58 protein-coding genes (1 of these 58 only partly in view) are annotated in these 55839 nt (G+C 73.6%); 27 read left to right on the forward strand and 31 right to left on the reverse strand.

What is annotated here, in order from left to right; translation table 11 throughout:
- The first annotated feature begins 184 nt into the window (after nucleotides 1-184).
- Together K304_RS0125750 and K304_RS0125755 are read left to right on the forward strand one after the other, a co-directional pair.
- A complete protein-coding gene (locus K304_RS0125750) occupies nucleotides 185-1045 on the forward strand; it encodes a helix-turn-helix domain-containing protein (protein ID WP_027766056.1) in 861 nt (286 codons plus the stop codon).
- Entirely contained in the window at nucleotides 1042-1227 is a 186-nt protein-coding gene (locus K304_RS0125755) for a DUF397 domain-containing protein (protein WP_027766057.1), read from the forward strand. The genes K304_RS0125750 and K304_RS0125755 overlap by 4 nt, the downstream gene beginning before the upstream one ends.
- 128 nt (nucleotides 1228-1355) lie before the next feature.
- Here the strand turns inward: K304_RS0125755 and K304_RS0125760 are convergent, their stop codons facing one another.
- From K304_RS0125760 to K304_RS0125780, 5 genes are all read right to left on the reverse strand, one after another.
- Nucleotides 1356-2207, reverse strand: coding sequence for a hypothetical protein (locus K304_RS0125760; protein ID WP_027766058.1), 852 nt, complete (start codon nucleotides 2205-2207; stop codon nucleotides 1356-1358).
- Nucleotides 2207-3478 (reverse strand): VWA domain-containing protein, encoded by a 1272-nt coding sequence (locus K304_RS0125765; RefSeq protein WP_027766059.1) that lies wholly within the window; start codon nucleotides 3476-3478, stop codon nucleotides 2207-2209. Before K304_RS0125765 ends, K304_RS0125760 begins: the two co-directional genes overlap by 1 nt.
- A gap of 204 nt (nucleotides 3479-3682) precedes the next feature.
- Entirely contained in the window at nucleotides 3683-4378 is a 696-nt protein-coding gene (locus tag K304_RS0125770; RefSeq protein ID WP_027766060.1) for a DUF1275 family protein, read from the reverse strand.
- Nucleotides 4379-4558: 180 nt separating this feature from the next.
- On the reverse strand, nucleotides 4559-6367 hold the full coding sequence (locus tag K304_RS0125775; RefSeq protein WP_027766061.1) for a gamma-glutamyltransferase family protein: 1809 nt from the start codon (nucleotides 6365-6367) through the stop codon (nucleotides 4559-4561).
- Nucleotides 6368-6380: 13 nt separating this feature from the next.
- The gene (locus K304_RS0125780) at nucleotides 6381-7646 is read right to left on the reverse strand and encodes an Nramp family divalent metal transporter (protein ID WP_027766062.1); all 1266 of its coding nucleotides are present in this window, start codon (nucleotides 7644-7646) and stop codon (nucleotides 6381-6383) included.
- Between the two features lie 89 nt (nucleotides 7647-7735).
- Between K304_RS0125780 and K304_RS31375 the strand changes: the two genes are divergently transcribed.
- Nucleotides 7736-8464, forward strand: a complete 729-nt coding sequence (locus K304_RS31375; RefSeq protein ID WP_051308848.1) for a FadR/GntR family transcriptional regulator — start codon at nucleotides 7736-7738, stop codon at nucleotides 8462-8464.
- A 37-nt stretch (nucleotides 8465-8501) separates the two neighbouring features.
- Here the strand turns inward: K304_RS31375 and K304_RS0125790 are convergent, their stop codons facing one another.
- Nucleotides 8502-9665: an isocitrate/isopropylmalate family dehydrogenase gene (locus K304_RS0125790; RefSeq protein ID WP_078529735.1), complete on the reverse strand. Its 1164-nt coding sequence runs from the start codon at nucleotides 9663-9665 to the stop codon at nucleotides 8502-8504.
- On the reverse strand, nucleotides 9655-11136 hold the full coding sequence (gene tcuA, locus K304_RS0125795) for an FAD-dependent tricarballylate dehydrogenase TcuA (protein WP_027766064.1): 1482 nt from the start codon (nucleotides 11134-11136) through the stop codon (nucleotides 9655-9657). Before tcuA ends, K304_RS0125790 begins: the two co-directional genes overlap by 11 nt.
- Before the next feature lie 95 nt (nucleotides 11137-11231).
- Here tcuA and K304_RS0125800 point away from each other — a divergent pair, with 95 nt between their 5' ends.
- Entirely contained in the window at nucleotides 11232-11933 is a 702-nt protein-coding gene (locus tag K304_RS0125800) for a GntR family transcriptional regulator (protein ID WP_078529737.1), read from the forward strand.
- Nucleotides 11934-11961: 28 nt separating this feature from the next.
- Here K304_RS0125800 and K304_RS31380 read toward each other — a convergent pair whose 3' ends face one another.
- The 5 genes from K304_RS31380 to K304_RS0125825 form a co-directional block, all read right to left on the reverse strand.
- Nucleotides 11962-12489, reverse strand: a complete 528-nt coding sequence (locus tag K304_RS31380) for an AbrB family transcriptional regulator (protein WP_158687426.1) — start codon at nucleotides 12487-12489, stop codon at nucleotides 11962-11964.
- Nucleotides 12486-13019: an AbrB family transcriptional regulator gene (locus K304_RS0125810; RefSeq protein ID WP_027766066.1), complete on the reverse strand. Its 534-nt coding sequence runs from the start codon at nucleotides 13017-13019 to the stop codon at nucleotides 12486-12488. Before K304_RS0125810 ends, K304_RS31380 begins: the two co-directional genes overlap by 4 nt.
- A gap of 12 nt (nucleotides 13020-13031) precedes the next feature.
- Nucleotides 13032-15194, reverse strand: coding sequence for a tripartite tricarboxylate transporter permease (locus K304_RS0125815; protein ID WP_027766067.1), 2163 nt, complete (start codon nucleotides 15192-15194; stop codon nucleotides 13032-13034).
- A gap of 139 nt (nucleotides 15195-15333) precedes the next feature.
- Nucleotides 15334-16458 carry a hypothetical protein gene (locus K304_RS31385; RefSeq protein ID WP_051308850.1) on the reverse strand — a complete coding sequence of 375 codons (1125 nt, stop codon included), beginning with the start codon at nucleotides 16456-16458 and terminating at the stop codon, nucleotides 15334-15336.
- A 14-nt stretch (nucleotides 16459-16472) separates the two neighbouring features.
- The gene (locus tag K304_RS0125825) at nucleotides 16473-17639 is read right to left on the reverse strand and encodes a PrpF domain-containing protein (protein WP_027766068.1); all 1167 of its coding nucleotides are present in this window, start codon (nucleotides 17637-17639) and stop codon (nucleotides 16473-16475) included.
- Between the two features lie 106 nt (nucleotides 17640-17745).
- On the opposite strand from K304_RS0125825, the gene K304_RS31390 reads away from it, so the two are divergent.
- Nucleotides 17746-18696 (forward strand): LysR family transcriptional regulator, encoded by a 951-nt coding sequence (locus K304_RS31390; RefSeq protein WP_199779685.1) that lies wholly within the window; start codon nucleotides 17746-17748, stop codon nucleotides 18694-18696.
- 7 nt (nucleotides 18697-18703) lie between these two features.
- Here K304_RS31390 and K304_RS0125835 read toward each other — a convergent pair whose 3' ends face one another.
- Entirely contained in the window at nucleotides 18704-19135 is a 432-nt protein-coding gene (locus K304_RS0125835; protein ID WP_027766069.1) for a VOC family protein, read from the reverse strand.
- A 31-nt stretch (nucleotides 19136-19166) separates the two neighbouring features.
- The gene (locus K304_RS31895; RefSeq protein ID WP_158687427.1) at nucleotides 19167-19700 is read right to left on the reverse strand and encodes a peptidoglycan-binding domain-containing protein; all 534 of its coding nucleotides are present in this window, start codon (nucleotides 19698-19700) and stop codon (nucleotides 19167-19169) included.
- A 230-nt stretch (nucleotides 19701-19930) separates the two neighbouring features.
- Here K304_RS31895 and K304_RS0125845 point away from each other — a divergent pair, with 230 nt between their 5' ends.
- From K304_RS0125845 to K304_RS0125870, 6 genes are all read left to right on the forward strand, one after another.
- Nucleotides 19931-20662: a MerR family transcriptional regulator gene (locus tag K304_RS0125845; RefSeq protein WP_027766070.1), complete on the forward strand. Its 732-nt coding sequence runs from the start codon at nucleotides 19931-19933 to the stop codon at nucleotides 20660-20662.
- A gap of 589 nt (nucleotides 20663-21251) precedes the next feature.
- Nucleotides 21252-22409 (forward strand): aKG-HExxH-type peptide beta-hydroxylase, encoded by a 1158-nt coding sequence (locus K304_RS0125850; protein ID WP_027766071.1) that lies wholly within the window; start codon nucleotides 21252-21254, stop codon nucleotides 22407-22409.
- On the forward strand, nucleotides 22402-22686 hold the full coding sequence (locus K304_RS0125855) for a hypothetical protein (protein ID WP_027766072.1): 285 nt from the start codon (nucleotides 22402-22404) through the stop codon (nucleotides 22684-22686). Before K304_RS0125850 ends, K304_RS0125855 begins: the two co-directional genes overlap by 8 nt.
- 167 nt (nucleotides 22687-22853) lie before the next feature.
- Nucleotides 22854-22970 (forward strand): LWPPW motif RiPP peptide, encoded by a 117-nt coding sequence (locus K304_RS34270; RefSeq protein WP_486591807.1) that lies wholly within the window; start codon nucleotides 22854-22856, stop codon nucleotides 22968-22970.
- Between the two features lie 6 nt (nucleotides 22971-22976).
- Nucleotides 22977-24722 (forward strand): FAD-dependent monooxygenase, encoded by a 1746-nt coding sequence (locus tag K304_RS31400; protein ID WP_051308852.1) that lies wholly within the window; start codon nucleotides 22977-22979, stop codon nucleotides 24720-24722.
- A gap of 287 nt (nucleotides 24723-25009) precedes the next feature.
- Nucleotides 25010-25846, forward strand: coding sequence for an MIP/aquaporin family protein (locus tag K304_RS0125870; protein ID WP_027766073.1), 837 nt, complete (start codon nucleotides 25010-25012; stop codon nucleotides 25844-25846).
- A gap of 33 nt (nucleotides 25847-25879) precedes the next feature.
- Here the strand turns inward: K304_RS0125870 and K304_RS33535 are convergent, their stop codons facing one another.
- The 5 genes from K304_RS33535 to K304_RS0125895 all read right to left on the reverse strand — a co-directional run bounded on the left by K304_RS33535 (nucleotide 25880) and on the right by K304_RS0125895 (nucleotide 29132).
- Entirely contained in the window at nucleotides 25880-26032 is a 153-nt protein-coding gene (locus tag K304_RS33535) for a hypothetical protein (RefSeq protein WP_158687428.1), read from the reverse strand.
- A 155-nt stretch (nucleotides 26033-26187) separates the two neighbouring features.
- Complete coding sequence (locus K304_RS0125880; protein ID WP_027766074.1) at nucleotides 26188-26379, reverse strand: hypothetical protein; 192 nt, start codon at nucleotides 26377-26379, stop codon at nucleotides 26188-26190.
- A gap of 82 nt (nucleotides 26380-26461) precedes the next feature.
- Nucleotides 26462-27667, reverse strand: a complete 1206-nt coding sequence (locus tag K304_RS0125885; RefSeq protein ID WP_027766075.1) for a saccharopine dehydrogenase NADP-binding domain-containing protein — start codon at nucleotides 27665-27667, stop codon at nucleotides 26462-26464.
- A 65-nt stretch (nucleotides 27668-27732) separates the two neighbouring features.
- Complete coding sequence (locus K304_RS0125890; RefSeq protein ID WP_051308853.1) at nucleotides 27733-28386, reverse strand: DUF4232 domain-containing protein; 654 nt, start codon at nucleotides 28384-28386, stop codon at nucleotides 27733-27735.
- Between the two features lie 71 nt (nucleotides 28387-28457).
- Nucleotides 28458-29132 (reverse strand): HNH endonuclease family protein, encoded by a 675-nt coding sequence (locus K304_RS0125895; protein WP_027766077.1) that lies wholly within the window; start codon nucleotides 29130-29132, stop codon nucleotides 28458-28460.
- Between the two features lie 331 nt (nucleotides 29133-29463).
- On the opposite strand from K304_RS0125895, the gene K304_RS33810 reads away from it, so the two are divergent.
- Both K304_RS33810 and K304_RS31405 read left to right on the forward strand, forming a co-directional pair.
- Complete coding sequence (locus K304_RS33810) at nucleotides 29464-29634, forward strand: hypothetical protein (protein ID WP_199779686.1); 171 nt, start codon at nucleotides 29464-29466, stop codon at nucleotides 29632-29634.
- Nucleotides 29635-29841: 207 nt separating this feature from the next.
- A complete protein-coding gene (locus K304_RS31405; RefSeq protein WP_051308854.1) occupies nucleotides 29842-30372 on the forward strand; it encodes a hypothetical protein in 531 nt (176 codons plus the stop codon).
- A 194-nt stretch (nucleotides 30373-30566) separates the two neighbouring features.
- Here the strand turns inward: K304_RS31405 and K304_RS0125910 are convergent, their stop codons facing one another.
- Nucleotides 30567-31484 carry a universal stress protein gene (locus K304_RS0125910; RefSeq protein WP_051308855.1) on the reverse strand — a complete coding sequence of 306 codons (918 nt, stop codon included), beginning with the start codon at nucleotides 31482-31484 and terminating at the stop codon, nucleotides 30567-30569.
- A gap of 119 nt (nucleotides 31485-31603) precedes the next feature.
- Between K304_RS0125910 and K304_RS0125915 the strand changes: the two genes are divergently transcribed.
- Nucleotides 31604-32368 carry a peptidoglycan recognition protein family protein gene (locus K304_RS0125915; RefSeq protein WP_027766079.1) on the forward strand — a complete coding sequence of 255 codons (765 nt, stop codon included), beginning with the start codon at nucleotides 31604-31606 and terminating at the stop codon, nucleotides 32366-32368.
- Nucleotides 32369-32385: 17 nt separating this feature from the next.
- Here K304_RS0125915 and K304_RS0125920 read toward each other — a convergent pair whose 3' ends face one another.
- Genes K304_RS0125920 through K304_RS0125935 form a run of 4 tightly spaced genes read right to left on the reverse strand, consistent with a single transcriptional unit; the run spans nucleotide 32386 to nucleotide 36324 of the window.
- Nucleotides 32386-33039: a dienelactone hydrolase family protein gene (locus K304_RS0125920; protein ID WP_486591808.1), complete on the reverse strand. Its 654-nt coding sequence runs from the start codon at nucleotides 33037-33039 to the stop codon at nucleotides 32386-32388.
- Nucleotides 33036-33293 carry a hypothetical protein gene (locus K304_RS0125925; RefSeq protein WP_027766081.1) on the reverse strand — a complete coding sequence of 86 codons (258 nt, stop codon included), beginning with the start codon at nucleotides 33291-33293 and terminating at the stop codon, nucleotides 33036-33038. Before K304_RS0125925 ends, K304_RS0125920 begins: the two co-directional genes overlap by 4 nt.
- Entirely contained in the window at nucleotides 33290-34852 is a 1563-nt protein-coding gene (locus K304_RS0125930; protein ID WP_027766082.1) for a GMC oxidoreductase, read from the reverse strand. The genes K304_RS0125925 and K304_RS0125930 overlap by 4 nt, the downstream gene beginning before the upstream one ends.
- A gap of 5 nt (nucleotides 34853-34857) precedes the next feature.
- Nucleotides 34858-36324, reverse strand: a complete 1467-nt coding sequence (locus K304_RS0125935) for an aldehyde dehydrogenase family protein (RefSeq protein ID WP_027766083.1) — start codon at nucleotides 36322-36324, stop codon at nucleotides 34858-34860.
- A 284-nt stretch (nucleotides 36325-36608) separates the two neighbouring features.
- Between K304_RS0125935 and ctaD the strand changes: the two genes are divergently transcribed.
- The 12 genes from ctaD to K304_RS31435 all read left to right on the forward strand — a co-directional run bounded on the left by ctaD (nucleotide 36609) and on the right by K304_RS31435 (nucleotide 45885).
- Nucleotides 36609-38357 carry an aa3-type cytochrome oxidase subunit I gene (gene ctaD / locus K304_RS31410; protein WP_078529739.1) on the forward strand — a complete coding sequence of 583 codons (1749 nt, stop codon included), beginning with the start codon at nucleotides 36609-36611 and terminating at the stop codon, nucleotides 38355-38357.
- Nucleotides 38354-38746: an aa3-type cytochrome oxidase subunit IV gene (gene ctaF / locus K304_RS0125945; RefSeq protein ID WP_027766084.1), complete on the forward strand. Its 393-nt coding sequence runs from the start codon at nucleotides 38354-38356 to the stop codon at nucleotides 38744-38746. The genes ctaD and ctaF overlap by 4 nt, the downstream gene beginning before the upstream one ends.
- Nucleotides 38747-38928: 182 nt before the next feature.
- Nucleotides 38929-39129: a DUF5133 domain-containing protein gene (locus K304_RS0125950; protein ID WP_027766085.1), complete on the forward strand. Its 201-nt coding sequence runs from the start codon at nucleotides 38929-38931 to the stop codon at nucleotides 39127-39129.
- 200 nt (nucleotides 39130-39329) lie between these two features.
- Nucleotides 39330-39725: a hypothetical protein gene (locus K304_RS0125955; protein WP_027766086.1), complete on the forward strand. Its 396-nt coding sequence runs from the start codon at nucleotides 39330-39332 to the stop codon at nucleotides 39723-39725.
- Entirely contained in the window at nucleotides 39718-40434 is a 717-nt protein-coding gene (locus K304_RS31415; protein WP_486591813.1) for an alpha/beta hydrolase, read from the forward strand. The genes K304_RS0125955 and K304_RS31415 overlap by 8 nt, the downstream gene beginning before the upstream one ends.
- A gap of 240 nt (nucleotides 40435-40674) precedes the next feature.
- Nucleotides 40675-41082, forward strand: a complete 408-nt coding sequence (locus K304_RS0125965; RefSeq protein ID WP_027766087.1) for an SH3 domain-containing protein — start codon at nucleotides 40675-40677, stop codon at nucleotides 41080-41082.
- A gap of 205 nt (nucleotides 41083-41287) precedes the next feature.
- Entirely contained in the window at nucleotides 41288-42265 is a 978-nt protein-coding gene (locus K304_RS31420; RefSeq protein ID WP_078529743.1) for an AurF N-oxygenase family protein, read from the forward strand.
- Nucleotides 42266-42333: 68 nt separating this feature from the next.
- Nucleotides 42334-43143 (forward strand): TetR/AcrR family transcriptional regulator, encoded by an 810-nt coding sequence (locus K304_RS31425; RefSeq protein ID WP_078529745.1) that lies wholly within the window; start codon nucleotides 42334-42336, stop codon nucleotides 43141-43143.
- 43 nt (nucleotides 43144-43186) lie between these two features.
- Complete coding sequence (gene soxR, locus K304_RS0125980) at nucleotides 43187-43669, forward strand: redox-sensitive transcriptional activator SoxR (RefSeq protein WP_027766088.1); 483 nt, start codon at nucleotides 43187-43189, stop codon at nucleotides 43667-43669.
- Between the two features lie 4 nt (nucleotides 43670-43673).
- The gene (locus tag K304_RS0125985) at nucleotides 43674-43952 is read left to right on the forward strand and encodes a hypothetical protein (RefSeq protein ID WP_027766089.1); all 279 of its coding nucleotides are present in this window, start codon (nucleotides 43674-43676) and stop codon (nucleotides 43950-43952) included.
- A gap of 145 nt (nucleotides 43953-44097) precedes the next feature.
- Nucleotides 44098-44967, forward strand: coding sequence for a protein kinase domain-containing protein (locus K304_RS31430; protein ID WP_158687429.1), 870 nt, complete (start codon nucleotides 44098-44100; stop codon nucleotides 44965-44967).
- Between the two features lie 174 nt (nucleotides 44968-45141).
- Nucleotides 45142-45885, forward strand: a complete 744-nt coding sequence (locus K304_RS31435) for a hypothetical protein (protein ID WP_051308857.1) — start codon at nucleotides 45142-45144, stop codon at nucleotides 45883-45885.
- On the opposite strand, the gene K304_RS0126000 is transcribed toward K304_RS31435, so the two are convergent.
- From K304_RS0126000 to K304_RS31440, 5 genes are all read right to left on the reverse strand, one after another.
- Nucleotides 45872-47110, reverse strand: coding sequence for a styrene monooxygenase/indole monooxygenase family protein (locus tag K304_RS0126000; protein WP_027766090.1), 1239 nt, complete (start codon nucleotides 47108-47110; stop codon nucleotides 45872-45874). The two genes, K304_RS31435 and K304_RS0126000, sit on opposite strands and share 14 nt — an antisense overlap.
- Before the next feature lie 85 nt (nucleotides 47111-47195).
- The gene (locus tag K304_RS0126005) at nucleotides 47196-47801 is read right to left on the reverse strand and encodes a GTP-binding protein (protein WP_051308886.1); all 606 of its coding nucleotides are present in this window, start codon (nucleotides 47799-47801) and stop codon (nucleotides 47196-47198) included.
- Between the two features lie 28 nt (nucleotides 47802-47829).
- Nucleotides 47830-48219, reverse strand: a complete 390-nt coding sequence (locus K304_RS0126010) for a DUF742 domain-containing protein (RefSeq protein WP_027766092.1) — start codon at nucleotides 48217-48219, stop codon at nucleotides 47830-47832.
- Nucleotides 48216-48716, reverse strand: coding sequence for a roadblock/LC7 domain-containing protein (locus K304_RS0126015; protein ID WP_027766093.1), 501 nt, complete (start codon nucleotides 48714-48716; stop codon nucleotides 48216-48218). The genes K304_RS0126010 and K304_RS0126015 overlap by 4 nt, the downstream gene beginning before the upstream one ends.
- Before the next feature lie 128 nt (nucleotides 48717-48844).
- Nucleotides 48845-51781 (reverse strand): nitrate- and nitrite sensing domain-containing protein, encoded by a 2937-nt coding sequence (locus K304_RS31440; RefSeq protein ID WP_051308858.1) that lies wholly within the window; start codon nucleotides 51779-51781, stop codon nucleotides 48845-48847.
- A gap of 400 nt (nucleotides 51782-52181) precedes the next feature.
- Between K304_RS31440 and K304_RS0126025 the strand changes: the two genes are divergently transcribed.
- On the forward strand, nucleotides 52182-53051 hold the full coding sequence (locus K304_RS0126025) for a protein phosphatase 2C domain-containing protein (protein WP_027766094.1): 870 nt from the start codon (nucleotides 52182-52184) through the stop codon (nucleotides 53049-53051).
- 20 nt (nucleotides 53052-53071) lie between these two features.
- Here K304_RS0126025 and K304_RS0126030 read toward each other — a convergent pair whose 3' ends face one another.
- Complete coding sequence (locus K304_RS0126030; protein ID WP_027766095.1) at nucleotides 53072-53515, reverse strand: MarR family transcriptional regulator; 444 nt, start codon at nucleotides 53513-53515, stop codon at nucleotides 53072-53074.
- A gap of 257 nt (nucleotides 53516-53772) precedes the next feature.
- Nucleotides 53773-55839, reverse strand: the 3' portion of a protein-coding gene (gene lon / locus K304_RS0126035; protein ID WP_027766096.1) for an endopeptidase La. 345 nt of this gene lie beyond the right edge of the window; 2067 of the gene's 2412 nt are visible here — the last part of the coding sequence; its start codon lies off the right edge, out of view — the gene reads right to left on this strand; its stop codon occupies nucleotides 53773-53775.

A 55839-nucleotide genomic window follows, 5' to 3' on the forward strand; every position in this document is an offset into this window, starting at 1 on the left:
CACCCCTCCCCCCAGGGGTGACGAGGCGTCGGACTGAGGGGCCGGGACCGGCGAGTTGGCCAGGGTCGCGGTGCGTACGGTGCGTCAGCGTACGCGCACATTCGGTGGACGGTACGTGTCACGGCACGTGACGATGGGCGCGGTCGAAGCGGTACGGCGGGAAGTGGTGAGGGAGGTGGCCGGCGTGGCCCACGAGAGCACGGACGGCGGCACGGGAACGGGCTGCGCGGAGCCGGAGGTCTCGGACAGTCTGCGCACGTTCGGCGCGGTCGTCCAGGCGTTGCGGGAGCACGCGGGCCTGGGGCGTGAGGAGTTCGGCGCGCTGGTCCGCTTCTCCAAGCACACGGTCGCCTCGGTGGAACAGGGCCGGCGGATGCCGGACCGCGACTTCGTGGAGCGTGCGGAGAGCGCGCTGGGCAACACGGGGGCGTTGCGCAGGGCTGCGCCGCATCTGTCGCGGCAGGCGGGGCTGGCGAGCTGGTTCCGGCAGTGGGCCCGGCTGGAGGCCACGGCGATCAGCCTGTACACGTACGAATGCCGTGTCGTGCCGGGCCTGTTGCAGACGGAGGCCTACGCCCGGACGGTGTCGCTGGACGTGCCGCCGCTGCCCGACCCGGAGGAGCTGGAGCAGCGGATCGCCGCGCGGTTGGCACGGCAGGACCTGCTGGCGGTCACGCGGAAGCCGCCGACGGCGTTCAGCTTCATCGTGGAGCAGGCGGTGCTGGAGCGGTGGACGGGCGGGGAGGACGTGACGCGGGAACAGTACGACCGGCTGCTGGAGTTGATCGACCGGAACTGGAACGTGGAGTTCCAGGTGGTGCCGCTGCGGCAGCCGTCCCATGCGGGCACGGACGGGCCGATGCAGTTGGCCGAGACCCCGGACCACCACTGGTTCGCGTACTCGGAGGGACAGCAGAACGGGCGGCTGATCGCCGGTGCGAAAGAGATCAGCCTGCTCCAGCAGCGGTATGCGAAACTTCGCTCGCAGGCCCTGACCCCCGAGGACTCGCTGAGCCTGCTGAAGCGATTGCGAGGAGCGCCATGAACACGTCCGACCTGGCCTGGTTCAAGAGCAGCTACAGCGGCTCGCAGGGTGACAGTTGCGTCGAGGTGGCGCAGGGCACGGAGGCGATCCACGTCCGGGACTCCAAGGACACCCGAAGCCCGGAACTCGCCCTCTCCCCCGCCGCGTGGAACGCCTTCCTCTCCTACGCAGCCCGGGACTGATGCCCTACGCCCCGCGCCGGAACCGTCCGGCGCGGGGCGTTGCCGTGCTCACCGGCCCTGGGGCCGCCCGACCGCAGCGGTCGTGGGGTGGTGCCGCGAGGCCGCGCCCCGGGGGTACGCGTGTGCGGTCAGGTGGTGGGCGGGGAGGGCCGGCGGCGGCCTGAGCCTCCGGCCAGGCGGTAGCCGGTGATGCCGGCGAGCGTCCCGAGGACGCCGGCGGCCACGGTCCAGGCCCAGCGGTCCGTCCACCATCCGGAGGCCCAGCCGTCCTCCGGCTCCCCGAGGGCCCTGGGCGACGCCGGCTCCGCGTCCGACGCCGACTCCTCGTCCGGCTCCTCGTCCGCCTCGTCCTGCGCGGCGCCGGCGCCGGCGCCGGGCAGCAGCGGGGTGGACAGCGAGCCGTCGACCGCGTGGGCGCCGCCGGTGTCCGACGAGGTGGCCCGGACGGCGACCTGTACCGGGAGGCCGAGGTCCTTCTCCGCCAGGTCGGTGACGGTCAGACGGACGTAATAGCTGCCGGGCAGCGGGTCGTTGGCCCACGGTTCCGCCCAGGAGCGGACCGGGCGCAGGGTGCAGGAGAGCTCGACGGAGGCGGCGTCCTGCGAGGCGACCCGGGTGTTCGCCCCGCGGGTGCAGGCCTGTCGGCGGCGCAGGCCGTCGTAGGCGTCCAGTTGCCAGGTCGACGCCCCGTGCCGGGCGGCGGAATCGGGTGGCGTCACGGTGGCCGTCACGGTGACGCGCTGCCCGGTGTCGGCGGGGAAGACCCAGTAGAGGTAGTCGCCGGTGGACGCGTCGGCGGTGGCGCGCTGGTCCTGCTGGACGAGCGTGGCGGTGCGGAAGGTGGTACCCGCTTCGGTGGGTCCGGCCTCGTCGCTCGCGGCGGGGCTCGGCGACGGGGAGTCGGCCACGGCGGGGCTGACGGGCCCCGCGAGAACGGCGCCCGTCAGCAGAGCACCGGCGAGCATGCGTACGGTCCGCATCAGCGGGTCCTCCTGACAGTGATGCGCCAGCGTGAGATCCAGCCCGCCAGCAGACCGGCGACGAGGCCGGTGAGCGTCAGGGCTGCGAGCAGCCACCACCCGCGGCCGAGGCCGAAGGCGGCCACGTCCGAGGCGGCGTCGGGCGCGTCCACCACGTCGATCCGGAGTTCGACGGGCATGCCGGGGGTGGACCGCACCGACGGGGGCGCCGAGAAGGAGTTGCCGACCTCCAGGCAGACGGTCTCGGGCTCGGGCTCGGCGCCGGTGTCGTCGAGGGGCGCCTTGGGGTAGCGCAGGCCCGTCGAGATCACGTCCGTGCGTCCGTGCCCGGCTTCCGAGCCCCGGACGATCTCGCGGCCGTGCTCGGTCACGGCGCGGAGGAGCACGCCGTAGTCCCGGTCGACGGTACGGTCGGCGGCGACCGTCACCGAGGCGCGCAGTTCCCGGCCGGGCAGGACGTCGACCCGGTACCAGCGGTGTTGGGAGAACCGCTCGCGGTCGGCGTACAGGCCGGGCTGGAGCAGGGGTGCGTCGCTGCAGCGGTCGGCGCCCTCGGTCCGTACGGGGACGGCGACCGGTTCGGCGGCGCGGTCCACGAGTTGTTTGACGCGGCCGGCGAGCTGGTCGGTGTGCTCCACGGCGGTGTAGGTGCCGCCGGTGGCCTCGGCGATGCAGCTGAGCTGGCGGCGGATCTTGGCGTTCGGGACGAGGCCCAGGGTGTCGACGACCAGGTGCACGCCGCGTGCGGCGATCTCGCGCGCCACCTCGCACGGGTCGGGTGGTGCGCAGGTGTCCTCGCCGTCGGAGATGAGGACGATCCGGCGGGTGCCGTCGCCGTTCTCCAGGTCCTCGGCGGCGGCGAGGAGGGCGGGGCCGATGGGTGTCCAGCCCGTGGGGGCGAGCGTCGCGACGGCCGTCTTGGCCTCGGTCCGGTTCAGCGGTCCGACCGGGTAGAGCTGCCGGGTGTCCCGGCAGCCGACCTTCTGGTCGTCGCCGGGGTAGGTGGCGCCGAGGGTGCGTATGCCCAGGTGGACTTCGTCCGGCACGGCGTCCAGGACCTCGTTGAACGCCTGTTTCGCCGCCGCCATCCGGGAGCCGCCGTCGATGTCCCGCGTGCGCATCGAGCCGCTCACGTCGAGCACCAGCTCGACCTGGGGAGGGTCCTGTGCCGCCGTCTCGTCGGCGGCGGCGCCGGCCGGGGCGGCGAGCCCGGCGACGAGTGCCGCCAGCAGGCCGCACACCCCGGCCGCCAGTCTGTGTCGTGTGATCATCGCCAGAGCGTACTGACCACCCGTCACCTCTCCCAAAACGGAGACGAACGGAGCGGACGGCCGGGGTGCGGAAGCCCGCTGCCCTGCTCCCGGCCGGTGGACTCCCCGCGGTAGAGGCACCACCGGCGCGGCCGACCCGCACGTCGTACCGTGCCCCGGCCGCGCGTGGCCGGGACCGCCGGCCGGATCCCCCGCCCGCTCGGGTCAGGCCTGGGCGGGACGCCTCAGACTGAGGTGCCCCCACACCGCGACCACCAGAGTCAGCGCCGCGGAGACGGCGACGCCGAGACCGGCGTGGAGCAGCAGCAACAGGGCCCCGGCCGCCGCCCCGGCGGTGAGGCAGAGCACGGCTCCCGCCCGGCGGAACGCCAACCGGGAACCGCCGCCGCCGAGCCGTGAGTCCGCCGCCAGGCCGGTCAGCGTCGAGGTGACGACGACGGTCGTCACCTCCTGGACGGCCAGTCGGCGTGCGGTCGCGGCCTGGGCTCCCATCGCGGTCGCGAGGAGGAAGGCGCCCAGCGGCGTGCTCACCTGCGGGGGCAGGCTCTCCCCGAGGAAGAGGAGCACCGCGACCGCCCCCAGCAGCGTCACCCCGCCCATGAGGACCGCTGTCGTCTCGGTGGTCCACCGGCCGCGGTCGGAGCGACGCAGTACGCGGCCCGCGAGCGCGGCGCCCAGCAGGAAACCGCCGAGTGCGGTTGCCGGTCCCAGGACAGGCAACCGGTCCGCTCCGGCGAGCCCCAGGCCCAGGATGACGACGTTTCCGGTCATGTTGCCGGCGAACACCCGGTCCAGACCGAGGTAGCCGATGGCGTCGATCATGCCGGTGACGAAGGTCAGCACGAACATCAGGCGGAGCATGCTCCGCTCGGTCTGCTGCGGGCGGGTGGACGTGCTCACCGGTTCTCCTCGTGCGCGTGGGCGAGCAGGCTCGCCTTCTCCTGTGTGGCCGGGCGTCTGCGACATCGTGGCGCGCGGCGGGCGGGCGTGCCGACGTCCTCGCCGCCGTTCGGCCGGAACGGTGCGAGGACGTCGGGAGCCGCGGCCCCCGGCGGCCTCCCGCCGCGCGGGCCGCCGCGCTCAGCGCCCCGCCGCGTATCCCTGCATGCTCCGGGGGTTCGCGGCTCCGTACAGGCGGCCCGTGCCGGGTGCGCGCCCGACCGCGCAGAGGCGCCCGACCTCCCAGTCCCCGGCACGCCGGACGACGTGGCCGCGTGCGGCGAGTTCGGTGAGCACCGCGTCACCGGTCCGCCCTTCGAGAACGACCCCGGCAGGACGGCTCTCGTGCGGGTAGAAGGAACTGGGGGCGTGCGTGGAGTGGAACTGGGGGAAGTCGATCGCCTCCTGCAGGTTCATCCCGCCGTCGAGGACGTTGAGGAGGAAGTTCAGCTGCCACTGGTCCTGCTGATCGCCGCCGGGTGTGCCGAAGGCCAGAACCGGCTCGTCCCCACGGGTCACCACCGTGGGCGAGAGGGTGGTCCGGGGGCGCTTGCCCGGCGCGAGGGTGTTGGGCAGGCCCTCCTCGAGCCAGGCCATCTGCAGCCTGGTGCCCAGGGGGAAGCCGAGCTCCGGGATCACGGGGGAGGAGTGCAACCACCCGCCGCTCGGCATCGCGGACACCATGGTCCCGGCCCGGTCCACGACGTCGACGTGGACGGTGTCCGTCCGCGCCTCTCCGTGGGGAAGCGGGCCGTCGTCGAGCGTGCCGGCGGCGGGGCCGTCGGGGGCCACGGCGTTGGGCTCGCCGACGGCGCTGCGGAACACCTCCGCGATCACCTCCGGCGAGAAGGCCGGGAGCACCGGCTCACGGCCTTCCGGAGACCCGGGCCGCAACTCGCGGCTCGCCCGCGGCCCCACCAGCCGGCGTCGCTCGGCGCAGTAGGCGGGTGAGAGGAGAGTGTCCAGGGGGACGTCCGGTGAGTCTCCGTACCAGGCGTCGCGGTCGGCGAAGGCCAGCTTGGAGACCTCGACGACGCGGTGGATGTGGTCGGCGGTACCCGGTGCGAGGTCCTCGTCACCGGCGAGCATGCCGAGTTGCTGGAGCAGCACCGGGCCCTGCGACCACGGTCCCGGCTTGTGCACCCGGTGACCGCGGTAGTCGACGCTCACGGTGCTCTCGTAGGAAGGGCGCCATCCCGCGAGGTCGTCGGCGCGGAGCAGACCGCGCCGACGCTCTCCGGTCGAGTCGACGACCTCGGTGGCGCAGAAGGCGGTCATCGCCCGTGCGATCCCGCCGGTGGTCCACTCCTCCACGGCACGGTCGATCCCGGCCTCGCGGGTTCCGCCGGTCGCGGCCGCGACGAGACGTTCGAAGGTGTCGGCCAGCGCCGGATTGTGCAGGAACTCGCCCGGTCGGGGGGCTCGCCCGTGCGGCAGGTGAACGGCGGCCGAGGTGGTCCAGTGCGTGGTGAAGAGGCGCTGGACCTTGGCGATGTACTCGCTGATCTTCTGCGTGACCGGGAAGCCGTGCCGCGCGTGCCCGATGGCGTAGTGCAGCACGTCGGCGAGCGGGAACGTCCCCCTGTCGCGGAGCAGCGTCAGCCAGCCGAGGGTGGCCCCGGGGACGGCCGCCGCGAGGGTGCCGGTGCCGGGGATCGCGCTCAGGCCGAGCTCCCGGAAGTGACGCACGGTGGCGGCGGCGGGCGCCGGCCCCTGCGCGCAGAGCACCGTGGGGCGTTGCCCCGGAGCGGCGAAGATCAGCGGCAGGTCGCCTCCGGGACCGTTCTGGTGGGGTTCCACCACCTGGAGCGTGAATCCCGCGGCGACGGCCGCGTCGAAGGCGTTGCCGCCGCGCTCCAGGACGCTCATGCCCGCTGCGGAGGCGAGCCAGTGGGTGGACGAGACCATGCCGAAGGTGCCGCTGAGCTCCGGTCGTGTGGTGAATCGCATGACCTAACTCCTCCTACAGGCTCATGAGTTCGTGCACGCCGAGCGCTCCGTAGACGGCGAGGCCGCCGACGAGGGCCACGTTGGTGAACCACCTGTTGCGGTGCGCGCCCGGCATGTCGCGGGAGTTCATCAGGTGGAGCAGGCCCGCGATGAGGGTGGGCATGAACACCGCGCCGAGGGCGGCGTAGACGAGCACGATGACGACGGGCGCGTCGAAGGCGAGGAGCCCGAGGGACGGAACGGCCATCCAGAGCAGGTAGAGACGGAACGGCCGGGTCTTCTCCGGATCGCCGATCTCGGTGTCCTGCTCCCGGAGGACGTGCACGATGTCGGTGAACACGTTGCACAGTGCGTTGTAGCCGCCGATGAGCGAACTGAAGACGGCGGAGAACATCCCGATGAGCAGCAGCCACATGGCGACGGCCCCGAACTCCTCCGCGAAGGGCTCGGACAGAGCCCGGAGGCCGTCGACCCCCCGGATTCCGTCGAGGCCCGCGGTGAAGGCCGCACCGACGACCATCATCGCCACCATGAAGACGAACGTCATCGCGTAGCCGATGACCAGGTCGAGGCGCATCGCCCGCATGCGGGACGTCCCGCTCCAGCCGTGCTGCGCGGCCCAGCGGCTGTAGGAGAGCAGGCTGATCGAGCCACCGACCCCGCCGATGATGCCGAGCACGTAGAAGGCGCCGGCCGAGCCGCCGAAGGACGGCGTGAATCCGTCCAGCAGCGTCCCGAGGGACGGGCGCGCCGCGAGGGCCGCGCCGACCGTCGAGACGAACATCAGGCCGACGAAGACGCCCATGATCCTCTGGAAGAACCCGTAGCGCCCGACCCAGACCAGCAGGGTGCCGATCAGCTGGAAGCAGACGGCCGCCACCCAGACCGGAAGCCCGGGGACCATGGCGTTGACGATGAGGCCGCCGGCGCTCGCGATGGCGCCGCCGTAGAAGAAGCCGAGGAAGACCGCGAAGACGGCGAAGAAGCCGATGTACCACCGACCGATGCGGAGGAGGCCGCGGAGCGGCGTGACGCCGGTGGCCAGGTACCACCGCCCGATGGACTCGGTGACGATGAACTTGATGAGGGCGCCCAGGAGCACGGCCCAGGCGAGGGTGAGCCCGAAGCTGGCGCCGGCGTTGAGCGAGGTGATGAGGTCGCCCGCGCCGACTCCGGTGGCGGCCATCACCAGCCCGGGGCCGACGATGCGCCGCCAGAGCGACGGTTTCGGGGAACTGCGTACCGCTGTGGACTCCGCACGGGAGTTCGCCTGAGTCATGGTGCTCCGCATCGCCGTTCAGTGATTGGTCCAACCATCAGACCTGTTACGATCTGTGTCAACAGCTGGGGACGGGCGAGGAGCGCCGCGTGAAGTGGAAAGACGTCGGTCAGGGCTGGAGATCGGTCGGGCACAAGCTCGCTGAGGAGATCGAGCTCATGGTCGCCCAGGGCCGGCTCACCGTCGGTGAGAAGCTGCCGCCCGAGCGGGCGCTGGCCGAGACCCTGGGGGTGTCGCGCACGACACTGCGCGACGCCCTGCGCGAACTGGAGATCAAGGGGCTGGTGTCGCGCCGGCCCGGTCGTGGAACCGTCGTCACGGTGCCCACCGACGCCGACCGGAACCTGGCGTTCTCCCGTCGCGCTCAGGCCGCCACCACCGGGTTCCGTGACGTCATGGAACTCCGTCAGACCGTCGAGCCGGGATGCGCCTTCCTCGCGGCCTCGCGGATCACGGCCGGGCAGATCGGCCGCCTCGACGCACTCGCCGAGGCCGCGGCCGCCACGGACAACCCCCGGGCGCTCGGCGAGCTGGACGTGGAGTTCCACAAGCTGATCGCCGCGGCCTCGTCCAATCCGCTGATCGTCGAACTCTTCGAGAGCATCGGTGAACTGAGCGCGGAAACCCGCCGGATCGGCTTCCAGAGCCCGCTCCGCAAGGACGTCTCCTGGGGCGGCCACGCGCGCATCCTCGACGCACTGCGACAGAACGACGGCGCAGCCGCCCGTGAGGCCATGTCGCGGCACCTGTCGGACGTGGTCGAGGCCGTCGTCGACCAGACGGCTGCCTCGCCGACGGCGCGGCAGCCGGGGCACTGAGCAGCCCACCCGGAGACGGCACGCCGGGACTCCGTCGTCACCCGATGCGGTCGACGACGGCGTCGGTGACGGCGTGGGTGCCGCCGTGCGGGGTGCCGGTGGCGGTGAGGCGGACGGCACCGTCGGCGTAGGCGCGCGCGATCGCCGCGTGCAGGGTGCGGGCGGCGTCGGGGTGGCCGACGTGCTCCAGGAGGAGGACGAGGCTGAGGAGCTGGGAGGTGGGATTCGCGAGGCCGCGGCCGGCGAGCGCCGGGGCGCTGCCGTGGATCGGTTCGAAGTAGGCCGCGCCGTCGCCGACGTTGCCGGAGCCGCACATGCCGAGGCCACCGACGGTGGCCGCGCCGAGGTCGCTGAGGATGTCGCCGAGGAAGTTCTCCATCACGAGGACGTCGAACCGTTCCGGGTGGGCGACGAGTTCGTGGGCGGCCGCGTCCGCGTAGAGGTGGCCGGAGCCGATGTCCGGGTAGTCGGCCGCCACTTCCTCGAAGACGGAGTGGAAGAGCGCGAAGCTGCGCAGCACGTTGCTCTTGTCGACGCAGACGACCTCGGGTCTCCGGGCGGCGGAGGCGTCGCGGGCGGCCGCGCGGGTGCGGGCCAGTTCGAAGGCGTGCCGGACGACGCGTGCGGTGCCGGAACGGGTGATCATGAGCTGGTCGGTGGCGGCGTCGGGGGTGGCGACGCCCGCGCCGCGGGAGAGGTAGAGGCCCTCGGTGTTCTCGCGCACGATCACGTAGTCGATGTCGCCCGCTGCGTGGCGGGTCGCGCCCCGGACGCCGGGGAGCAGGCGCATCGGGCGGATGTTGGCGTAGGTGTCGAGGCCGGTGCGCAGCACGCCGCCGAGCAGGCCGGCTTCGGTGCCGTCCGGGTGCCGGACGTCCGGGAGGCCGACGGGGCCCTTGAGGACGCCGTCGGCCGCGGCGAGGCGGTCGAGCACGCCGTGGACGACGGACCGTCCGGTGCGGCGGAAGTGTTCGGCGCCGGCGAGTTCCTCGCGGATGTCGAGGCTGAGGCCCTCCTGCTCGGCGAGGGCGTGCAGGACGGTCAGGGCGCTCCGGGTGAGTTCGGGACCGATGCCGTCGCCGGGGATGACGGCGAGGGTGAGGTGCCGGGGCGCACGTGGCCCCGTCGGCGGCGGGGGCGCGTCGGACGGGACGGGTGAGGCGGACGCCTCGGGCGGCGTCGCGGAGGTGTCAGGCTGCACGGGGGGCTCCCGCCTGCGTGCCGGCGATGCGTCCGAAGACCGAACCGTTGGTGAGGCCGCTGCCGCCGGGGTAGTTGAAGTAGAAGATACCGCCGACGAGTTCGCCGGCCGCGTAGAGGCCGGGGATGGGGTCCATGTCGGTGTCGAGGACCTCGGCGTCGGTGCTGATGCGTACGCCGCCGAAGGTGAACGTGATGCCGCAGGTGACGGCGTACGCCTCGAACGGGCCCTGTTCGATGCGGTTGGCCCAGTTGGTCTTGTCGACGGCGAGGCCGCGGGTGGCGCGTCCGTCCTTGACGTTGGGGTCGAAGGCGGTGCCGGTGTCGACGGCGGCGTTGTAGGCGGCGATCTCGGCGAGGAAGGCGTCGGGGTCGACGCCGTCGAGCTTGCGGGCGAGGGCTTCGAGGGTGGGTGCGGTGACCTTGGTGACCTGCTTGATGCGGTACTCGTCGCGCAGCAGGTGGCTCACCTGCTGGTCGAAGATCTGCCAGGCGAAGTGCCCGGGCTGTTCGAGGACGCGGCGGCCGTACTTGGCGTAGGTGTAGTTGCGGAAGTCCGCGCCCTCGTCGACGAAGCGCCTGCCGTGGGCGTTGACCATGATCCCCCAGGGGTAGCTGTGCTTCTGGAAGGAGTCGCCGACGGCGAGGTCGCCGAACTCGGGGGCGTTCAGTTCCCAGCCGACGGCGTGGCATCCGGACCAGTTGCCCACCGGGCTCGCCCCCGCGTCCAGGGCCATGCGGATGCCGTCGCCGGTGTTGAAGCGGGTGCCGCGCACCTTGGCGAGGTCCCAGGCGGGGCCGAGGTACTGGGCGCGCATCGCCGCGTCGGCCTGGAAGCCGCCGCTGGCCAGCACGACGGCGTCGGCCCGCTCCTCGCGGGTGGTGCCGTGCTGCCGGACGCGGACGCCGTGCACGCCGTCGTCGTCGCGGAGCAGCGACAGGGCGCGGGCGCCGTACTCGACGCGGACGCCTTCCCGTGCGGCGGCCTTGACCAGCGCGTCGACCAGGCCGGGGCCGCCGCCGGAGACCTCGACGGTCAGGCCGCCCCAGAAACGGAACCGGCCGTTCACCTTGAACGCCTGGCGGCCGTAGATGGGCATGAAGCGGACGCCCTGGTCCGCCATCCACAGCAGGGTGGGCAGGCTCTGCTCGACGAGGAGTCCGGCGAGTTCGGGGTCGGTCCGGTACTCCGTCACCCGGGCGAGGTCGTCGAGGAAGTCCGCCGTGGAGTAGGTGCCGAAGTCGGTGACGGCGATCTCGTCCTCGGTGAGGTCCGGCATCAGGCGGCGGAGGTCGTCGACCCCGTCGTAGGCGACCCGCATCGCTCCGGCGGTGAAGGCGGTGTTGCCGCCTTGCAGTTTCTCCGGGGCGCGTTCCAGTACGACGACCTCCGCGCCCTGCTCGCGCGCCGAGAGCGCCGCGCACAGGGCGGCGTTGCCCGCTCCGACGACGATCACCTTTCGTGCGGCCATGATCATGCTCCTTTCTGTATCCACATTGCATTCAATTATGGGCTGATCGTATCCACTGTGTGCACGACGCTTCGGTCGTCCCCTATCGTTGCCGCGTGGCCGAGGCAGACGACCGACAGACCAAGGACCTGAGCCGTTACCTCCTACCGGGCACGCACCGGGGGCGGACGACGGACGCGGTGACCGATGCGCTGCGCGAGGCGATCCTCGACGGCGCCCTGTCCCCCACCACGTGGCTGCGCGAGGACGAGATCGCGGGCGCGTTCAAGGTGAGCCGCACACCGGTGCGGGAGGCGCTGCGGCGGCTCGCGGACGAGGGGCTGGTCGTCAAGACCGCCCACCACGGCACGACCGTGGCCCCGCTGTCGCTGGAGGACGTCCTCGCCCTGTACGTGGTGCGTGAGGACCTCGAAGGGCTCGCAGCACGGCTGGCGGCCGTCCGCTGCCCGCCCGGACTGGTGGCGGAACTCGACGGGATCGACGCGCAGATGAAGGAGGCCGCGGGACGGGGCGACACGGCGGCCCTGTCGAAACTGAACCTCGCCTGGCACCGTGCGCTGCGCGACGCCACGGCGAACAGCTACCTGGGCCGCTTCCTCGGCCAGGTCGAGCACGCCGTGCGCCGGCTGCCCGCCTCCACGCTCGGCTACAAGGACCGGGCGGAGGGGGCCGTGGCGGAGCACGAGGCCGTGGTGCGCGCGATCGAGGCGCGCGACGGCGAGGCCGCCGAGCGGTCGGCCAGGGCGCACATGCGGCGGGCCCGCGAGATCCGGCTCGCCGTGATGCTGGGCGAGTAGCCGGCGGGCGGGGGCGCGGCGGCGCGGTTCAGCGTTCGTGCCCACGGGATTCCCACCACCTTCCGAACGCCTGCGCGCAGCGCACGAGCAGGGGAAGGCACGACAGCACCACGACGAGCCGGACCAGGTGCATCGCGGCCACCACGGCGGTGTCCGTGTGGACGGCGGTCGCCGCCGCCAGCATCTCGCCGACCCCGCCCGGCACCATGCCGAACACCGCCGCGGGGGCCTCGGTCGCACCGGTGTGCCCGAGGAGCAGCCCCCAGCCGACGCCGAAGCCGAGAATCGCGACCACGGCCAGCAGGCCGGGCAGCAGGACCGCACGGAAGTCCCGCAGCACACCCGGCGCGACGGCCAGCCCCACCACCGTGCCGACCAGGACCTGTGCCGCGGTCTGCCACGCGGACGGCAGCGCGAGGTGACCGCCCGACCACAGACGTACGGCGGCCGCACCGCAGATCGAGCCGATCAGCGGCCAGAACGGCAGCCGCAGCGGCTTGGCCAGCGCCGCCCCGGCGGCCCCGCCCAGCAGCAGCCACACCACACCCGCGCTCACGACGCCCTCGCCCACGCCACCAGCAGCGGCAGAAGCAGCAGCACCACCGCCAGCACGCGCGCCATGTGCACGGCCAGCACCAGGCTCATCCGGGCGCCCATGTCCTGAGCGGTGAGCGAGATCTCGCTGAGCCCCCCGGGCGCACAGGCCAGGACGGCGGTCACCGGGTCCACGCCGTGACGGACGATCAGCAGCGCGGCCAGCAGCATCTCCAGCAGGATCAGCAGGGCGACCCCGCCGAGCAGCGGAAGCGCCAGCCCGGCGAGGGTCCGCAGCGTCTCCGCGTCGAGCCGTGCCCCGGCGGCACAGCCCAGGAGGACCATGCCGACCGTGCGCAACGCCCGGACCGGCAGCCGGTGGTCGAAGGCGGCCGGACGCCACCGGTTGACCAACGCGCTGCCGACCACGGAGCCGACGACCGTGCCCGCGGGCACCCGCAGCACGGTGAACACCAGTGCTCCGGCGAGCGCTCCGGCCAGCAGCCGCGCGACGCGGCCGGCGTCCGGAAGCCATCCGTGGTTCTCCGTCACCCCAGCCTCCCGCTACGCCATCAGCAGCGGCGGCGTCAGGTAGCCCACCGGCAGCGAGATGTCGGCGAAGTGCTGGAGGAGGAGCAGCGCGGCCAGCACACCGACCGTGTAGAGGACGATGCCCCGTGCGCGGAGCTGCGCCACCCGCCACAGGAACACGGGCACGAAGACCAGCGCGGCGAGCACGACGCCGAGGACGTACACGAGGACGAGGAAGGCGATGAGCCAGCCGAACGCCTGCCCGACCCAGCGCAGTTCCTCGCGCCACGCCCCGGTGTCCGCGGACTTCCCGGACGAGCGCCGCCGATCGTACGCCTGGACTGCGAGCAGCGTGACGGTGAGCAGCACGCCGAGGGCGCAGACCAGCGTGGGGACGAGCCGGGCCTTCTCGCTGTAGCCCTGCGCCGCGAACAGGGCGCAGAGGAAGAGGGCGAGGAAGCCGGTGGCGACGCCCACGGTCCAGCGGCGCGGGGCGGCCGGGCCGTCGGCCTCCTCGTCGGCGGCGTCGGCCGGGGTGTCGGACGTGGAGGCAGCCGGGGTGTCCGCGTGGGGCCCGCCGGGTGCGGGCGGCGCGGCGGTGTCCGGGGCGCCCGGGGCGCCCGGGGTGTGCGGGGTGTGCGGGGTGGCAGTGGCGTCCGGGGCGTCCGTGGTGGCAGCGGTCACGCCGGCCGTCGCCGTCGCCGGGGAGGCGGGCGTACGCCGGGCGCGCAGCCTGCGGACCAGGGCGAAGCCCAGCGGCGCGACCAGGACCGCGGCCATCACCAGGACGCCGGGGCGCAGGGCCCACTCGGAGAAGGAGTACAGGTTCGCGGTGAGGTAGTAGTACCGCTCCAGGGGCACGCTCAGCACGAACCCGATGAGGAAGGGCGCCCGGGGGAAGCCGGTCACCTTCATCAGCCAGCCGACGGCGCCCAGCAGCAGCATCACCTGGAGGACGGCGACCTGCTGCGACTCCTGGTATCCGGCGGTGAACAGGATGACCACCAGACCCGCGGCGAGCACGGGGAAACGGACGAAGCTCAGCTTCGCGAGCGGCTTGCTGAGCAGGAAGCACAGGGCCGCTCCGGCGACGCTCGCCAGCGCGAACGACCACACGATCGTGTAGATCACGTCGAGGTGGTTGGTGATCATGCGGGGTCCGGGCTCGACGCCGAACACCAGCAGGGCGCCGAGCAGGAGTGCCGCCGGGGCGCCGCCGGGGATGCCGAACAGCAGGGTGGGGATGAGGTCGCCGGCCTCGACGCTGTTGTTGGCGCTCTCGGGGGCGATGATGCCGCGCGGGTCTCCCTTGCCGAACTTCCCCTTGCCCTTGCCCTTGCGGCGTTCGGTCGCCCGCGCCTGGCCGTAAGCCATCCAGGTGCCGGCGGTCGCGCCGACGCCGGGGAGGACTCCGGCCCAGATGCCGATGAGGGCGCCGCGCAGGACGTGCGTCCAGTGGCGGAGCACGTCCCGCACGCCGGCGCCCCAGCCCGAGCCGATGCCGGAACCCGCGGCGACGCTGGTCCGGCGGGCGATCTGGGAGACGACCTCCGCGATACCGAAGATCGCCAGGGCGACGGCGACCAGGTCCAGGCCCTCGTTGAGGAACAGCGACCCGAACGTGAAGCGGTAGTCGGCCGCCGACGGCGCGGCGCCGACCTGGCCCAGCAGCAGGCCGAAGACGCCGGCGACGAGGCCCTTGAGCATGTTGCCGCGGGAGAGCAGCGCGGCCAGGGAGATGCCGAGCACCGTGAGCATGAAGAGCTCCGGCGACCCGAAGTTGAGCACCAGCGGCCGGGCGAGCGGGATGGACAGGGTCAGTCCGACGGCGCCGAGCAGCCCGCCGGCCATGGAGGCGAGGAAGGCGATGCTGAGCGCCCGCGCGGCCTGCCCCTGCCGGGCCATCGCATGGCCGTCGAGCATCAGCACCGTCGCCGAAGCCGACCCCGGGATGCCGATGAGCACGGTGGAGATGGTGTCGGAGGTGTGGACGACGGCCACGGCCCCGGTGATCAGGGCGAGGGCCTGGTGCGGCTCGACGACGAAGATGAAGGGCAGCAGGATGGCGACCGCGCCCGTGCCGCCGAGCCCGGGGACGATCCCCACGACCAGTCCGGCCAGGACCCCGGCGAGCAGGAAGACCAGGGTTGCGGGGTCGAGCAACGCGCCGAGTGCGCTGAAGGCCGCGTCGAGCATCGGTGGTCGGCTCCTTCTGCCGGGGTCGGCGTGCGCCGGGATCAGGGATCAGGGATCGGAGTCAGGGGTGAGAGGGGTGGGTGGAGGAGGGTGGACGCGGGCGCGGATCGGCCCGCGCCCACCCCGGGCGTCCGCCCCGTCACTGCCCTTCGATGCGGACGTCGTACTCGGACTCGAGCATGTCGAGGGTGTACGAGCGGGTGCGGGGCGAGATGTCGAACGCCTTCTTCAGCTCCGCCTCGGCCTCCTCGCCCGAGTACAGCGGATATCCGCCGAGCACCTCCTCGCTCGACTTCTTGAACTCGGAGTCCTCGCTGATCTTCGCCACGGAGTCCCGGTACGCCTGGACGAGGGCGTCGGGCGTCCCCTCGTTGGCCCAGATCCCCTTCTGGTAGACGTAGCCCGGGATCAGGAACGCGCGGTAGGCGTCGTACGCCTCTCCGCTGGGTGCCTTGCCGTGGATGTCGCGGTAGACCTCCTCGACCGTGGGCAGGTCGGGGACGTTCGGGTCGCGGACGATCTCGCCGTCCTTGAGCATGCCGAAGGACATCAGCGGCACGGCCTTGCCCTCGTCGACCAGCGGCTCGACCTGGGTGAGGTAGGCGGAGGTGGTCTGGTAGTCGACGTTGACCTCGCCGCGTTCGAAGGCCAGGCGGGCCGGGCCGCGGCCCTCGAAGCCGAACGTGGCGTCCAGGTCGACGTCCAGCACGTCGAAGGCCTGCAGCATGGTGAGGTCGAGTCCGGTGGCGCTGATGCCGCCGTACTTCAGCTTCTTCTTCGTGTCGGCGAGGTCGGCGGCGGAGTCGATGCCGGTGCTCGGGGAGGCGTAGATGACGCCGCCGGTGCCGTTGAGCATCAGGGGGCGCATTTTCGCGAAGTCGAACTTCACCTGCGAGCGGCCGAGCAGCGCCTGGAAGTAGGTGGTGCCGGAGGTGACCAGGATCTGCTCGCCGTTCGTGCCCCCGGAGGTCACGTACTGGTTCGAGCCGGTGATGCTCTCGCCGCCGGGCACGTTCTCGGGGGTGAACGTGGGATTGCCCTCGACGTGTTTCTCCAGGTAGGGGGCGATGAAGCGGGCCCAGGTGTCGGTGCCGCCGCCCTCCGCGTAGGGGATGACGAGTTCCGTGCGGTCGGGCAGCTCCGCCGCTCCCTCCTCGCCGGCGGAGTCGAGTCCCTGCGGGTTCGCGCAGCCGGCGAGCCCCAGTGCGGCCGTCACCGCCAGGGCCGTCCCGAAGCGGGTGATCATCTTCCTCTTCTGCCTCATGGTGCTTCGCCTCCTCAACCGGCGATCATGGTGGAACGGTTCTTCAGCCATGGACCGGGCACGAGGACGCGGCCCTCCATCAGCCGACGGGCGCTGCGGTACGCGGTCACCGCAGCGGCCTGCCAGGTGTCGCCCTCCCGCCGGACGTCCGCGCGCAGCGGCAGCACGCCCGCGGGGTGCCCGATGCGGCACTCGCCGTCGTCGTCCGCGGTGGCGTCGGCGACCAGCGTCCCGGGAACGGCCGCCGCGACGGCCGTGCAGATGCCTCCGGTCAGGGCGTATGCGCGATGCACCTTTCCCATCGACATCATGGACGCTCGTACGGTGGTTTCGCTGCCCTTCTGCACGGTCCCGGCGGTGGTCAGGTAGTCCCGGGGCTTGCCCACGAGGGTCAGCTTGGGGACCGAGGGCGTCTCCTCGGTGGCCTGCTCCGGCGTGTCGGCGATTCCCGCGAGCACCGCGCCGTGCGCGCGGACCGCCTCGAGCCGCCGGAGGAGGTCCGGGTCGGAGTCGATCTCGTCCGGGCTCTCCGTGCCGTTCAGACCGAACGCCTCCCAGTGCACGAACAGCAGCGGGTTGGCCGCGTCCACCACGCTCACCGGGACGGTGCCGACGCCGGGCACGGTCAGGTCGTCGACCGGGTTGCCGGTGGGCAGCACGGCGCCGGTGACGGCTCCGCCGGGGTCGACGTAGTCCAGCCGGATGCGCGAGCCGGTGCCGGGGACGCCGGGCAGCGAGAAGTCGCCGACCGGGTCGAACCTGCCGTCGCGGGTGGGGACGTGCGCGACGATCAGCTTGCCCGTGTTGACGTTGAGCAGCCGCACCACGGTGACCGGGTCGGTCGGGACGACCAGGCCCTCGTCGACGGCGAACGGACCGACGCCGGAGGACAGGTTGCCGCAGTTGCCGCGCCGGTCGATCAGCGACCGGTCGATCGCGACCTGGCCGAACTCGTACAGCACGTCGACGCCCTGCTCCCGGCCGTCGGAGATCACCGCCACCTTGCTGGTGCTGGAGGTGGCGCCGCCGAGACCGTCGACCTGACGCCGGGCGGCGTCCGGCGACCCGTAGGCGGCGAGGATGAACGCCTCGCGGAGAGCGTGGTCCTCGGGAAGGTCCCGCTCGTGGAAGAACAAGCCACGGCTGGTACCCCCGCGCATCAGCACTGCCGGAACGCGCACCGCAGTCACCTCACATTGCATGCAATCTGTACGCCCGTTGCGTGCTCATGGTTGTCCCGAGCGAGGAGTAAGCACAAGCGCCGATTTGTTCATGCAGAATGAAGCCATGCTTCATGCTCCGCTCGACGTGACCCGGCTGCGGCTGCTCGCCGAGGTGGTCCGGCACGGTTCGATGACCGCGGCGGCCGAGGCGCTCGCCTACACGCCCTCGGCCGTCTCCCAGCAGATCCGCCGCCTGGAGGCCGAGCTGGGACAGCCGCTGCTCGACCGGCACGCCCGCGGCGTGCGGCCGACCGAGGCGGGCCGGGTCGTCGTCGAACAGGTGACGGCCATCGAACGCAGCCTCGACGTGCTCCAGGAGCGGCTGAGCGACCTCGCCGGCCTGCGCGACGGCTCGCTGCGGCTCGGCGCCTTCCCCACCCTGGGGTCGTCACTGCTGCCGCTGGCGGTCACGGCGTACCGCGGCGCCCACCCCGGCGTCCGCCTGTCCGTGCACAGCGCCCGGCTCGCACAGCTGCTGGAGATGCTGGACCGGCGCCGCATCGAGCTGGCGTTCCTGTGGGAGTACGAGTGGTCGCGCATCGAGAGCGACAGCCTCGACCTGCGGGTGGTGACCGAGGACCCGACCGCCCTCGTCGTCTCCGAGACGCACCGCCTCGCCGACCGGACCTCCGTCGACGTGCACGAGCTCGCGGAGGAGAGCTGGATCATCCGGGGCGACAACCACCCCGTCGCCGAGGTGCTCTCGCGGACCGCGGAGGCCGCGGGCTTCGAACCGTCCGTCTCCTTCGAGGCCAACGACTACCAGGAGGCGCAGGCCATGGTCGCGGTCGGTCTCGGCATCGCCCTCGCCCCGCGCCTGGCCCTGGCCAACCTGCGCACCGACGTGCGGGTGCTGCGGCTCGACGGCTACGCGCCGCCCCGGCGCATCCTGCTCGCCCGGCTCGCGTCCCGCGTCCCGACACCGGCCGAGGAGGCCATGACCGACGTGATCCTCGAGGTGGGGCGGACCCTTCCGGGGGCGTCGGGCCCGCGAGGAGGGACCGGGCGGCGCTGAGGCCCGGTCAGCGCTGAGAAAGCGGAGCCGGGGTCTCCTGGAGGACCCAGCCGTTCCCGTCGGGGTCGTCGAAGAAGGCGAACGAGTTCCAGGTCTCGCCCCGGCCCTCCTCCCAGCCGTTCGGGCCGACGTGCTGGACGGGGCTGACGTCGACGCCGCGTCCGGTGAGTTCGGCGTGCGCGGCGGTGATGTCGGTGACGCAGATCTGCACCGCGCGCAGCGCGCCGGGCTCCATGTCGGACTGGCTCGGGGAGCTGGGCATGCCCTGGGAGAGAGCGAGGGAGCAGCGGGAGCCCGGCGGGGTGAGCTGGACGATGCGGATGCCGGGAGCGACCTCGGTGTCGAGGTCGACGGGGAAGCCGCAGCGGTCGGCGTAGAACTCCTTGGCCCGGTCGACGTCGGTGACGGGGACGACGATGACCTCGATGGTGTAGTCCATGGGTCCTCCTTACTCCTCTCCTCGGCAGGTGTCAGCAGACGGGCCCCGCGTCGGCCCAGAAGACCAGTTCGGGCCAGGTCTGCGGTCCGACGAGACCGTCCACGGTGAGGCCGGCACACTCCTGGAAGCGGCGCACGGAGTCGTCGGTGACCGGGCCGAAGTCGCCGTCCTCGGGGATGGACGCCCCGGACAGGGCGAGATTGAGGTAGCACTGGGCCTTCACCACGGCCGGCCCGGAGGAGCCCTGCTGGATCGCGGGTTGCGCGGTGGTGGCCAGGCACGCCTCCCCCTGCGGAGCGACGTCCGGCGGCGGGGCGACCGTCGTGGTCCCGGGCTCGGGCGGCGGTGACTCCGGTTCCCTCTCCGTCACGGTGGCGGAGGGGCGTTCGGTGACGGTACGGGTCTCGGCAGGCTCCTCGGCGGGCGCGGAGGGCGCAGCCGTGATGGTACCCGGGCCGTCCCCGGACGGGCCACCGGAACCGCCCCCGGTGCAGCCGGCGACGGCGAGGAGCACGGCCAGCAGCACGGCCGTCAGAAGCGGCAGAATCGCGGTCGAGCGGCGCATACGCATCGCCTCCGAGAGCACCGGGAGGACCGGGAGGACCCGGGAGAAGGATCGGGAGCCGGCCACTCCAGGCTGCGCCCGCGCCCGGCACCCCGCATCCCGGGGGCGGGCAGGGGCTGTCACCTCGCCGCGCGGGCTTGAACCTGACGTCGGAGGAGGTCGTAGCGTCGGGAACACCGCCGTAGAAACCGGCGGTTCCGGGATGTTCCGGACGAGGAAGCGAGGACGTCATGGCCTGGAAGGTGGGAGAGCTGTCCCGGCTCACCGGCCTGACGGTGCGCACGCTGCACCACTACGAGCGGATCGGCCTGCTCACGCCGTCGGGACGTACGGGAGGCGGGCACCGGCTGTACGACGAGGCCGACGTGACCCGGCTGTACCGGATCGTGGCGCTGCGGGAGTTGGGGCTGCCACTGGACGCCGTGGGCACCGCGCTCGCCGGCGAACTGGACCTGGCCGACCTGCTGCGCAGCCACCTGGAGCAGGTGGGGCAGCAGCTCACCGCGCTGCGTGCCCTGCACGCGCGGCTGTCGACGCTGGTGTCGGCCGGGCGCGCGCCGTACGGGCCGGACGACCTCCTCGCGCTGATGGACGAGGTGAACACGGTGGAAGACACCATGCGGAACTACTTCTCCGAGGAGCAGATCCAGGCGCTGGCGGAGCGCCGGGCGCAGCTGGGGCCGGAGGCGACCGCGGCGGCGGAGCGGGAGTGGCCGGAGCTGATCGCGAAGGTGCAGGCGGAGCTGGACGCGGGGACCGACCCGGCGGAGCCGCGGGTGCAGGAGCTGGCGGCACGCTGGTGGGAGCTGCTCGAGGGCTTCCACGGCGGCGACCCCGGCCTGCGGGACGGGCTCTACCGCATGCGGGACGCGAACAGCGAGCAGATCCAGCGCGAGTACGGCGGCCCGTCGGACGCGCTGATCGCCTACGTCACCCGTGCCCGGGAGGCCGCCGCGGGCTGACTCCCCTCCCGGCCGGCGCCCCGCGTGCGGGCGGGCGGGGCGCGGGTGCGGCGCGCCGAGCGCGTCGCACCCGCGCCGGTGCGGCGTGACCGGTACCCACCCCGCAGCGGGACGCCGGTGACGGCCATCGACGGCGCGAGATGTCAACGGGAGTTATCGGCCAGAGTGCCGATCCCCCGGCCCGCCACGGCGCGTTCGGGCCGGGACGGCGGCTCACGAGCACTCCCGCGCCGCGGCAACGCCTCCGCCCGCCCGGTACCGGCACTGCACGCGGCCCGGGACGAACTGGCGGGAATGGGGACTTGCACGCTTCCCCGCCGCCGGACCCACGGCACGGGCCCCGCGCGCCGGGCGACGAAGACCTCCTGTCCGGCCCTGCCGGCCCCCTGCGGAGGGGCGGGGGCACGGCGCCGTTCCGGCAGCCGCACCGTGCCCGCGGCGCGGCTTTTCGGACAGCCGCCGCGGCCCGGTCGTGATGGCCGACACCCGCTCTGTCCGCGGCCCGCGAGCTGCGCTCCACTGGACACGTGACCACCTGTGTCCGGGAGCTGCCCGCCCGCAGTTCCGCAGGCCGGTCGAAGGAGGATGCGTGTCCGCGTACGACGACGATCTCGTCACCGTGGAGCACCTGCTCGCTGCGCACCCCGAGTACGGCGACGCCCGCGTCATCACGCTCAAGGCGACCGAGTTCTACCGGTTCGCCCTCGACCTGCTCTCCGAGCGGTCCGCGAAGGTGGCCGAACTCGCCGACGGCCTCCGGGACTCCACCGGCGAGGTGCCCCTCCCGCTCGTGGAGGACCCGCTGGTGCGGGTGACCCTGGACGAGGCGGTGTCCCGTCTGGAGCAGGGGTTCCTCGACGAGAGCGCCTGGACCGAGGTCGTCACCATGCTGCACCTCGTCTCCGACGCCGTGCAGGAGGCCGGCCGGGCCGTACCGCCGAGTGCGTGGGAGGCGTCCCGCGGTCTCACGGTCCGCACCGGCGGACGGGACCCGGACCCGTGGCTCTGGGCCGGCGGACCGGACGGCGGCACGAGCACCCCGCTGACCCGCACCTTCCTGGCCACGTTCGAGCGGGACTTCCTCCGCGGGATCGGCGGAGACCTGCTCCGGCCGACCGACCGGATGCGGCGGCAGCTCGACGACGGCTTCGCCGCCCTCGGAGCGCTGCTGCCGGAGCTGGGAGCGAGCGTGGGGGCGCACTACGTCGGCGTCGGCGTGGTGGACGTCCGCACCAAGGGCGAGACCTTCCTCGCGGGCAACGTCGGCCGCATCCCGTCGGTGGTCTTCTTCTCGGAGAACCGCATGGCGCACCCGTGGCGCCTGGCAGAGACGGCGCTGCACGAGGGCCTGCACCTGAAGCTGTTCGACATCCAGCGCTCGGCGAGCGTCTTCGCCGAGCCGGACCGGCTGCCGGACGGGCCGAAGGTCAAGGTGCCGTGGCTGAAATGGGCCTCCATGGTCGCGCCGAACGAGTGGGCGCTGGACCGGGCGCTCGGCGCCTTCCACGTGTACGCGCACCTGGTGCTGTTCCGGCAGGCGCTCCAGACGCGGATGACACCGGAGCTCGTCGCCCGGTTCGGCGAGCCGGAGGTGGACGACCCTCCCTCGCTCTACCGGTTCGCGCCCGAACGCGCCCGCTACCTCGGCGAGGAGATCCTCGCTCGCGGGGCCGGAGCGCTGACCGACCACGGGCACGACTTCGTGACCTGGCTGCTCGACGCCGTGAAGGAGTCCGCCCGTGTCTGAGCTGCGCTACGCCCCCGCCCCGGGGCTGCGGACGCGGGCGGTCGAGGAGGCCGGCGCCCTGATGGTCTTCACCCCGCAGCAGCCCAAGGTCCACTGGCTCAACCTCTCCGGGTGGTACCTGTTCGAACTCAGCCAGGACACCGACGGCGAGCGCATCGCAGCCGACTACGCGGACGCGGTGGCCGGTCAGGTACCGCGCGAGGACGCCCTGCGCCAGGCCCGGGCCTGTCTCGACGACCTGGTGGCGCGCGGGGTGCTCGCCGCCCGCCCCGCCTGACGCGCGCGGCCGCCGGGCGTCCGCGGCACGCCTGCCGTGCGGCTGGCGGCACGCCTGCCGTGCGGCTCCGGCCCGCGGCCGCGCCTCCCGCCGCGTGCCCTCCGCAGAAGTGCTCCTCCGGCGGGTGCGCCGGAGGCCCCGAGGAATCCTGGAGGAGGTGACAACTCATGACCGAGCAGCTGAAGAAGAGGCTCGCCAAGGCCGAGCAGGTGACGCCGCCGAAGGCCGCGGCACCGTCCCGTGACCAGCGCCTGTGGCCGCCGTGGTACATGCAGAAGCACTGACGGCCGGTGTCGGCCGTCCGGGCCGGTTCGCCGCGCGGCGAGCCGGCCCGGACCACGGACGAGCACGACGGGGAGGGGTTCGGGGTGCGCACGGTGCCGGTACTGGTGGTCGGCGGCTCGCTCACCGGTCTGTCCGCGGCCGTGCTGCTGGCCTGGCACGGCGTTCCCTGCCTGCTCGTCGAACGCCGCGACGGCGTCCTGCCGCACCCCAGGCTGCGGGGCCTGCTCCCCCGGGCCATGGAGGTGTTCCGGCAGGTCGGCCTGGAGAACGCGATCCGCGCGGCGTGTCCGGACGGCGCGGGCAGCGGCGACCTGGTCTCCGTGCACGCCCGCACCCTGACGGACGTTCACGAGCCGTTGGTGGAACGCGGCGACGAGGACCCGGACGAGGAGCGTGGAGACGCCAGTCCTGAGACCTCGTCACCCTGCCGGTTCGCGCCGCTCGGCCAGGACGAGCTGGAGGCGCTGCTGCTGGACCGTGCCCGGGAACTGGGCGCGGACGTCGCGTTCGGCACCGAACTGCTGCATCTCGACCAGGACGACAGGCACGTGACCGCCACCGTACGCGGCACCGCCGGAGAGGTCGCCGAGGTGCGGGCCCGCTACGTCGTCGCGGCCGACGGGGCGTCGAGCGGCCTGCGGCGGCGGCTGGGCGTACGGTCCAGCGGGCCCGGAACGCTGTTCCACATGGCCACCCTGCACGTACAGGCGGACCTGCGGCCCGCCCTGCGGGGGCGGCCCCTGGGCATGGCGTACCTGGACCGGCCGGCGCCCGGCACGACGTTGGGGCCGCTCGACGGGAGCGGCACCCGGTGGTTCTTCGCCACCTCCTGCCGCACCGCACCCGGCGGGCGGCCGTACCGCCCCACGCCCGAGGAGTGCGCCGGCCGGCTGCGCACCGCCACCGGGCTGCCGGACCTGGACGTGCGTCTCGTCCCCCAGACCCCGGGCTCGGACGGACTGCCCAGCACGTTCCCCATCGGCGCACGCGTCGCGGACGCCTTCCGGGTCCGGCGCGTACTCCTCGCGGGCGACGCCGCCCACCAGATGCCGCCCACCGGTGGCCTCGGCGGCCAGACCGCCGTCGAGGACGTGCACAACCTCGCCTGGAAGCTGGCGCTCGTCCTGAACGGCAGCGCGGATCCCTCCCTTCTCGACACCTACGACGCCGAACGGCGACCCGTCGCCCGGCGCGCGGTGGAACAGTCCGTCGCCCGCGCCCGCAGCAGGTGGCGCCTCCCGATGCCTGACGCCGCGCTGACCACCGCGCTGACCACCGCGCGGCAGGAGGACTTCTACGCGCTGGTCCTCGGCAACCAGTACCGGTCGCCGGCGGTCCGGGGCGCGCCGGACGACGCGGCTCCGCTGCTCCGGCCGTCCCGTCTCACCGGGGCGCCGGGCAGCCGCGCACCCCACATCGCGGTGGCGCAGGACGGCGGCGAACCGCTCTCCACCCTCGATCTGTACGGCCGGGACTTCGTCCTGCTGGCGGGCCCGGACGGGGATTCCTGGCAGGACGCCGCGTCGTCGGCGGGCCGCGCCCTCGGGGTGGCCGTCGACACCTACCACCTGGACGAGGAGCTGGCGGCGCCCCACGGCCTGCCGAGCGGCGGTGCGCTCCTCGTGCGCCCCGACGGCTACGTGGCGTGGCGCTGCGCCGGACACCGCTCCGCCGCCGACGCACACAGCCGTCTGCGGCAGGCCCTGCGCGCCCTGCTCGGTCTCGCACCCGCACCCGCACCGTCTCTCTGAGGCGCGGCTCCGTACCGGCCCCTCTCCCGCCGCGACGCCCGACGTCCCGTCTCACCGGGGCGCCGGGCAGCCGCGCACCCGGCTGCGAGCGCCCGGCTGCGAACGCCCGTCCAGCCGCCGCGCCGACGGGGCGACACCGCATCACCCGAACGGGCCTTTCCCGCAGGACACGCCCTCCCCCGCTTGCGACGGTGAACGGGCCGACGTGAGGAGGGTCAATGTCTGAGCACACGGCTACGGAGCGCACCCCGCGCCGCCGCGGCTACCGGGCAGGGCTCGGTGGCGAGATGCTCGCCGAGTTCCTGGGTACGTTCGTCCTGCTGCTGCTGGGAACGGCAGCGGTGGCGGTGGCGGTCGTGGGCCTGCCGGGCTCGGGGCGCCAGACCTCCGACTTCGGTCCGGCGAACTGGCTCATCATCACCTGGGGCTGGGGATTCGCCGTCGTCTTCGGCGTGTACGTCGCGGGCGGCGTCAGCGGCGCGCACATCAACCCCGCGGTGACCCTCGCCTTCGCGGTGCGGCGGGCGATCCCCTTCTCGAAGGTGCTCCCCTACTGGGGCGCCCAACTCGTCGGCGCGTTCTGCGGCGCGGCGGTCACCTACTCCTGCTACCGCTGGGCCATCGACGCGGCGAACCAGGCGGCAGGCATGACACGCGAGGAGTCGTTGAGTACGTACTCCATCTTCGCGACCTTCCCCGCCGAGTATTTCGGCGGCGGCATCTGGGGGCCGTTGCTGGACCAGATCGTCGGCACCGGCATCCTGCTACTGCTGATCTGCGCCCTGATCGACCAGCGCAACCTGGCGCCGGGATCCAACATCGGGCCCTTCATCACCGGCCTGATCGTGACGGTCATCGGCCTGACCTTCGGCACCAACGCCGGCTACGCGATCAACCCGGCCCGCGACTTCGGGCCGCGCCTCTTCACCTACTTCGAGGGCTGGGGTGCGATCGCCCTGCCGGGCACCTTCGACTGGTTCAGCGGCTACTGGTGGATTCCGATCGTCGGCCCGCTCATCGGCGGCATCGTCGGCGTCCTGGTCTACGACCTGATCATCTCCCCCGTCCTCAAGGCACGCCTCACCGCAGGCGAGACCCCCGAGGAGGGCCGCGCCCCCGAGTGACCCCGGGAGCGGCGCACCGTTCGCCCCCGTGCCTCAGGGCACGGGGGCGAACAGCATGCGCACGACCGCCGCCGGCGCGAGCAGCCCAGCAATCACGTACCACCGCATGCGCAGCCTCACCGTGGCGACGAACGCGGCGGTGAACACAGCCGCGAGCGCTGCGACCGCCAGTCCGGCGAGCGCCACGCCGGTTCCCGTCCTCGCCGACACCGATGCGCGGCCAGGCATGGGTCGGCCGGGGCTGTGGACACAGCGGTGGCCCGGCGGAGGGTTCCGCCGGGCCACCGCTCAGGCTCTGAAAGGGGGTGCTCCTCTGGCCGCGTCGTCCAAGGCGTGGGGGGTCACTTCCGGAACGCCTCCCGCGCGCGGAGGGCGACGCGTCGTACGTCCGCCGCCGTCGAGGTGCGGGAACGACCGCCTCGTGGGGCGGCGGTCGTGCGTCCGTGGCCACGGGTGCGGGCCTGGCGGAGGGTGTTCTCCACGAGGCTCCGGGCCTTGTGCGCCTTGGCCGAAAACGTGCTGTGCGGTGCCATGGTCGCGCTCCTCGTTTCGTGAGCCGTTTCCTTGACAGGGGTTCACGTGCCCGGGTCACGGACCGGTAAACGTGGCGTTCTCTCAGCGGCCTTCGTGGGTGACGTGGAAGTTGAGGCCGGCGCGGACGAGGCGGGTGGTGAGGGCGGGGCCCATGGCGGTGGCGGTGGTGAGCTGGCCGGTGAGTGCGGGGAGTTCGTCGTGGGCGAGGCAGAGCGCGGACTCGGCGAGCATCTTGGCGGTCTCGTCGTAGCCGGGGTCGCCGCCGGACACCTCGGTGGCGATGCGGCGGGGGCCGTGTGCGGTGAGGGCTTCGGCGAGGAAGCGGACGGAGAAGGTGCTGCGGGCTCGGCGCTCTTCGGAAGGGCCCTCGCCGGAGCCGAGTCGGGAGGTCAGGGCGCGGCGGGCGGCGGGGAGTTGGGCGAGTGCGACGAGTCCGGCGGTGCCGGCGAGGCCGCCGAGGGCGACGGGGAGCCGTCGGACGGCGGCGGCGTGCCGGTAGCGGAAGTCGGGGCCGTAGCGGTCCAGGGCGGCGGCGGAGCGGGCGACGACCTGCGGGTCGACGGTGGGCAGCGGCACGGCCCAGCTGCGCAGGAGGGGGACGCGGCGGATGCCGCCGGTGGGGGTGGAGACGCGGCGGTCGGTGGGCCAGGGCTCGACGCGGCGGCGTTCGCGCGCGGCCTGGAGCATCTGCGGGCCGCGCGCGAAGGCGTCGAGGGCGGAGGCGAGGGTGCCGCCGGAGAACCGGGCGTCGGCGGTGACGTAGCCGTCGATGCGCAGCGGTACGCCCTCGGGGAGCAGGCCGACGGTGTACTGGACGCCGAGGTCGTGGGGGACGGAGTCGAATCCGCAGGCGTGGACGAGGCGGGCGCCGGTGCGGCGGGCGGTCTCGTGGTGGCGGACGTAGGTGCGGTCGATGAACTCGGGCTCGCCGGTGAGGTCGACGTAGTCGGTGCCGGCCTCGGCGCAGGCGGCGACGAGTTCCTCGCCGTGGCGGAGGTAGGGGCCGACGGTGGTGAGGAGGACGCGGGTGGCCGCGGCGAGGCGGTGCAGGGCGGGCGTGTCCGTCACGTCGGCGTCGAGGAGCGGGAGTTCGGCCCACGCGGGGCGGATGCCGGCGAGTTCGGCGCGCACGGCGGCGAGCTTGTCGCGGTTGCGTCCGGCCAGGGCGACGCGGCAGTCGTCGGGCGCGTTCGCGGCGAGGTAGCGGGCGGTGAGCCGGCCGGTGAAGCCGGTGGCGCCGAACAGGACGAGGTCGTGGGGGCGTTCGGTTGCGCGGTTCTCGGGCACGGCGGCTGCTCCCTGGTGGTCGTGCGGGTGGCTGGCACGGGTTTCCAGGGGCAGCCTAAGCCTTGTTACCCCTCGGTACGCCGCCAGGCCGTGGCGCCGAGCCGGCCCGTGTCGCCGAGGTCCAGACCGCCGTCGAGGGCGACCACCTGCGCGGGCTCGCCGGGCGACGGGGCGACGGAGAGGTAGGGGGCGTGTACGGCCGGGACGGTGGACCCGGTGACGGTGTTGCGCCAGGCCAGGGTGGTCTCGGCGGAGTCGCCGGGGGCGAGGGTGAACCGGCCGGGATCCTCGGCGCCGCCGACCGCGGCGCTGATGTCGTCGGTGCCGCGCAGGACCTCGACGTCGACGGGATCGCGGTCGTCGTCGAGGACGGTCAGGGACGGGTAGCCGCTCAGCTCGTGCGGCGCGTCACCGCAGTTGGTGAGGGTGAGGGTGGTGGCGCGCAGGCCCATGGCGGCGTCGACGGGACCCGTGGTGACGCGCAGGCCGGACGGCGGGCACGCGGTGGGCTCAGCCGCCGGGGGCGGCGCGAGGGAGGGGACGGAAGGGTCGCCCGGGCCGGGCGGAGCCGTGGAGGTGGCGCGCGGTGCGGGAGTGCGCGCGGGATTCGCCTCGCGTTCGAGTTCGGCGCCGAGGCCGCAGCCGGTCAGCGTGGCGAGGAGCAGAGCCGCCAGGACGGCAGGTGCGGCGGGGGGACGTGCGGAGCGGAGGACGGTCACGGAAGGATCATCGCACCGCGGTGCCGACCGGGGTGGGGGTCCCGGCCGGCACCGCGGGGCTCACGGCAGGTTCAGCAGCCGTTGAGGATGCCGCTGAGGGCGCTCTTCTCGGCGCTGTCCACGGTGAGGTTCCATTCGTGCTTCACCCACACCCACATGCGCGCGTACATGCAGTGGTAGCCGGTGCTGGGCGGCAGCCACTCGGAGGGGTCGCGGTCGCTCTTGGACTGGTTGGAGTTGTCCGTGACGGCGATCAGCTGGGAGGTCGACAGGTCGTTGGCGAACGACTCGCGGGAGGCGGTCGACCAGCCGCTGGCGCCGGAGCGCCAGGCTTCGGCGAGCGGCACCATGTGGTCGATGTCGACGTCGCTGGGGGCCTCGGACCAGACGCTGTCGTAGACGGAGTACCAGCGGCCGCTGGTCGGGTAGCAGTCGCTGCCGGTCGAGACGCCTTCACCGTCGCGCTTGAGGACGGTCTCGCGGGTGTCGCAGCTGTTCCCCTGGCTCGACCAGTGGGGGAACTTGTCGCGGTCGTAGCCGCTCATCGAGCCTTCGCCGCTCTCGGTGAGCCCGGCGAGGTAGCTGCGGGCGGTGGCGGCGCTGGGCGGGGCGGGGGGATAGGCGTGGGCCGGCGGGCCGACGAGGAGGTTCGCGAACGACAGCAGGCCGACGAAGGCCGCGAGCGTGGCGAGGTGTCGACGCGCGTTGAACGCACGGCGCGCGGGGGGTATGCGCGTGCTTGTCATGGCACTCCCGGATGGCGAGTTGGGGGGAACGGACCGGCGCGGCTCCGGGGTTGGCCGGGGCCGTGCCGTCCGTCTGCTTGCCTCGCGCAACAGAGTGACGGCATGCGCATGCCATAGCAAGGGTCGGCGCACGGCCCGTGGGTGAACGCCCGGTACCGGGACGGCCCCTGGGGCGCGGCGCTCCGGTCGTACCGCCCCGAAACGGCGGAAGCCGCGCGCCCGGCCGGGACCGGGGACCGTACAGGCGACGTGGACACGTAGACTCTGCGGCGCCGACCTCGGGGAACCCGGGCGGCGGCCGGATGTCCCTGACCTGAAGGAACGCTGCACGATGACGACCGCAGACCGGGCGGATGCGCCGATCTACGCCAGTCTTGTCCAGGAGCACGGCGACGTACTCGGCGAGGCCCGCCGGGTCGCCGAGCAGGCACAGCGGGACGTGTCCGCGGTGATGGACTTCAGCCGGATGACGTCCCTGTCGGGCGGCCCCGGGGCCCGCTGACGGCGGGCGCTTCCCGCGTCACACGGCGGGGTGGGATTTCGATCCAGGGGTCTGCACCCCCGTGTCAGACCCCTGGATCTGTTTTTCCGAGTAAACAGTGACGCAGAGTGTATGCGCAAGGCACGGTTCGGCGTCCGGCGGGTGTGTGATCCGTGAAGCTTTGGATACGGTGGTACATGCAGGCATACGGCGGACTGGGGGCTGCGGATGAGTGGCGCGGGCATACCTGGCGAGGGTGAACCGCAGTCCCTCGCCGAGAAGATCACCTGGCTGCTGCACAACGCCTTTCCGTCCGGCGGGCGTTCGGACGACGCGGTGCCGTCCGACCGACAGGTGGTCCGCGCCGTCAACGAACGGGCCGGCCGGCACGTCATCGGCCACACCACCTTCTGGAAGCTGCGTACCGGCAAGATCAACCCGGAGACCGGGGAGCCGTACACCGCGTCCGAGGACATGCTGGAAGGCATCGCCGCCTTCTTCGACGTGGACCCGAGGTTCTTCAAGTCCCGCAGCGAGGTCGTCGGCCAGGTCGTCGAGTCGTTGCGCTTCCTGCGCTCGGTACACAAAGGCGACATCACCGGCATCGCCGGACGCGGTCTCGGCGAGGAGGGCCTGAGCCACGAGCTGATGGCCTTCATGAACGAGGTGCTCGCCGAGTCCCGCCGGGACGACGTGGCCCGGCGCGCGGATGCGGAGCGGGGCGGCGCCGGACAGGACGACGGGCGCGGGCGGGACTGAGGTTTTCCGCCCTGCTGGGGGCTGGATCAGGCCACCCTCTGGCGTTCGGCCCGCGGATAGGGCAAGATCGGTTTCACGGCCCGCCCGGTGTGCATCCCCCGTCGCACCGGGCGGGCCTTCTGCATGCCGTTGCCGGGGCCGGTGCCACACCGGCCGACGTCGCCGCCGCGCGGTCCTCACGCGGCCCGGCCGGCTCAGTCGTGCGGCACGACCGCGACGGGACAGGCGGCGTGGTGCACGGCCGCATGCGCCACCGGCCCGATGCGCGGGCCCAGCGGCGTACGGTGCTTGCGGCAGCGGCCGACCACCAGCAGGTCCGACCCCTCCGCCTCGTGGACGACCGCCTGCGCCGTGCCCTCCAGCCGGAGTGCGGCACGGAGTTCGACGCGCGGATGACGTTCCGCCCACGGCCGCACCAGCTCCCGCACCTCGCTCTCCACCTCCTTGCGGTACTGCACCGCGATGTGCGGCACCACCGGGCCGCCGGGCACGTACACGTGCGACGGGAGCCTGATCGCGTGCACGACGTGCAGCGGCAGGCCCGCGACCTCGGCCGTCTCGAAGGCGAACCGCAACAGGTTCGCGTAGTCGTGGTCCAGGCCGAGCGCCACCACCACCCGCGGGCCGTGCGGGTGCACCTCCTCCTGCTCGGGCTCGTGCGCCGTGCCGGCCTCCCGCGCCTCCGGGTCCTCCTCGGCGCGGACGAGCACGACGGGGTGTTCGGCACGGGCGACCGTGCTGAGGCTGACGCCGCCGAGGAAGAAGCTGGGCAGCCGCCGGGTGCCGTAGGAGCCGAGCACCAGCATCCGCGCCTCGGCGGACACCGTCAGCAGCGCCTCCTCCGGCTCGCCGGCGATCACGTCGGTGATCACGTGCAGCTCGGGTCGGCGCCGCAGTACGTCGTCCCGCGCGGCGTCCACGATCTCCCTGCCGGTCGGGCCCGGCGGCATCGCCTCCGGCTCCGGCCGGGAATCCGGCTCCCGGGCGTGCACCAGCCGCAGCGGGACCCGGCGCAGCCCGGCCTCCGCCGCCGCCCAGTGCAGGGCGGCCGTGGCGGCCGGGGAACCGTCCAGCCCCACCGCGATCGCGTTCGTCCGCTCGTCGTCCGTCACGACCCGGCGAGTACCCCGGCCGGACGACCCGTACCACCTCGGCGGAGACCCGACCGACGTCACCCGAACGGGTGCGTCGATGTGTGCGAGGTCGCTGGTCGCGGCGCACCGTGGTGGGCATGTGGCGGCCCAGGCTCGCGCTCGCCGTGGTGTGTCTCCCGCTGGCGGTGCTGATGAGGTGGGGTGCCCCGGCCGTGGACTCCGGCGCCCTGCCCCGGGCGGAGGAGACCGCGGACAGGCCGGCGGCGCCACGTCCCTACGTGGTCCCACGGGTGGCGTGGGGCGCGGACGAGCAGATGGTGCGCGAACCCCCGGCGTACGTCGACCGGGTCCGCGCCGTCGTCGTCCACCACACCGACCACGTCAACGACTACGACTGCGACCACGTCCCGGCCCTGCTCCGCGGCCTCCAGCGCGACCACGTCGAGAGCGAGGGCTGGGACGACGTCGGCTACCAGTACGTCGTCGACCGCTGCGGCACGGTCTACGAGGGCCGCGGCGGGGACGGCGCGCACACCGTGCGGGGTGCGCACACCAAGGGCTTCAACAAGGAGACGGTCGGCATCGCGGCGCTCGGCACCTTCGACGAGGGCACCCACGTGCCGCGCGCGATGCTCGACGCGATCGCCGCCGTGGCCGCCTGGCAGCTCGACCCGGGCGCCGACCCGCACGGACGGGTCCGGCTCACCTCGACCAACGACGCCAGCCGCTACCCGAAGGGCACCCGCGCCACGTTCGACGTGATCACCGGACACCGCGCGGGCTACGAGACGGACTGCCCCGGCGACGCGCTGGCGGCGAAGCTGCCGCTGCTCCGCGACGAGACGGAGCGGCTCCGCAACGCGGCGGAGCGGCGTCACGCAGCGGAACGGCGCCGCGGCTGAGGTGGGCCCTCCCGAGGTCAGGCGCGCAGGGTGGTGAGGAAGAAGTCCCGGGCGGAGGTGGCGGCTTCGGCGAGGGTGCCCGGTTCCTCGAAGAGGTGACCGGCGCCGGCAACGACGCGGAGGGTGCAGGGGGCGGAGAGCGCGTCCGCGGCCTGCTCGTTGAGGCGCAGCACCTCCGTGTCGAGGCCGCCCACGATCAGCAGCACCGGCGGGCGGACCCGTCCGAGCGCCTGCCCGGCGAGGTCCGGGCGGCCGCCGCGGGAGACGACGGCGCGGACCGCGTCGGGGCGTTCCGCGGCGGCGGTGAGCGCAGCGGCGGCGCCCGTGCTGGCGCCGAACAGGCCCAGCGGGGCGCCCGCGGTGTCCGGAAGCGCCCCCAGCCGGTCGACGGCGGTGACGAGGCGCCCGGCGAGGAAGGGGACGTCGAAGCGCAGCTCCGCGGTGACCGCGTCGGTGCGTTCCTCGTCCTCGGTGAGCAGGTCGAACAGCAGCGTCCCCAGGCCCGCTTCCCGGAGGACGCGGGCGACGGCGCGGTTGCGGGGGCTGTGGCGCGAGCTGCCGCTGCCGTGGGCGAAGGCGACGACGCCGCGGGAGTCCGGCGGGAGGACGAGGTCGCCGTCGAGCACCGCGCCCCGGTCCACCTCGAGCCGCAGGGGGACGGAGCCGGTCACGGCCGCTCCCCCGGCGACGGCGTGGGCGGAGGGGCCGCGTCGCCGCGGGGGTCGCTCGGGACGGCCACGCCCGCGGGGGCCGTGCTGCGTCCGTAGTGGTGGGTGGTGAACATGTACAGCAGCCCGGCGCCCACCACGATGCCCGCGCCGAGGAGCACGACGTGGTCGTCGTACCAGGGCGCCTCGGGGGTGCGCGGCCAGGAGATGTTGACGAGGGCGAAGAGCCCGTAGGCGAGGGCGGCCGCGTCGGTCACCGGCGTTCCCCTTCCACCGGGGCCGCCCCGGTGAGGAGGTCCGCGGCGCGTTCGGCGACCAGCAGGACCGTCACCATCGGGTTGATGGTGGGCATGGCGGGGAACACCGACGCGTCCACCACACGCAGCCCCTCCACTCCGCGCACCCGCAGGAGCGGGTCGAGTACGGCGAGGGGGTCGTCCGGTGCGCCCATCCGGCAGGTGCCGGCCGGGTGGTAGACGGTGTGTGCGGCGCGCCGGCCGTACTCGGACAGTTCGCGGTCGGTCTCCAGCTCGGAGCCGGGCGCGACCTCGCGCACCAGCCACGACTTCAGCGGCTCCGTGGCGGCGACGCGCCGGGCGATGCGCAGTCCGTCGACGAGGGTGCGCGCGTCGTGTCCCCCGGGGTCGGTGAAGTAGCGGAAGTCCAGGGCCGGTTTGTCGTCCGGGTCGGCGCTGCGCAGCCACAGGCGTCCGACGGACCGCGCGCGCGGCACGTTGGGCGTCATGCACACGCCGTGGGGGAGCTTCGGGTAGCCCAGGCGCTCGGTGTTGACCGTGAACGGCACCTGGTAGAAGTGGAACATCAGGTCGGGGCGTGCTTCGGCGGGGTCGCGGCGCAGGAAGAGACCGGCGTCGGAGTCCATGGCCGAGTTGGGCGGCAGCGGGCCACGGGTCTCCCAGAGGATCACCGACTCGGGGTGGTCGAGCAGGTTCTCCCCGACGCCGGGCAGGTCGGCGACGACGTCGATGCCGTGCCGGCGCAGTTCCTGGGCGGGCCCGACGCCGGAGAGCATCAGCAGCCGCGGCGTGTCGATCGCGCCGGCGCACAGCAGCATCTCCCGTTCGGCGCGCAGCACGCGCACCGTGCCGTCGTCGTGCCGCACCCGTACCCGGGTGAGCCGTCCGGCGGCGTCGGGCAGCAGCCGGTACGCCCAGGTCTCCAGCAGCAGGTGCAGGTTGGGCCGGTCGAGGACGGGGTGCAGGTAGGCGACCGAGGCGGAGGAACGGTGGCCGGTGGCGGGGTCGTAGGCGACGGAGAAGAACCCGGCACCCTCGGTGAACGGCCGGGCGTTGAAGTCGTCGACGACCGGCACGCCCAGGGCGGCGGCCGCGGCGGCGACGAAGTCCTTCGCGGCCTGGTTACGGTCCGCCTCGGCGACCGGGACGATGGTGTTGCGCAGCCGGTCCCGGTAGGGCAGCAGGGTCTTCGGGCCCCAGCCGGTGCAGCCGCGGGCGACCCACTCGTCCAGGTCCTGCGGCAGCGGCAGGAAGCTGATGAGCGTGTTGTGCGAGGAGCAGCCGCCGAGTACACGGGCGCGGGAGTGCAGGATGTGCGAGTTGCCGCGGGGCTGCTCCTCGGTGGTGTAGCCGTAGTCGAAGTCGCCGCCGAGCAGGTTGATCCAGTTGCGCAGCTTCAGGATGCGTTCGTCGCCGACGTCGCTGGGGCCGCCCTCCACGACGCAGACCGAGACGTCGGGGTCCTCGGTGAGGCGGGCCGCGAGCACGGAGCCGGCGGTGCCGCCACCGACGATCACGTAGTCGTACACCGCCTCGCGCGACGCCGCCTCGTCGGCCATCGCGCTCACCCCTTGAACCAGCCGGACGGCGCCGGCGCGAGGTTCTGGTAGATGTGCTTGGTCTCCTGGTATTCGCGCAGCCCGGCGACGCCGAGTTCGCGGCCGATTCCGGAGCGGCCGAAGCCGCCCCACTCGGCCTGCGGCACGTAGGGGTGGAAGTCGTTGATCCAGACCGTGCCGTGCCGCAGCGCGTTCGCGACCCGCTGGGCGCGGCTCGCCTCGGACGTCCAGACGCCGCCGGCCAGGCCGTAGCGGGTGTCGTTGGCGAGGGCGACGGCCTCTTCCTCTCCGGCGAAGCGCTCGACGGTGACGACCGGGCCGAAGATCTCCTCCTGCACGATGCGCATGGAGCGGTCGCAGTTGGCGAACACCGTCGGCTGCAGGAAGAAGCCGCGGCTCAGCTCGGCCGTCTCGGGCCTGCGGCCCCCGGTGACCAGCGTGGCGCCCTCTGCACGCCCGGTCTTCAGGTACTCCTCGACCTTGCCGCGGTGTTCGGCGGAGCTGAGCGGTCCGCTCTCGGTCTCCGGGAGCAGGCCGTCGCCCAGGCGGATGCGCGCGGCCCGTTCGGCGAGTTTCTTCACGAACCGGTCGTGGATGCCCTCCTGGACGAGGAGGCGGGAGCCGGCCGAGCAGACCTGCCCGGAATGCAGGAACGCGGCGTCCAGGGCGTAGTCGAGGGCGGCGTCGGCGTCGCAGTCGTCGAAGACGATGTTGGGGTTCTTGCCGCCGAGTTCGAGGGCGACGGTCTTCACGCCCTCGGCGGCGGAGGCCATGATGCGGCGGCCGGTGGCCAGACCGCCGGTGAACGACACCAGGTCGACCTCGGGATGCGCGGTCATGGCGGCGCCGACGACGTCCCCCGGGCCGAGGACCAGGTTGACGACGCCGGGCGGTACGCCGGCCTCGACGATGAGCCGGATCATCCGCACGGTGCTCAGCGGAGTGGTCTCGCTGGGCTTGAGGACGAAGGTGTTGCCCGCGGCGAGGGCCGGGGCGACCTTCCAGGAGGCCTGGAGCAGCGGGTAGTTCCAGGGGGCGATCAGCGCGCAGACCCCCACGGGCTGGTGCACGACCCGGCTGAGCACGTCGCTGCCCACGTCCAGCACCCGGCCGCCGTCCTTGTCGGCGATCTCGGCGAAGTAGCGGAAGGCGTTCGCGACGTCCTCGACGTCGATGCGGGACTCGGCGAGGGTCTTGCCGGTGTCGAGCGTCTCGGTGCGGGCGAACTCCTCCTTGTCCCGCAGCAGGTACCGGTGCACCCGGTACAGCACGTCGGCCCGGGCCCGGGTGGGCAGGCCGGACCACGCGCCGGAGTCGAAGGCGCGGCGGGCGGCGCGTACCGCGTGGTCGACGTCCGTCTCGTCGGCGTCGTCCACGGTGGTCAGCACGGTGGCGTCGAACGGGTTGACGACGTCGCGCCGGCCTCCGGCCACCGCCCGGACCCACTCCCCGTCGATGAACAGTTCGGGCACGTGACCTTCCCTTCCCAGTCTCCTCCGTCCACCCTCGTGCGGCGGCGGTGCCGTGACCACTCGGCACGGCCGACCGGGGGAACGCGCGTGTCGCGCCCGCCGGGCGGCGCGGGCGACGAGGCGTCGCACGGGCGCGCGGCCGTTCGGGCGCGGCGGTGCCCGCCACCCGGGTGTCGTCCCGGCGTGCCGCCGCCCGGGCGGCGGCACGGCGCGGCCAGCATGGCGTCGGCGCGGCGCGCGGGGGTACGGCGTCCCGGCCGGATTCGGTGGCGCGGAGGACCTGCATGGAGACAAGCCGGGAGGACGTCGCGGGCCCGGGGACGAGGACCGCGGGACCCGAGCACGGACCGGGACGCGGCCGACGGCTCCTCGACTGGATCAGCACCACCGACCACAAGGTGATCGGCAACCTCTACCTGGTCACGTCGTTCGGCTTCTTCCTCGCCGCGGGCCTGATGGCGATGCTGATGCGCGCCGAACTGGCGCGGCCGGGCATGCAGGTGGTGAGCCACGAGCAGTACAACCAGCTGTTCACGGTGCACGGCACGATCATGATGCTGCTGTTCGCGACACCGACGTTCGCCGGCTTCGCCAACGCCATCATGCCGTTGCAGATCGGCGCGCCGGACGTGGCGTTCCCCCGGCTCAACGCGCTGACCTACTGGCTGTTCCTGTTCGGCGGCCTGATGGTGGTCGGCGGCTTCCTGACGGCCGGCGGTGCGGCGCCGTTCGGCTGGTTCGCCTACGCGCCGCTGCACAACGCGACCTACTCCCCGGGGGCGGGGGGCGACCTGTGGGCGATGGGTCTGGTCGTGGCGGGCCTGAGCACCATCCTGGGATCGGTCAACTTCATCACCACGATCATCTGCCTGCGCTGCCCGGGGATGACGCTGTTCCGGATGCCGCTGTTCACCTGGAACGTGCTGTTCACCTCGATCCTGGCGCTGCTGGCGTTCCCGGTGCTGAGCGCGGCGCTGCTCGCGATGGTCGCGGACCGCGAGTTCGGCGCGCACGTGTACGACTCGGCGAACGGCGGCGCCCTGCTGTGGCAGCACCTGTTCTGGTTCTTCGGGCATCCCGAGGTCTACATCGTGGCGCTGCCGTTCTTCGGGATCATCAGCGAGATCATCCCGGTGTTCAGCCGCAAACCGCTGTTCGGGTATGTGAGTCTCATCGGGGCGACGATCGCCATCACCGGGCTGTCCGCGACGGTGTGGGCGCACCACATGTTCGCCACCGGCGCCGTGCTGCTGCCCTTCTTCTCTCTGCTGTCGTTCCTCATCGCGGTGCCGACCGGGGTGAAGTTCTTCAACTGGATCGGGACGATGCTGCGCGGTTCGCTCTCGTTCGAGACGCCGATGCTGTGGACGTGCGGCTTCCTCTTCACCTTCCTCTTCGGCGGGCTGACCGGCGTGCTGCTGGCGTCGCCGCCGATCGACTTCCACGTCACGGACACCTACTTCGTCGTCGGTCACCTCCACTACGTGCTGTTCGGGACGATCGTGTTCGCGACCTTCGCGGGCTTCTCGTTCTGGTGGCCGAAGCTGACCGGGCGGCTGCTGGACGAGCGCCTGGGGAAGATCCACTTCTGGACGCTCTTCACCGGGTTCCAGCTGACCTTCCTGGTGCACCACTGGCTGGGCGCGGAGGGCATGCCGCGGCGCTATGCGGACTACCTGGCCGCCGACGGCTTCACGACGCTCAACACCCTGTCGACCATCGGCGCGTTCCTGCTGGGGATCTCCACGCTGCCCTTCCTCTGCAACGTCTGGAAGACCGCGCGCTCGGGCCGGAAGGCGACCGTCGACGACCCCTGGGGCTGGGGCCGCTCCCTGGAGTGGGCGACGAGCTGCCCGCCGCCCCGGCACAACTTCCGCTCGCTGCCGCGCATCCGCTCCGAGTCGCCCGCCTTCGACCTGCACCACCCCGAGGTGGGGTGGCGCGCCGAGCTGCCGGACCCCGGCTCCCGGGAAGCGGTGGGCGGCGGACGGGACGGCGGCACCGTCGAGGAGCGGAAGGGGCCGAACGAGTGAAGGCGGAGACGTTCCTGTTCGCCGGGGTGGCGCTGTTCTTCGCCGTCACCGGTCTCGGCTACGCGTTCTGGAGCACCTTCGAACCCGTCGGGACGACCGCGCTGGCGGTGTCGTTCCTCATGGCCTCGCTGGTCTGCTTCTTCTGCCGGCGCCAGCACCTGGTGCGGGGGCAGCGGCTCCAGGACCGCAAGGAGGCCGAGATTCACGAGGGCGCCGGCCCGCTGGACTTCTTCCCCGCGCGCAGCTACGCGCCGGTGGCCACCGCGTTCGGGGTGGCCGTACTGGCCGCCGGGGTGGTGTACGGCGTGTGGCTCGCCCTGATCGGCACCGGTCTTCTGGTGCCGGGTGTCGCCTGGTTCGTGTTCGAGTACCACGACCGCACGGCGTGAGACCGCGCCGCGTTCCCGACGGGTCGGGCCACGGAGATCAACAGGTCGCCGTGCCGCTTTTGCCCCATCATGCGGAGGAGACGCTCACGGGTGGAGCACCACCGTGGGCGTCAGGGCGTCGTCCCCGTCGACCGCCCGCCCCCTTCACCCACGGCAGTGCGCCTGCAACGAGGAGCGGAACCATGCTGATGGCACACCCCGCGTTTCTACGGGAGCTGGTCCAGCGCTACGAGACGCTGCTGAGCAAGGGCGCCACGTCGTCCCGGCCCCAGCACCAGCGCGAGCTCGACGACGTCTCGTACACGCTGTGTGTGTCCACCGGAACCCGCTCCGTGGAGCATGCGCTCGCCCTCGCCCGGGAGCGGATCACCGCCGCCTCCTGAGCCGTCCGCAGGTGACGGTGCCCCGGACGCCCGCCCACGTCCGGGGCACCGTCGCGTACCGGGCGCCGCGCCGGTGCGGCCTGGAGCGCGGACCGGCGGGGCGCAATCCGCGCGTGCACCGGCGACGAACTGCATCCGCGGGGGTACGGGTGGCCGAAAGGGCTGCGGGACCGGAAGCGGAGCGAGAGGCGAGGTGGCGGATGCGGGTCGGACTGTTGCGGACCGTGGGAGCGGCGACCGCGGTGTACGGGGCGGCGGTGGCGGCCTGGCCGGACCTGCTGGCCCGTCCGTCCGGGCTGGTGGACGAGGACGGCCGGCCGGCGCCGGACACGGGCGTGGCGTTGCGCCCGCTGGGCTGGCGCGACGCCGCGAGCGGTGTCGCGCTCGCGACCGCGCCCGAGGGAGCCGCGCTGCGCACGGCCGCGCTCGTGCGGATCGCGGCGGACTGGGGCGACTCGCTGCTGCTGGGTCTGACGCTGCCGGAGCGCGACAAGCGGCTGAAGGCGGTCGCGGTGTCCGTCGGTTGGGGCGCTCTCACCGCGTACGGGCTGCTCACCGAGCCTGCGGGGAAGGGCGGGCGCGGTGACCGTGGATGAGACCGCAGCACGGCCCGACGCGCTGCTGCTGCACCGGACCGCAGCCTCTCCTCAGGCCGCGGTCCTCGTCCTGCACGGCGGGCGCGCGGACGGTCTGGACGCTCCCCCACCGTGGAATCTGCCGGGCGCCCGGATGCGCCCCTACCTGCGCGCCGTCGCCCGTGCCACCGAGGACCGCGACGTGGTGGTCGGCGCGGTGCGGTACCGGCACCGCGGCTGGAACGGCGTGCGCGGCGACGCCGCCCGGGACGCGGAACGGGCGCTGGAGGAACTGCGCGCGCTGGCCGGCCCGGTCCCGGTGGTGCTGGTGGGGCACTCCATGGGCGGCCGCGCCGCGCTGCGGGCGGCCGTCGACGACCTGGTCACAGGGGTCGTGGGGCTGGCGCCGTGGTGCCCGCCGGGCGAGCCGGTGGATCACCTGCGGGGCCGCCGGCTGGTGCTGCTGCACGGGGACCGCGACCGGATGACCGACCCGCGCGGCTCGTGGGAACTCGCGGTGCGCGCACGGGCCGCGGGCGCGGAGAGCTGCCACCTGACGGTGGCGGGCGGCGACCACGCGATGCTGCGCCGGGCCGGCCTGTGGCACACCCGAACGGCCGAATCCGTGCGCGGGCTGCTCGGACACGGGCCGCTGCCGGACGTGGTCGCCTGCGGGCTGGCGCGGACCGACGTGCCGCCGCCGGGCGGCACGGGGACGCTGCTGCGCTGAGGCTCCCTCCCCCGGGCGGGTGAAGCACGCGCCCGGGGCGGGGAGTTGGACACGCCGACACGGCCTTGACGTAGGGCGCGACGGCGGGGGGTGCGTGCGGAGAGTGACGAGTTGCGGCCACAAAGTAGGACATTTAGCGTGCTTCTTGTGCGAGCGTGACCGCCTTTTCACGGTTCGTGATCGCCTCCCTTTCCGCGGCCCCCTCAGTCCCAGGGGCCCCGACCTCCCCAGGAGGGCACAGTGCTCCAGTCCACGATCAGCAAGGTGGCCATGGTCGCCGCCGGTGGCGCCGTGGCGGCCATGACCGCAGCGGGCCCGGCGACCGCCGTCCAGACGTCCGTTCCGGCGGCGCCGGTCGCGTCCACCCTCGAGAGCCCCCTTCCCCAGCTGGGCGGCCACAGCCGCGTCTACTGGGGCAAGGTCATCGCCCGCACGGGCCTGAAGATCCGCAGCGGCCCGAGCCAGCACCACAAGTGGGTCGGCAACCTGCACTACGGGGAGAAGGTCAAGATCCGCTGCAAGGTCAACGGCCAGTGGATCGACGGCAACCCCCGCTGGTACAAGCTGTACGACGGCAACTACATGTGGGCCTCGGCGCGCTACATCAAGAACATCGGCCCGGCCCCGCACTTCTGCAAGCACCGCTGACGCGGCCGGAGTCCGGCCGGGTCCGAGCACACCGTGCCCCCAGCTGCCCGAGCGGCCTGGGGGCACGGTGGTGTCCGGAGGCGAAGGCACGCGCCGCACCCGGGGCGAAGTCGTGCACGGGGTATTGACGGCCTTGCTGACAGGCAGTCTCATAAGAGGGTCCGTGACGTGTGACCGTCGGTAACCCCTGTGAGGTGGGCCTCCCATGACGACATCGACCCTCGGCGGAGCCGGCACCGACGCCGGGAGCGGGCGCGGAGCCGGAAACGGCACCGCGACGCTCCACGACGCGCTGGGCCGGCTCAAGGACCGGGAGCAGGTGGCCGAACGCCTCCTGGAGTCCTCCCGCAAGCACTCCTTCGACCCGGACACCGAACTGGACTGGAACGCCCCGTTCGAGGACGGCAAGTGGTTCTGGCCGCCGGAGCTGGTCTCCCTCTACGACACACCGCTGTGGCGCCGCATGCCGGAGGAGCAGCGCCACGCGCTGGCACGTCACGAGGCGGCGTCCCTGGCCTCGCTGGGCATCTGGTTCGAGATCATCCTCATGCAGCTGCTCACCCGCCACATCTACGACAAGCCGCTGACCAGCGCACACGTCCGCTACGCGCTGACGGAGATCGCCGACGAGTGCCGCCACTCCATGATGTTCGCGCGCCTGATCACCAAGGGCGGCGTCCCCGCGTACCCGGTCAGCAGGCTGCACCACAACATGGCCCGGGTGCTGAAGACCGTCTCGACCACCCCCGGTTCGTTCACCGCGACCCTGCTGGGCGAGGAGATCCTCGACTGGATGCAGCGCCTCACCTTCCCGGACGAGCGCGTCCAGACGCTGGTGCGCGGCGTGACCCGCATCCACGCCGTCGAGGAGGCCCGCCACGTGCGGTACGCGCGGGAGGAGCTGCGCCGCCAGATGGCCGGCTGCCCGCGCTGGGAGGCCGAGCTCACCCGGATCAGCTCCGGGGAGGCCGCCCGGGTCTTCTCCGTCTCCTTCGTCAACCCGCAGGTCTACACGGACGTGGGCCTGGACCGGCGCGAGGCCGTGGCCCAGGTGAAGGCCAGCGCCCACCGCCGCGAGGTGATGCAGCAGGGCGCCAAGCGGCTCACCGACTTCCTCGACGAGATCGGCGTGCTGCGCGGGGTGGGACGCCGGCTGTGGAGGAGCTCCGGCCTGCTCGCCTGAACCGGCGGCCGGGACGCGGCCCGGCACGCGGTCCGAACCGCCTCCGGCGGCGCACTACGCTCGGGGGCATGACCGCACCGGCGTACCGCAGACTGACCGTCGAGCAGCGCCGGGGGCAGCTGATCGGGCACGCCCTCGCACTGTTCGCCCACCGCGTGCCGGAGGACGTCTCGCTCGACGACGTCGCGGCGGCCGCCGGGGTGTCCCGGCCGCTGGTCTACCGCTACTTCCCGGGCGGCAAGCAGCAGTTGTACGAGGCGGCGCTGCGGTCCGCCGCCGACCGGCTGGAGCAGTGCTTCGACGAGCCGGCCGTCGGCCCGCTGATCGAACGGCTGGACCGTGCGCTGTCCCGCTACCTGGCCTTCGTGGACGAGTTCGACACCGGCTTCATGGCCCTGCTGCAGGGCGGCAGCGTGGTCGGGACCTCGCGGACCAGCGCCATCGTCGACGAGGTGCGGCGGGATGCGGCGCACCAGATCCTGCGCCACCTGGAGGCCCCGGAGCCGGGGCCCCGCCTGCGGATGACGGTGCGGACGTGGATCACCGCGGTGGAGGGCGCCTCGCTGATCTGGCTGGACGAGGGGAAGCAGCCGCCCCTCGCCGAGCTGCGCGCCTGGCTGCTGAACCACCTCGTCGCGCTGCTCGTCGCGACGGCCGCGGACGACCCGGAGACGGCGGCTGCGACCCGGCGCGCGCTGGCGCTGGAACGCCCGGACGGCCCGGTCGGCGCCCTGATCCGCCGTGCGCTGCCGCTCGCGGCGGACGCGGCGCACCTGCTGGAACCGGCCGGACCGGCGGACCAGGCGGAGGCGTCGGAGCAGGCGGACCAGGCCGGGGCGTCGGGCCAGGCGGGCACGGAGCCCGGCGGGGACAGCTGAACCGAGGTTCAACGACGCGCCCGCGGGCGGCTACCCTGGCCGCATGTCGACGCACCTGTCCTGGAAGGCCAAGGAGGCCACCGTCGGCGAACTCGCCGAGCGCGCCGGGGTCGCCACCTCGGCGTTGCGCTTCTACGAGCGCGAGGGCCTCATCCACAGCCGGCGCACCTCCGGCAACCAGCGCCGCTACAGCCGGGACACGCTGCGCCGCGTCGCCTTCATCCGGGCCTCGCAGCGCCTCGGTATGCCGCTGGCCGCCATCCGCGAGGTGCTCGGCCTGCTCCCGGACAACCGCACCCCGACCCGCGAGGACTGGGCCCGGGTGTCCGCCTGCTGGCGCGCCGACCTGGACGAGCGCATCCGGCTGATGCAGCAACTGCGCGACAACCTCACCGACTGCATCGGCTGCGGCTGCCTCTCCATCGACGTCTGCGCCCTGGCGAATCCGCACGACCGGCTCGGCGACGAGGGCCCGGGGGCCCGCCGCCTCGCCCAGCCCCGGCCCTGCCCGGGCGGGGAGGACTGAGGACGTGCGCAGCGAGGACACGGTGTTCGTGGGCGGGCCGCTGGACGGGCGGGTACTGCCGGTGCTCGTCGGGGCGACCGGTCGCCCGCCGAAGACGTACGAGGTGCCGGTGCCGCTGCCGGAGGAGGAGGGCGGCGGGAAGACCGTCCACGTCTACCGGCTGGAGCCCGCGTCGGTGACCCGGCGGCTGGGGCTGCCGCGCGGCTGGAAGTACGTGTACGCGCCGGATGCGCGCCCGGGCGGCAACCGCCCGAAGTGGCCCTGGCGGCACCCCGCCCGCTGACCGTCCGGCGGGGCCGGTGGCGGCCCCCGCGGGTGGCGGCGACCGGATGCGCGGGCGCCGGTGAACGGGCGGGATTGCGAAGGAATGGGGCAGGTCTGGCGGGTGAAAGGGCGAGGAGGCCGCGCAGCGGTCTAGGGTGCGCAGCGTGATCGCAGGCATGGCCCGGCTGCTTCCCGAAGACCCTCCACGACTCGGCCCCTACCGCCTGCTCGGCAGACTCGGCTCGGGCCCGGCCGGTCACGTCTACCTCGGCCGGGGCGCCCCGCGACGCGGCGCCCGCAAGGAACGCGCGGCCGTGCGGGCCCTGCGCCCGGAACAGCTGCGGGACCGCCAGCAGCGTGCCCGCATCCGGCAGGTCGCCGACACCGTGGCCCGGGGAGCGCGCAGCCCGTACGTCGCCGCCGCGCACGGCTGCGACCTGGACGGCGAACGCCCGTGGATGGCACGGGAGTTCGTGCCCGGCCCCGGTCTCCCCGCGCTGGTGGGCCGGTACGGCCCGCTGCCGGAGGAGGCCGTGCGGGCGCTGGGGGGCGGGCTGTGCCGGGCGCTGGCGGCCCTGCACCGGTCGGGCGTCGTCCACGGCGACCTCGCGCCGGGGAACGTCCTGCTGGCCGCCGACCATCCCCGTGTCGTCGACTACGGGATGAGCGAGGGACGACACGCACCGGGGGACGGCCGGTCGCCGCTGCCCGCCGACGACGTCTTCGCGCTGGGCGTCGTCCTTGCGTACGCAGCGTCGGCGCGGATGCCGTTCGCCGGGTCGCTGCTGCCGTCCGCGAGGGAGAGCGCGGACCTGAGCGGCGTGCCGGAGGGGCTGCGTCCGACGCTGACGGCGTGTCTGCACAAGACACCCGAGGCGCGACCGCTGCCGGTGGCGCTGGCCCGCCGGCTGGACCTGGACGACGCCGCCGAGCGCCCCGCCGCATCCTGGCTGCCCGGTCCGTGGGCGCACGAGATCCGGACGTTCGCCGAGGCCGCGGACGGTTTCGGCGGCCGGGGCCTCTTCCGACGCTGAGACCCCGCGACCCCGCCGGAAGAGGCCCACGGCGACGGGCGCAACGGGGCGCGCCGGACGCACGGCGCCCCGGAACCCCATCGAGTGAGCCGGGCGCGCAAAGCGCGCAACCCGGCGCGCACTCCCACCTGACACCTGCTCACGATCACTTCATCACACCGGAGGTGAGTGAGCGTGACCCCAGCACGGCCCGTACGGTTCGCCGCGGCGGCGATGGCCACCGCCGGCGCGGTGCTCCTGTCCGCGGCACCGGCCCACCCCTTGCCCCACGCGAGCCCCGCGGCCCTCCCTTCCGCCGCGGCGGACGCCACCGAGCCCACCGACACCGCACCAGCCGCACCCGCCCCACCGGCCGCACCCAACGCGGCGTCCGGCCGGTCGGTCGGCGAACTGCTCGCCGCGCTGAAGGTGCTCTACGGCGAACGGGAACGGGCCTCCGAGGCGTACCGGCGGGCGGCGCACCAGCTGCACGAGCAGCAGAAGCGCACCGACCGGCTGGAGCGACGCCTGGCCGGCACCCGCTACCGGCTCGCCGAGGAACGCGAGATCGCCGCCCGCGTGGCACGTGCCCAGTACCGGACGGGCGCCCCGGGCCTGCCGACCGCCGTGCAGGTACTGCTCGCGGACGACCCGGTGGTCGCCCTGCGGCACGGCCACACCCTGGAGCGCGCCGCCGCCCGGCAGCAGGCCACCGTACGGGCGCTGGCCAGCGGCGAACGGCACCGGGGCGCGGTCGCGGCCCAGGCCCGTGACGCGCTCCAGCGGCAGCAGAAGCTCGCCGACCGCGCCGAGCGCAAGAGGGAGGCGTCCCGGGCCGCGATGCGCGAGGTGGAGCGGATGCTCACCTCGCTGACGCCGCAGCAGCTCGCCGCGCTCCGCGACCACGAGCGGAAGCAGGCCCGGCTCAGCCCGCCGTGACCTCGGCGAGGTAGGCCTCGGCCTTGTCGGGGGCGAAGAACCAGTTCTCGAAGTCGGCCGGGTCGTTGAACCCGTCGGCGAACCGGTCGGCGATCGGCTGCGCCTGCCCGGCCGCGCCCAGCAGGTTCAGCACGTGCTCGGGCGGCGGCGCGAGCATCGCGTTGGTCCACTTGGTGACATGCTGCGCGGTCTGCCAGTAGCGGTCGAAGGTGGCCTGCATCCAGTCCTCGTCGAACGGCTTGTCGCCGTGCTCGACGATCGCCGACAGGTAGGCGGCGGCGCACTTGGAGGCGGAGTTCGACCCCTGCCCGGTGATGGGGTCGTTGGCGACCACCACGTCCGCGACGCCGAGCACCGCACCGCCGCCGGGGAGCCGGCCGACGGGCCTGCGCACGGTGGGCGCGTAACGGCCGGCGAGCGTGCCGCCCGCGTCGGTCAGCTCGACCTTGGTCGCCCGCGCGTATTCCCAGGGGGTGAAGCGCTCCATCAGCTCCAGGGTCGTCGCCAGGTGCTCGTTCGGGTCCTTGACGCCCTGGAAGACGTCCAGCGGACCGCCCGGAATCCCTTCCCAGAAGAGGATGTCGCAGCGGCCGGAGGTGGTCAGGCAGGGCATGACGAAGAGTTCGCCGACGCCGGGGACCAGGTTGCAGCGCACCGCCTCGGTCTCCGGGTGCTCGGGCCGCGGCCCCAGCCCGGTGACGTAGGAGACGGCGAGTGCGCGCTGCGGGGCGTCGTACGGAGAGCGTGCGGCGTCGCGGGCGAACATCGACACCAGCTCGCCCTTGCCCGCGGCGACCAGCACCAGGTCGTAGCGGCGGGCGAAGAAGTCCAGGTCGGAGACGGCGGCGCCGTGGACGACGAGCTGCCCGCCCCGCTGCGCGAAGGTCTCCATCCAGCCGGCCATCTTGACGCGCTGGTCGACGGACTGGGCGTAGCCGTCCGAAAGCCGGCCGAGCCAGTCGATCGCACGGGAGCCGTCGGGGCCGGCGACGGAGACGCCGAGGCCCTCGATGCGCGGGGCCTGGCTCTCCCAGAAGCCAGCGCCGATGTCGCGCTCGTGCTGGAGCGCGGTGTGGAACATGCACTGCGTGGACATCACGCGGCCACCGCGGATCTCGTCCGCGGTGCGATTGGACATCACGGTGACCTCGTAGCCCTGGGACTGGAGGCCGAGCGCGAGCTGGAGGCCGGCCTGGCCGGCTCCGACGACGAGTATCTTCCGCATCGCGGATCTCCCTGCGTGGTGCTGTGGCGGTGGGCGAGTCGGGTGGGGCGAGTGGGCCGGGCGCCGGCGGTGCGGCCTCGGGCGGTCAGGCCGGGGTGAGGTCGAGTGCGTGGCCGACGAGGGCGAGGAGGGTCTCCTGCACCGTCTCCCGCCGCCGCGCGTCCATGACGACCACGGGAACCTCTTCGGAGACGGTCAGCGCCTCGCGCACGTCGGCCGCCTCGTACGCGTCGGTGTCCTCGAAGTGGTTGACGGCGACGACGTACGGCAGGCCGCAGCTCTCGAAGTAGTCCAGCGCCGGGAAGCAGTCCTCCAGGCGGCGGGTGTCGGCCATCACCACGGCCCCGATGGCGCCGCGCACCAGGTCGTCCCACATGAACCAGAAGCGCTGCTGCCCCGGCGTGCCGAAGAGGTACAGCACCAGGTCGGCGTCCAGGGTGATGCGGCCGAAGTCCATGGCGACCGTGGTCGTCAGCTTGTCGGGCGTCGACGCGAGGTCGTCGGTACCCTCGCTGGCTTCGGTCATCACCGCCTCGGTACGCAGCGGTTCGATCTCGGAGATCGCGCCGACGAAGGTGGTCTTGCCGACGCCGAAGCCACCCGCGACGACGATCTTCGTGGCAATCGGCGCGCGGGACAGGTCGGTCTCCCAGGCGTGACCGGCGCCCTCGGCCGGATCATGGGCGGGCATCGCGACCTCCACGGGCCTCACGTCGTGTTCAGAGCTTGCGGAGGCCACCGAGCACCCTCTCCAGCAGGGCCCGGTCGGGCCGTTCCGTACCGTGGCCGGTCCCGTGCACACGGATGCGCCCCTGGTCGGCGAGATCGCTCAGCAGCACGCGGACGACGCCCAGCGGCATCTTCAGCAGCGCGGAGATCTCCGCGACGGTGCGCATCCGGCGGCACAGTTCGACGATCGCCTGCATCTCGGGCATCACGCGGTCCCGCAGACCGCCGGAGACCAGCTCCGGACGCGCGGGCGGCGCCTCGATCGCGGCGACGAACGACTCGACGAGCAGCACGTGCCCGTACCGGGTACGGCCGCCGGTGAGGGCGTACGGGCGCACGCGCGCCGGCGCACGCCTCGGCAACGAGGGGTGGGACGTCACTTCTTCGACTCCAGCTCCATCGACTTACGCAGCTCCGTGCGGAGTTCGGGGGTCAGGACGTGTCCGGCACGTCCCACGAACAGGGCCATGTGGTAGGCCACCACGCTCATGTCGCAGTCCGGCGCGGCGTGCACGCCCAGGAGCGAGCCGTCGCTGACGGACATCACGAAGAGCGAGCCGTTCGCCATGGACACCATGGTCTGCTTCACGCCGCCGGTGTCCAGCAGCCTGGCCGCGCCGACGGTGAGCGAGCCGACACCGGACACGATGGTGGCCAGGTCTGCCGCGGCACCGCGGGGGCCCTGCGGGCGTTCGGCTTCGTCACGGGCCTGGCCGGGGGCGTCCCCGGCGGGATGCTCGGTGGCGTCCTCGGCGGGCGGGTCGCCCGTGACCGCCTCCGGGTCGGAGGACAGCAGCAGAAGGCCGTCCGAGGAGACCACGGCGACGGACTGCACGCCGGGCACCTCGTCGACGAGGTTCGCCAGCAGCCAGCGCAGGTTGCGCGCCGCGCGACTGCCGGTCGTGCCCTCGCCGCCCTTCGTGCCGGTCGTGCCGTTCGTGCCCGTCGTGGCGCTCGTGCCGTTCGTGCCCGTCGTGGCGCTCGTGCCGTTCGTGGCGGGGGCGTTCACTGCGGTGCCTCCTCTTCCGCGCCGCCCGCGTCGGCGGCGCCCTGGGCCGCGGCCTCCGCCGCGGCGTCCCGGTGCCCGTCCGCCGCCCCCCGCTGGAACCCGCCGAGCCTACGGCGCAGTTCCTCGGCGTTCGCGCCGCCGCTCGCCGCGGGGCGCACCTGCTGCTCGACCGTCACATGTCTGGGAGTGCGCTTCGGCAGCCCCTTGTCGGTGACCCCGTCCGCGGCCCTGCGGGGGTGTTCCGCGGCCGGGTGTTCGCGGGCGTCGTCCTCCCGGGGCCCGGGCACGGTGGCGGCCGGGCGGCCGCCGTCCCCGGCCGAGCGCATCCCGTCCCCGGCGTCCGCCCGCCCGTGCTCCCCGGCACCGTCCCCGTCGCTCTCCCGGGAGAACGGGCCCCGCGCCTCGTCGGCCTCCCGGCCGCCGGCGCCCGGCGTGCCCTCCGCGTCCGCACGCGTCGCCGCGTCCCCGCCGTCCGCCGGATCGATGGCGGTCGGCGACAGTGCGCCGCGCGTCGTCTCCCCGTCGGGGACGACGACGTCGTCCGCGAACCTCGCGGCGGGACCGCCGTCGTCCGGGCGCAGGGGGGCGGCGGCGTCACCGGCCCGCGCCTCCTCGCCCGCTTCGCGGGCGCCGCCGTCCGGTTCCGCACGGCCACCGGCTCGCGCCTCCGCCGCCGAACGGGCCGTCGGCGCCTCGTCGGCCGCCGGTGCCGGAGCGGGCGCGCCGGTGGCCGCGGCGCGGCGTGCGGGGAGGGTGTTGGAGTTGGCCTCGGCGACCGATCCGGGAAGGCGCTGCCCCCCGTCCGGGGTGCCCGCTCCGCTCACGCCCGGCACCGGACGGTCCGGCAGCAGCGCGTGGGGCACCACCACCACGGCGGCGACGCCACCCTGCCGCTGCTCCCGGAGCTGCACCCGCAGCCCGTGCCGTGCGGCGAGGCGAGCGACGACGTACAGGCCGTTGCCGAGGCCTTCCGGCTCGGCCCGGTCCCCCTCCTCCCCGGAGTCGCGCGTCCCGGGGGCCTCCTGCGCGGCGGGGTCGCCCAGTCGGGCGTTGAGTTCGGCGAGCCGGTCCTCGGCGACGCCGATGCCCTCGTCCTGGACGGAGAGCATGATGTCGCCCTTCTCCAGCATCCAGGCCGACAGCGTGACCTCTGCGTCGGGCGCGGAGAACGCCGTGGCGTTGTCGAGGAGTTCGGCGACGAGGTGACTGAGGTCGTCCGCGGCGAACCCGGACACCTGGGCGTGCGGCGGCAGCGCGGCGATCTGCACGCGTTCGTAGCGCTCGATCTCGCTGACGGCGGCACGCAGCACGTCCAGCAGCGGCACCGACCCGGCGTGGTGCGCGCCGACGTGCTCGGCGCCCGCGAGCAGCAGCAGGTTCTCCCCGGCGCGCCGCATCCGCGTGGCGAGGTGGTCGAGTTTGAAGAGGGTGGCGAGGTCGTCGGGGTCGGACTCCTCGGCCTCCATGGCCTCCAGGATGCCCAGCTGACGCTCGACGAGGCCGAGGGTGCGCAGCCCGAGGTGGACGAACGTGCCGTGGGACGCGCCGTGCCCGGCCTCCAGACGCGTGTGGAGGCGTTCGGCCTCCGCACGCAGCCGTTCGCGTTCGGCGGCCAGCTCGTCCCCGGCGGCGCGCAGGTCCGCGTTGTCGGCCTCCGCCTCCTTGGCCCGGGTGTGCAGGCCGGCGGCGGTCTCGCGGAGTGCGTTGAGCGAGCCGACGACCTCGGCGAACTCGTCGTTGCGGCCGTGGAAGCGCACCGGCTCCTCGGCCTCCGGCTCCTCGGCGGTGGCGAGCCGGTGCGAACCGCGCCGCAGGACGGACAGGGGGCGGGACAGCGACCGGGCCGTGTGCACACCGGCGCCGACGGCGAGCAGCAGGCAGGCGCCGACCAGGCCGACCGTCATCTCGAGCGCGACGACGTCGTCGTCCCGCTGCTGTTCCAGCCGGGCGACCTCGGCGGTGGCCAGGGAGGACTGGACGCTGCGCATCCGGTCGATGCGGGCGGAGAGCGCGGCGACGACCCTCTCGGCGTCGAGTCCCCGGTCCTTCGCGTCGAGGACCGGGTCGGCGGTGAGCTGCTCGATGTACCGCTCGGCGAGGCCGACGTCCGTGCCGGTGACCGTCTTGTCGTACGTCTCGGACGCGGTCGGACCGGCGGTCTGCTCGAAGTCGGCGAGCGCGCCCTGCTCCCGTACGCGCGCCAGGCGTGCCGCCTCGGTCAGGGTGCGGGCCGGGCCGTCGGAGGCGAACGCGCCGCGCAGCAGGCCGCGGGTGGCGGAGGCCTGGTCGACGGCGCGGCCGAGGTGCGGCAGCGACTCGGTGGTGGCGACGGCCGCGGCGGCGGTGGAGTTCGGCGCGTGGTCGCCGGGCAGGTCGCGGGCGACGTTGCGGGAGACGGTGTGCAGCTGCTGGATGACGGCGGTGTACGCCTGGTACGCGTCGTAGGCCGTGCTCTCGGAGGAGTCGAGGATCTCCTGCCGGGTCCGGGGAAGCTGTTCGAGGCTCTGCCGCACCGGCGGGGTGACCGCGTCGGAGGCGAGCAGTTCGGTGATCTGCCGGTCGACGCGGGCACGCTGGGAGTCGCTGGTGGCCTCCTGGCCGGTCGCGGTGCCGGCGGGCTCGCCGTCCGCGGGGTCGGGGGCCTCCTCGCCGCGCCCGGCGGCGACCCAGGCGACCATGTCGCCGCGCTCGTCGGACAGCGAGTGGGCGAGCGCGATGGCCTGCTGGTGGAGGCCGGCCTGCTCGACGAGTTCCTGGGACTCCGTCAGCGTCCCGGACGATTCGACGATGCCGGGGGCGCCGGCGGCGAGGACCGCGAGCGAGCAGAGCGCGACGGACGCCAGGAGCCGGTTGCGTACCCGCGTCCGCCGTGGGGGGTGTGCCGGCCGGCCGGTCCCGGAGTCGCCAGGCTTCCGCAGTCGCTTCGTCCGCACCCGTGCTCGCAATCTCGTCCTGCCCGGCCCGGGGGGCCCGGGAGGCGACAGCCAACTCGTGGGGGCACGGGTAGGGTCCCGACCCGGTCCACGACGTGACGACCCTTTCAAGGCCGTTCCGGGGTGGGTGTGGTTCCCCCTGCCGCGCCACCCGAAGGAGTGAACATCAGTCCTCAGGAGCAAACAACTCCGGTCGTCGCACGGGCGCGTGCCCGGTTTCCGCACAGGTTGGAAATCGTGGCCGGGGCCTGGCAATATGCCCGCCCGCACGTCACGGAACGATGCATTCCGGCCGTTCTCGCCGTCCGCGACGCACCGCTCGCGCGGCCCCGGCGGGGCGGGGCGGAAGCGGAGGCCGGCCTGTCGGCCGGGCCTCCGGGCGCTCGGGCAGACTGGCGGCATGCGCGTGGAGACGGCCACCGAGCCCGGCACCCCGACCCGACCCAACGAGGACCACGTTTCCCTGATCCTTCCGGCCTCCGGGCGGGGCGGCGCGTTCGTCGTCCTGGACGGCGTGACCCCGCCGGAAGGGGACGTCGGATGCGCGCACGGAGTGCCGTGGTACGTCGGCCGGCTGGGCGGCGCCGTGCTCGAACTCGCGGGCTCCCGGCGCGAGATGACACTGGCGGAATGTCTCGCAGACGCCGTCGCGCGTACCGCGCGGGCACACCGTTCAACCTGTGATCTTTCTCACCCGCGGACTCCGCAGGCGACGGTGGTCGCGGCCCGCTGGGACGAGGAGTCGGTGGAGTACCTGGTGCTGTCCGACTCGGTACTGCTGGTCGAGGGCGCGGACGGCTCGGTGCGGGCGGTGCGGGACACCCGGCTGGACGCACTGCCACCCGGGGTCACGGCGCTGCGGGAGGCCGCGCGGGCGCTGCCGTCCGGCTCGCCCGAACGCGCCACGGCAGCGGCGGAGTACGTCGCGGCCGTCGAGGCGCTGCGCAACGCACCCGACGGCACCGGGTTCCACACGGCCGCCGCCGACCCCGCGGTCGCGGCGCTGGCCGTGACCGGCACCGTGCCCCGGGACGGTGTACGGGCCCTGCTGGGCCTGACGGACGGCGCCTCGCGCTGGTCCGAGGTGTTCCGTGCCGGTGACTGGGCGGACCTGTGCGCCCTGGTGCACAAGGAGGGTCCGGCGGGACTGATCGCCCGGGTCCGTGCCGCGGAGGAGGCCGACCCCGCCGGCCGGTCCTTCCCCCGCGGCAAGCCCCACGACGACGCCACGGCGGTCCTCGTGGAGCTCCCCGACCGGTCGGACGCCTGACGTCCCCGGTCCGGAGCGGCTCAGCCCTCGGCCTGGAGGGCGTTGAAGCGGTGCAGGAGGCGGGCGAGTTCCGCGACCTCGGCCGGGTTCCACGCCGCCAGGCGGCGGGCGTACGCGGCGCGACGTGCCTGCCGCACGTGCCCGAACCGCTCCCGCCCGTCCGCGGTGAGCTGCACCAGCGAGGCGCGGCCGTCCTCCGGGTCGGGGGTGCGGCTGATCAGCTGCAGCGCCTCCAGGGCACGGAGCTGACGGCTCATCGTGCCCTTCCCGACGCCGAAGTAGGCCGCGAGGGCGGTGGCCCGCTGCGGGCCGGCGTTCTCCAGCCGCAGCAGCAGCCCGTACGCGGCGGGCTCCAGCTCCGGGTGGACCTCCCGGGCCATCTCCCCGGACGCGGCGCGGGCGCGGCGGAAGAAGACGGCCAACTCCCGTTCCAGGTCGAGGTACTCGGGGGCGAAGTCGTCCATCGGGCGGTTCCTTCAGGGTGAAAGTTTCCGCCAGGGGCGGAGATCGTCGCAGCTCCTCCAGTATTTCGCAGGGCTAGACCAACGGCAGCGCCGGTGGGGGCTTCACGGCGTGCGGTGCGGCGGCCACACTCCGGAGTGGAGTCCCCCCGGCACCAGCCGCAGAGACGGAAACGGCCCCTCCACCGGGCGGGAGGGGCCGTTTCTCTGCGTGGTGCTCTCTGCGCGTGCTCTGCGGGTCGTCCCTGCTGCCGAGCGGGCTACGCGGCGGCGAGCGCCGCGTCGGCGGAGGCGGGCGTCAGCGCCAGCCCCAGCACCTGGCGTACGTCGGAGACGGCGTGGACGTCCAGCCCGGCCAGCACCTCCTCCGGGACGTCGTCCAGGTCCGGCTCGTTCCGCTTCGGGATGATCACCGTGGTGGTCCCGGCCCGGTGCGCCGCGAGCAGCTTCTGCTTGACGCCGCCGATCGGCAGCACCCGCCCGGTCAGCGAGACCTCGCCGGTCATCGCCACGTCCGGCCGGACCTGGCGGCCGCTCAGCAGCGACGCCAGCGCCGTGGTCATGGTGACGCCCGCGCTGGGCCCGTCCTTGGGGACCGCGCCCGCCGGGACGTGCAGGTGGACGCCGCGGTCCTTGAGGTCGCCGACCGGCAGCTCCAGTTCCGCGCCGCGCGAGCGCAGGTAGGAGAGCGCGATGTGCGCGGACTCCTTCATCACGTCGCCGAGCTGCCCGGTGAGGGTGAGTCCGCCGCCGCCGGTCTCCGGGTCCGCCAGCGACGCCTCCACGTGCAGCACGTCGCCGCCCGCGCCGGTGACCGCGAGGCCGGTGGCCACGCCGGGGACGGCCGTGCGCCGCTCCGCCGGGTCCTGGGCGGACTCGGGGAGGTGGTGCGGCCGCCCGATCAGCTTCCGCAGCGCCTCCGGATCGACGGCGAACGGCAGGTCGCGGCGGCCGAGTTCGTGTTCGGCGGCGACCTTCCGCAGCACCCGGGCCACGGACCGCTCCAGGTTCCGTACGCCCGCCTCCCGGGTGTACTCGCCCGCGAGGCTGCGGAGCGCCGCGTCGTCGAAGGTCACCTCGTCGGTGCGGAGGCCGGCCCGCTCCAGCTGCCGGGGCAGCAGGTGGTCCCGGGCGATGACGACCTTCTCCTCCTCGGTGTAGCCGTCCAGCCGGACGACGTCCATCCGGTCCAGCAGCGCTTCGGGGATCGCCTCGGCCACGTTGGCCGTGGCGAGGAAGACCACGTCGGACAGGTCGAGTTCGACCTCCAGGTAGTGGTCACGGAAGGTGTGGTTCTGCGCCGGGTCCAGGACCTCCAGCAGCGCCGCCGCGGGGTCGCCTCGGAAGTCGGAGCCGACCTTGTCGATCTCGTCGAGCAGCACCACCGGATTCATCGACCCGGCCTCCTTGATCGCGCGGACGACGCGGCCCGGCAGGGCGCCCACATAGGTGCGCCGGTGGCCGCGGATCTCCGCCTCGTCCCGGACGCCGCCCAGGGCGACCCGGACGAACTTCCGGCCCATCGCGCGGGCCACGGACGCGCCGAGCGAGGTCTTGCCGACGCCGGGAGGACCGACCAGGGCGAGCACCGCCCCGCCGCGCCGCCCGCCGACGACGCCGAGTCCGCGGTCGGCGCGTCGCTTGCGCACCGCCAGGTATTCGGTGATGCGCTCCTTGACGTCCTTCAGCCCGGCGTGGTCGGCGTCGAGGACGTGCTGCGCGCCCGGCACGTCGTAGGCGTCCTCGGTGCGCGCGTTCCACGGCATCTCCAGCACCGTGTCGAGCCAGGTGCGGATCCAGCCCCCTTCGGGGCTCTGCTCGGAGGACCGCTCCAGCTTGTCGACCTCCTTCAGCGCCGCCGTGCGGACGTCCGCGGGAAGGTCGGCGGCCTCGACGCGGGCCCGGTAGTCCTCGCCCTCGTCCTCCGGGTCGCCCGCCAGCTCGGCCAGTTCCCTGCGGACCGCCTCCAGCTGGCGGCGGAGCAGGAACTCGCGCTGCTGCTTGTCGACGCCCTCCTGGACGTCCTTGGCGATCGACTCGGCGACGTCCTGCTCGGCGAGGTGCTCGCGCAGCGTCTCCAGCGCGTACCGCAGCCGTGCGACGGGGTCGGTGGTCTCCAGCAGACGGATCTTCTGGGCAGTGGTGAGGAACGGCGAGTAGCCGGCGTTGTCGGCGAGCCGGGCGGCGTCGTCGATCTGCTGCACGCGGTCGACGACCTCCCACGCGCCGCGCTTGCGCAGCCAGCTGGTGACCAGCGCCTTGTACTCCCGCATCAGCTCGGCGACGGCGCCCGGCACCGGATCGGGCGACGGTTCGCCGGCCTCGGT

Source organism: Streptomyces sp. CNS606, assembly GCF_000426325.1.

Bases quoted from the DNA above. Each gene is read 5' to 3' on its own strand.
- K304_RS31385 (WP_051308850.1), bottom strand. From the start codon at position 16,458: ATGAGGCAGAAGAGGAAGATGATCACCCGCTTCGGGACGGCCCTGGCG.
- K304_RS31420 (WP_078529743.1), top strand. From the start codon at position 41,288: ATGACGACATCGACCCTCGGCGGAGCCGGCACCGACGCCGGGAGCGGG.
- K304_RS0125755 (WP_027766057.1), top strand. From the start codon at position 1,042: ATGAACACGTCCGACCTGGCCTGGTTCAAGAGCAGCTACAGCGGCTCG.
- K304_RS0125870 (WP_027766073.1), top strand. From the start codon at position 25,010: ATGCTCGCCGAGTTCCTGGGTACGTTCGTCCTGCTGCTGCTGGGAACG.
- K304_RS0125780 (WP_027766062.1), bottom strand. From the start codon at position 7,646: ATGACTCAGGCGAACTCCCGTGCGGAGTCCACAGCGGTACGCAGTTCC.
- K304_RS0126030 (WP_027766095.1), bottom strand. From the start codon at position 53,515: ATGGACGACTTCGCCCCCGAGTACCTCGACCTGGAACGGGAGTTGGCC.
- K304_RS31895 (WP_158687427.1), bottom strand. From the start codon at position 19,700: ATGCGCCGCTCGACCGCGATTCTGCCGCTTCTGACGGCCGTGCTGCTG.
- ctaD (WP_078529739.1), top strand. From the start codon at position 36,609: ATGGAGACAAGCCGGGAGGACGTCGCGGGCCCGGGGACGAGGACCGCG.
- K304_RS0125760 (WP_027766058.1), bottom strand. From the start codon at position 2,207: ATGCGGACCGTACGCATGCTCGCCGGTGCTCTGCTGACGGGCGCCGTT.
- K304_RS0126005 (WP_051308886.1), bottom strand. From the start codon at position 47,801: ATGCCCGCCCATGATCCGGCCGAGGGCGCCGGTCACGCCTGGGAGACC.
- tcuA (WP_027766064.1), bottom strand. From the start codon at position 11,136: ATGGCCGCACGAAAGGTGATCGTCGTCGGAGCGGGCAACGCCGCCCTG.
- K304_RS0125815 (WP_027766067.1), bottom strand. From the start codon at position 15,194: ATGCTCGACGCGGCCTTCAGCGCACTCGGCGCGTTGCTCGACCCCGCA.
- K304_RS0125915 (WP_027766079.1), top strand. From the start codon at position 31,604: ATGTGGCGGCCCAGGCTCGCGCTCGCCGTGGTGTGTCTCCCGCTGGCG.
- K304_RS0125765 (WP_027766059.1), bottom strand. From the start codon at position 3,478: ATGATCACACGACACAGACTGGCGGCCGGGGTGTGCGGCCTGCTGGCG.
- K304_RS0125835 (WP_027766069.1), bottom strand. From the start codon at position 19,135: ATGGACTACACCATCGAGGTCATCGTCGTCCCCGTCACCGACGTCGAC.
- K304_RS0125955 (WP_027766086.1), top strand. From the start codon at position 39,330: ATGCGGGTCGGACTGTTGCGGACCGTGGGAGCGGCGACCGCGGTGTAC.
- K304_RS31390 (WP_199779685.1), top strand. From the start codon at position 17,746: ATGCTTCATGCTCCGCTCGACGTGACCCGGCTGCGGCTGCTCGCCGAG.
- K304_RS0125880 (WP_027766074.1), bottom strand. From the start codon at position 26,379: ATGGCACCGCACAGCACGTTTTCGGCCAAGGCGCACAAGGCCCGGAGC.
- K304_RS0125775 (WP_027766061.1), bottom strand. From the start codon at position 6,367: ATGCGATTCACCACACGACCGGAGCTCAGCGGCACCTTCGGCATGGTC.
- K304_RS0125895 (WP_027766077.1), bottom strand. From the start codon at position 29,132: ATGACAAGCACGCGCATACCCCCCGCGCGCCGTGCGTTCAACGCGCGT.
- K304_RS0125950 (WP_027766085.1), top strand. From the start codon at position 38,929: ATGCTGATGGCACACCCCGCGTTTCTACGGGAGCTGGTCCAGCGCTAC.
- K304_RS0126025 (WP_027766094.1), top strand. From the start codon at position 52,182: ATGCGCGTGGAGACGGCCACCGAGCCCGGCACCCCGACCCGACCCAAC.
- K304_RS0125930 (WP_027766082.1), bottom strand. From the start codon at position 34,852: ATGGCCGACGAGGCGGCGTCGCGCGAGGCGGTGTACGACTACGTGATC.
- K304_RS0126000 (WP_027766090.1), bottom strand. From the start codon at position 47,110: ATGCGGAAGATACTCGTCGTCGGAGCCGGCCAGGCCGGCCTCCAGCTC.
- K304_RS33810 (WP_199779686.1), top strand. From the start codon at position 29,464: ATGACGACCGCAGACCGGGCGGATGCGCCGATCTACGCCAGTCTTGTC.
- K304_RS34270 (WP_486591807.1), top strand. From the start codon at position 22,854: ATGACCGAGCAGCTGAAGAAGAGGCTCGCCAAGGCCGAGCAGGTGACG.
- soxR (WP_027766088.1), top strand. From the start codon at position 43,187: ATGTCGACGCACCTGTCCTGGAAGGCCAAGGAGGCCACCGTCGGCGAA.
- K304_RS31425 (WP_078529745.1), top strand. From the start codon at position 42,334: ATGACCGCACCGGCGTACCGCAGACTGACCGTCGAGCAGCGCCGGGGG.
- K304_RS31405 (WP_051308854.1), top strand. From the start codon at position 29,842: ATGAGTGGCGCGGGCATACCTGGCGAGGGTGAACCGCAGTCCCTCGCC.
- K304_RS0125845 (WP_027766070.1), top strand. From the start codon at position 19,931: ATGGCCTGGAAGGTGGGAGAGCTGTCCCGGCTCACCGGCCTGACGGTG.